At 36.3% G+C, this 48,366-nt stretch carries 38 protein-coding genes and 1 pseudogene; 24 read left to right on the forward strand and 15 right to left on the reverse strand.

Annotated features, from left to right (window positions below; all coding sequences use genetic code 11):
* Window positions 1-228 (reverse strand): annotated as a pseudogene (locus tag ACJAT0_RS04385) (penicillin-binding protein); the annotation flags it as partial.
* A 1,606-nt stretch (window positions 229-1,834) separates the two neighbouring features.
* On the opposite strand from ACJAT0_RS04385, the gene ACJAT0_RS04390 reads away from it, so the two are divergent.
* From ACJAT0_RS04390 to ACJAT0_RS04405, 4 genes are all read left to right on the forward strand, one after another.
* Window positions 1,835-2,440 (forward strand): tRNA-(ms[2]io[6]A)-hydroxylase, encoded by a 606-nt coding sequence (locus ACJAT0_RS04390; RefSeq protein WP_374004632.1) that lies wholly within the window; start codon window positions 1,835-1,837, stop codon window positions 2,438-2,440.
* A gap of 208 nt (window positions 2,441-2,648) precedes the next feature.
* Complete coding sequence (locus tag ACJAT0_RS04395; protein WP_415180682.1) at window positions 2,649-3,698, forward strand: COX15/CtaA family protein; 1,050 nt, start codon at window positions 2,649-2,651, stop codon at window positions 3,696-3,698.
* A 1,006-nt stretch (window positions 3,699-4,704) separates the two neighbouring features.
* Complete coding sequence (locus ACJAT0_RS04400; RefSeq protein ID WP_374004627.1) at window positions 4,705-5,241, forward strand: IS1096 element passenger TnpR family protein; 537 nt, start codon at window positions 4,705-4,707, stop codon at window positions 5,239-5,241.
* Between the two features lie 3 nt (window positions 5,242-5,244).
* Entirely contained in the window at window positions 5,245-6,303 is a 1,059-nt protein-coding gene (locus ACJAT0_RS04405) for a nucleoid-associated protein (RefSeq protein WP_374004626.1), read from the forward strand.
* A gap of 222 nt (window positions 6,304-6,525) precedes the next feature.
* On the opposite strand, the gene ACJAT0_RS04410 is transcribed toward ACJAT0_RS04405, so the two are convergent.
* Entirely contained in the window at window positions 6,526-7,590 is a 1,065-nt protein-coding gene (locus tag ACJAT0_RS04410; protein WP_374004624.1) for a hypothetical protein, read from the reverse strand.
* A 59-nt stretch (window positions 7,591-7,649) separates the two neighbouring features.
* On the opposite strand from ACJAT0_RS04410, the gene ACJAT0_RS04415 reads away from it, so the two are divergent.
* From ACJAT0_RS04415 to ACJAT0_RS04460, 10 genes are all read left to right on the forward strand, one after another.
* A complete protein-coding gene (locus ACJAT0_RS04415; RefSeq protein ID WP_415180683.1) occupies window positions 7,650-8,546 on the forward strand; it encodes an ABC transporter ATP-binding protein in 897 nt (298 codons plus the stop codon).
* 8 nt (window positions 8,547-8,554) lie between these two features.
* The gene (locus ACJAT0_RS04420) at window positions 8,555-9,397 is read left to right on the forward strand and encodes an ABC transporter permease (protein ID WP_415180684.1); all 843 of its coding nucleotides are present in this window, start codon (window positions 8,555-8,557) and stop codon (window positions 9,395-9,397) included.
* 159 nt (window positions 9,398-9,556) lie between these two features.
* Entirely contained in the window at window positions 9,557-12,829 is a 3,273-nt protein-coding gene (locus ACJAT0_RS04425; RefSeq protein ID WP_415180685.1) for a T9SS type B sorting domain-containing protein, read from the forward strand.
* Between the two features lie 30 nt (window positions 12,830-12,859).
* Window positions 12,860-14,908 (forward strand): gliding motility-associated C-terminal domain-containing protein, encoded by a 2,049-nt coding sequence (locus ACJAT0_RS04430; RefSeq protein WP_415180686.1) that lies wholly within the window; start codon window positions 12,860-12,862, stop codon window positions 14,906-14,908.
* A 587-nt stretch (window positions 14,909-15,495) separates the two neighbouring features.
* Window positions 15,496-15,663, forward strand: coding sequence for a hypothetical protein (locus ACJAT0_RS04435; RefSeq protein ID WP_415180687.1), 168 nt, complete (start codon window positions 15,496-15,498; stop codon window positions 15,661-15,663).
* Between the two features lie 198 nt (window positions 15,664-15,861).
* The gene (locus ACJAT0_RS04440; protein WP_374004615.1) at window positions 15,862-16,320 is read left to right on the forward strand and encodes a MarR family winged helix-turn-helix transcriptional regulator; all 459 of its coding nucleotides are present in this window, start codon (window positions 15,862-15,864) and stop codon (window positions 16,318-16,320) included.
* A gap of 1 nt (window position 16,321) precedes the next feature.
* Window positions 16,322-18,730, forward strand: a complete 2,409-nt coding sequence (locus ACJAT0_RS04445; protein ID WP_415180688.1) for a 3-hydroxyacyl-CoA dehydrogenase NAD-binding domain-containing protein — start codon at window positions 16,322-16,324, stop codon at window positions 18,728-18,730.
* A gap of 197 nt (window positions 18,731-18,927) precedes the next feature.
* Window positions 18,928-19,095: a four helix bundle protein gene (locus ACJAT0_RS04450; protein ID WP_415180705.1), complete on the forward strand. Its 168-nt coding sequence runs from the start codon at window positions 18,928-18,930 to the stop codon at window positions 19,093-19,095.
* A gap of 80 nt (window positions 19,096-19,175) precedes the next feature.
* A complete protein-coding gene (locus tag ACJAT0_RS04455) occupies window positions 19,176-20,366 on the forward strand; it encodes an acetyl-CoA C-acyltransferase (protein ID WP_374004644.1) in 1,191 nt (396 codons plus the stop codon).
* A 329-nt stretch (window positions 20,367-20,695) separates the two neighbouring features.
* Window positions 20,696-22,507, forward strand: a complete 1,812-nt coding sequence (locus tag ACJAT0_RS04460; protein ID WP_415180689.1) for an acyl-CoA dehydrogenase family protein — start codon at window positions 20,696-20,698, stop codon at window positions 22,505-22,507.
* Window positions 22,508-22,826: 319 nt separating this feature from the next.
* Here the strand turns inward: ACJAT0_RS04460 and ACJAT0_RS04465 are convergent, their stop codons facing one another.
* The 3 genes from ACJAT0_RS04465 to ACJAT0_RS04475 all read right to left on the reverse strand — a co-directional run bounded on the left by ACJAT0_RS04465 (window position 22,827) and on the right by ACJAT0_RS04475 (window position 27,774).
* Window positions 22,827-25,499, reverse strand: a complete 2,673-nt coding sequence (locus tag ACJAT0_RS04465; RefSeq protein ID WP_415180690.1) for a DNA gyrase/topoisomerase IV subunit A — start codon at window positions 25,497-25,499, stop codon at window positions 22,827-22,829.
* 88 nt (window positions 25,500-25,587) lie between these two features.
* Window positions 25,588-25,830, reverse strand: a complete 243-nt coding sequence (locus ACJAT0_RS04470) for a hypothetical protein (protein ID WP_415180691.1) — start codon at window positions 25,828-25,830, stop codon at window positions 25,588-25,590.
* A gap of 87 nt (window positions 25,831-25,917) precedes the next feature.
* Window positions 25,918-27,774 carry a DNA topoisomerase IV subunit B gene (locus tag ACJAT0_RS04475; protein WP_374004609.1) on the reverse strand — a complete coding sequence of 619 codons (1,857 nt, stop codon included), beginning with the start codon at window positions 27,772-27,774 and terminating at the stop codon, window positions 25,918-25,920.
* 971 nt (window positions 27,775-28,745) lie between these two features.
* Between ACJAT0_RS04475 and ACJAT0_RS04480 the strand changes: the two genes are divergently transcribed.
* The 4 genes from ACJAT0_RS04480 to ACJAT0_RS04495 all read left to right on the forward strand — a co-directional run bounded on the left by ACJAT0_RS04480 (window position 28,746) and on the right by ACJAT0_RS04495 (window position 30,219).
* Window positions 28,746-28,874, forward strand: a complete 129-nt coding sequence (locus ACJAT0_RS04480; RefSeq protein ID WP_374004608.1) for a hypothetical protein — start codon at window positions 28,746-28,748, stop codon at window positions 28,872-28,874.
* Between the two features lie 97 nt (window positions 28,875-28,971).
* A complete protein-coding gene (locus ACJAT0_RS04485) occupies window positions 28,972-29,322 on the forward strand; it encodes a hypothetical protein (protein ID WP_415180692.1) in 351 nt (116 codons plus the stop codon).
* Window positions 29,323-29,659: 337 nt separating this feature from the next.
* Entirely contained in the window at window positions 29,660-29,806 is a 147-nt protein-coding gene (locus ACJAT0_RS04490; RefSeq protein ID WP_415180693.1) for a hypothetical protein, read from the forward strand.
* Window positions 29,807-30,000: 194 nt separating this feature from the next.
* A complete protein-coding gene (locus ACJAT0_RS04495) occupies window positions 30,001-30,219 on the forward strand; it encodes a T9SS type A sorting domain-containing protein (protein WP_415180706.1) in 219 nt (72 codons plus the stop codon).
* A gap of 119 nt (window positions 30,220-30,338) precedes the next feature.
* Here the strand turns inward: ACJAT0_RS04495 and ACJAT0_RS04500 are convergent, their stop codons facing one another.
* The 5 genes from ACJAT0_RS04500 to ACJAT0_RS04520 all read right to left on the reverse strand — a co-directional run bounded on the left by ACJAT0_RS04500 (window position 30,339) and on the right by ACJAT0_RS04520 (window position 38,612).
* Entirely contained in the window at window positions 30,339-31,691 is a 1,353-nt protein-coding gene (locus tag ACJAT0_RS04500) for an NAD-dependent succinate-semialdehyde dehydrogenase (protein ID WP_415180694.1), read from the reverse strand.
* Window positions 31,692-32,095: 404 nt separating this feature from the next.
* Window positions 32,096-33,049 (reverse strand): phosphoribosylaminoimidazolesuccinocarboxamide synthase, encoded by a 954-nt coding sequence (locus tag ACJAT0_RS04505; protein ID WP_415180695.1) that lies wholly within the window; start codon window positions 33,047-33,049, stop codon window positions 32,096-32,098.
* 215 nt (window positions 33,050-33,264) lie between these two features.
* Complete coding sequence (locus ACJAT0_RS04510) at window positions 33,265-36,000, reverse strand: TonB-dependent receptor (RefSeq protein ID WP_415180696.1); 2,736 nt, start codon at window positions 35,998-36,000, stop codon at window positions 33,265-33,267.
* Between the two features lie 50 nt (window positions 36,001-36,050).
* Window positions 36,051-36,920: a GLPGLI family protein gene (locus ACJAT0_RS04515; protein ID WP_415180697.1), complete on the reverse strand. Its 870-nt coding sequence runs from the start codon at window positions 36,918-36,920 to the stop codon at window positions 36,051-36,053.
* 741 nt (window positions 36,921-37,661) lie between these two features.
* On the reverse strand, window positions 37,662-38,612 hold the full coding sequence (locus tag ACJAT0_RS04520) for a PhoH family protein (RefSeq protein WP_415180698.1): 951 nt from the start codon (window positions 38,610-38,612) through the stop codon (window positions 37,662-37,664).
* 150 nt (window positions 38,613-38,762) lie between these two features.
* On the opposite strand from ACJAT0_RS04520, the gene ACJAT0_RS04525 reads away from it, so the two are divergent.
* Genes ACJAT0_RS04525 through gldG form a run of 4 tightly spaced genes read left to right on the forward strand, consistent with a single transcriptional unit; the run spans window position 38,763 to window position 42,317 of the window.
* A complete protein-coding gene (locus ACJAT0_RS04525) occupies window positions 38,763-39,599 on the forward strand; it encodes an S-adenosyl-l-methionine hydroxide adenosyltransferase family protein (protein WP_374004599.1) in 837 nt (278 codons plus the stop codon).
* Window positions 39,596-39,892, forward strand: a complete 297-nt coding sequence (locus tag ACJAT0_RS04530; RefSeq protein WP_415180699.1) for a putative quinol monooxygenase — start codon at window positions 39,596-39,598, stop codon at window positions 39,890-39,892. Before ACJAT0_RS04525 ends, ACJAT0_RS04530 begins: the two co-directional genes overlap by 4 nt.
* The gene (gene gldF / locus ACJAT0_RS04535; protein WP_415180700.1) at window positions 39,889-40,617 is read left to right on the forward strand and encodes a gliding motility-associated ABC transporter permease subunit GldF; all 729 of its coding nucleotides are present in this window, start codon (window positions 39,889-39,891) and stop codon (window positions 40,615-40,617) included. The genes ACJAT0_RS04530 and gldF overlap by 4 nt, the downstream gene beginning before the upstream one ends.
* A gap of 2 nt (window positions 40,618-40,619) precedes the next feature.
* Entirely contained in the window at window positions 40,620-42,317 is a 1,698-nt protein-coding gene (gene gldG / locus ACJAT0_RS04540; RefSeq protein WP_415180701.1) for a gliding motility-associated ABC transporter substrate-binding protein GldG, read from the forward strand.
* Window positions 42,318-42,503: 186 nt separating this feature from the next.
* On the opposite strand, the gene ychF is transcribed toward gldG, so the two are convergent.
* From ychF to ACJAT0_RS04565, 5 genes are all read right to left on the reverse strand, one after another.
* The gene (gene ychF, locus ACJAT0_RS04545) at window positions 42,504-43,598 is read right to left on the reverse strand and encodes a redox-regulated ATPase YchF (protein ID WP_374004594.1); all 1,095 of its coding nucleotides are present in this window, start codon (window positions 43,596-43,598) and stop codon (window positions 42,504-42,506) included.
* A gap of 146 nt (window positions 43,599-43,744) precedes the next feature.
* Entirely contained in the window at window positions 43,745-44,389 is a 645-nt protein-coding gene (locus ACJAT0_RS04550; RefSeq protein WP_374004593.1) for a DUF4252 domain-containing protein, read from the reverse strand.
* Window positions 44,390-44,433: 44 nt separating this feature from the next.
* Window positions 44,434-44,964 carry a DUF4252 domain-containing protein gene (locus ACJAT0_RS04555; protein ID WP_374004591.1) on the reverse strand — a complete coding sequence of 177 codons (531 nt, stop codon included), beginning with the start codon at window positions 44,962-44,964 and terminating at the stop codon, window positions 44,434-44,436.
* Window positions 44,965-45,001: 37 nt separating this feature from the next.
* Entirely contained in the window at window positions 45,002-45,460 is a 459-nt protein-coding gene (locus ACJAT0_RS04560; RefSeq protein ID WP_374004590.1) for a hypothetical protein, read from the reverse strand.
* Entirely contained in the window at window positions 45,457-45,966 is a 510-nt protein-coding gene (locus ACJAT0_RS04565) for an RNA polymerase sigma factor (protein ID WP_415180702.1), read from the reverse strand. Before ACJAT0_RS04565 ends, ACJAT0_RS04560 begins: the two co-directional genes overlap by 4 nt.
* Window positions 45,967-46,241: 275 nt before the next feature.
* Here ACJAT0_RS04565 and ACJAT0_RS04570 point away from each other — a divergent pair, with 275 nt between their 5' ends.
* Window positions 46,242-46,655 (forward strand): hypothetical protein, encoded by a 414-nt coding sequence (locus tag ACJAT0_RS04570; RefSeq protein WP_415180703.1) that lies wholly within the window; start codon window positions 46,242-46,244, stop codon window positions 46,653-46,655.
* 240 nt (window positions 46,656-46,895) lie between these two features.
* Entirely contained in the window at window positions 46,896-48,326 is a 1,431-nt protein-coding gene (locus ACJAT0_RS04575) for a S41 family peptidase (protein ID WP_415180704.1), read from the forward strand.
* Window positions 48,327-48,366 lie beyond the last annotated feature (40 nt).

Here is a 48,366-nt window from a genome sequence, read left to right on the forward strand (position 1 = left end):
ATAATTTACATAATTAACTTGTAATTGATGGTCCATTTTAGCATTTATAGTGGCTGGATTATAAATTCCAGAAGTAGGATCATAATCTACGCCTGTCAATATCCTGCCTCCTAGCGCGGCTTGTTTTGTCCCAGATACCAAATTTAAAAATTGATAGGTAGATTGTCCTCCTATTTGCGCTTTCGCGAAAGCGGAACATAAAAGAAAAAGATAAAACAATTGACGCATTAAATGATTTTAAAACTACTTATCGGATAACGAATGCAAGTTTAATTTATTTTTGTCTTTTACATGAGTTTTTAATAATTAATCTCCCGATTGATTTATTACCAAACCTTCTTCACCGCACAATGAAAAATAAGGAACTTCTTCCTTTGCTTAATAAATTCTAGGTTGTACTTAGTTTTATCAAAACGTAATTCTAAGGAAACCTTTAAATAAATACTTCTACGTACCCACTTCCTGTAAAATAATTTTAATTTACCCTGACTGAATTTCATAAAAAACTAAACGTTAAGGCATAAACAGCTAGCAACATTGTACGTAGTTTTTTAAAGACTTTTATAGGATCGCTCATTTCAATAATGCCACCTCACATATTTTATTTCTGATCAAATAATATGTGTGCGATCAGAACTATTAAAATTGCTCTAATACTTATAACTATTACTAGAATGAGCGTGTGTTTCCACACGCAAACCTAAAAATACGTCAACTCTTGTGCAATAATCTGAACGACTTGTTTCCATTAGGACAAAGAACTCTCTTGGACGCTACATATATCTAGGAAAAATAACCCTGACGGCACCTATCCATGTTTAAATCTCTTTAAACGCTTAAAAATTCCAAAAAGAGTTCATCTGTTTAAAAATTAAAACAATTTTTCTAAAACACAAATTTCATTCCTTATTATTCTAGAACGAATATCGCGCCTTGAAATCCTTTGTTAATTTGTAAATAAATGGAAATGCAACCGCGCTGCCGACATAATACCTATGCGAGCAAAAAAAAAAAAAAAATCTATTCGTGAGCGCTCCCACACAACACTTAATTAATAATACTTTTAATGATTAAAGAGAACTATTTGTTCAAAACCTTTTTTTCGCATACCCGATCAACCGATCTACCACCACAACTAGAAAACGATCACCACCAAGTTTATGTCTTGCATCCATCAAAAGTGTATTGCCAATTGATTATTTACTACTACCAATTCTTAAACATGCTTCCCAAGAATTTAGAAATTTTATTACCCCAACTACATTTTTTTTTAATCCCTCAAAATCTGGAATTTGTTTTATAGACTGGATGATTTAAAAGGAGTTCCTTTCAGAAAGAATAGAATACTTAACAGGACTTTTCTCCTTGATTATTTTCAAGGCAAACTGTTTGATATGCCTATTGTGTTCGGGTGTTTACAAAACTACCGTTTAGGAACATATACTTTTGAATAAAAGTATCTTTCTGTCTTTTACCCAGTAAATTGTGCATTCTCCTTAACTTTTCTATGGTAATTAATGTCCGTATACAAAAACGCATTCCATAAACTCTTTAACTAAAAAGATAGCCTAAGAAAAAACGCTTTATAGACTAAATAAATCTAGCTCTATGCTCTCATATACCTGAATATGTTTTGCCTATCGCATCAAAGCAAAAAAAGAATGTGAACCCATAACAGATCGAGCTACCTGCTCATTCTAAATTTAGCAAATAAAACAAATCAAAAGGCTTATTAAAAATTAAAACTTCCATAGCGCCTCAAACTGAGACTTGATTAAATGAATATTATTAAGAATTCTTGTTATAAATCAACATTCTAAACGACCTTTGTAGCATGGAAAATATTGTTTCTAAAACAACACTTGGACTGAACTTACCTACAGATCCACGATGGATAAATCTTGCTGCTATGAGCATGCAAGATATCTTAACAGATCATGCCTTTTGTGAGCAAAAAGCAGCGAGCACCATCATTTCTATCATTCAAATGCATTCTGACAAACCTCTGTTAGTTGAAGCCCTTTCACCTATAGTTACCGAAGAATGGGGACATTTTAGAATGGTGCTGGCCGAGTTGAAGAAAAGAGGTTTAACTCTTGGCATCCAGCGGCCAGATCAATACATCAAAGAATTGATGAAAGGAAAACCCAAAGGCACTGGACGCGAGCAATTATTTTTAGACCAATTATTAATTTGTGCCTTGATAGAAGCACGCAGTTGTGAACGATTTAAAATACTTTCTCAACAACTGGAAGAACAAGAACTCAAGGATTTCTACCATCAATTTATGGTAGCTGAGGCAGCTCATTACAAATTGTTCCTCCAACTTGCAAAAAATTTCTTTGAAGAAGAAAAAGTGGTGGCGAGATGGCAATACTGGCTGGACCATGAAGCTGATTTTTTACCTCATCTTGAGGTGCGCGGTGATCGAATGCACTGATTAAGTTGATAGCTGATAAAATAGAAAATCATTCCATTACAGAAATAAGCAGTTGATTACATCATGCTAAACAGTAAAAATACCAAAAAAGACCTCATAATTCTACAAAAGCAAAATTCACTTTTGCATGACCTCTAAAGAAAGAGTAGCAACCTGTTTCCCCTCAACTTTAAAGGGATCGACTTTATGAAAAACGACAAAAATTAAAATGAACCAAATCATAAAAAACTTTTTTTCAGAATCCCGATACCGATGGTGGTTGATGGCTAGTATCATAGTTATCTATCTAATTATCGTTGCTGGTGCCGTGGTGCGCATGACTGGAAGCGGTATGGGATGTCCCGACTGGCCAAAATGTTTTGGATATTGGATCCCGCCTACAGAGCAAGCGGAGCTCGATTTTTCTCCTGAGACTCCATACAAAGAAGGAATGGTAATTATTGTGGACCAAGAACTGCGAGTTGCCAAAAATGATTTTTTTACAGACGAGACTTACAATCCGAATAATTGGGAAGCTTACACAAAACACGATTACTCTGTTTTCAATGTCTACCACACTTGGACAGAGTACATCAATAGACTCATAGGCGCTTTAGGTGGTGTAGTAGTTTTAATCATGTTCCTATTCTCCCTTCGCTATGTTAAGGATAGACCGAGACTTACTATTCTGAGTTTTGTCTCAGTACTTTCTATGGGAATTCAAGCCGTAATAGGTAAAATAGTGGTGGATACCAATTTATCACCAGCGCTCATTACCTTTCACATGATCGCTGCATTATTAATTGTAGGGTTGCTGATTTACCTGCTCCACGAGGTAAAACCAATAGATTACAGCTTTAAAAGCAATAAAAAGATGGTGCGCTTTGCCTCACTTTTGATATTATTGACGCTCATTCAAGTGATTATGGGAACTCAAGTAAGGCAATTTATAGACCATCAAGTAGACTTATTTGGTTATCCGTTGAGTTCAGAATGGCTAGAAAATGGCCCCATAATTTTTTTTATACATAGAAGTTATTCCATCTTACTAATAATCGCTCATGCTTGGTTTTTCTATCAAATGATACAGAAGTTTCAGCATCCTAAAAAGCCGTATTATGTTCTTGGAGGGTTGTTTGCGCTAACAATTTTTAGTGGTGTATTGATGAATTATCTCGACTTCCCTTTTGGAACTCAAGCGCTACATTTAGTTATTGCTTCCCTTATTCTTGGTGCGCAATTTTATTTATGGATGCGATTGCGTGTGGCTTTGAAATAAATATCATGCTGGTGGTGTTCCTCAACTACTTCTAAACAAAAGCTTATAAAATTTCCTTATAGATACACCAACAACTGACTTCATCGAAGAGCTTCAACAATAATCCCTAACCTAAATTTCCACCTTTGTAGAAATTGTACTAGAACGGAAATTACACAAAAGGAAATAGGCTAACTGCAAACTTTCTAGAACCCATTTATAGTCGCTATTTTTTTTTATACGTACACGATACGCTTTTGCGAAAGCGAAGCACATCACTATTTCAAATAAAATAAGCAAACTGATTTTATTCAAAAATATGCAACCCATTTTTAGTTATATTGCTTCTCTTAAAAGTTAGGACCAAAAAGTTCTAAGTATCGAAATAATTTAAAAATAACATCATGGGAAAAAGTCAAGACTCCAAGAAAAGTGTCAAAAAAGAAGCCACTAAAACTCCTAAAGAAAAAAAAGAAGAAAAGAGATTGAAGAAGGCTAAGAGAGAGTAGTTAAGCTTAAAATTTATCCGTTCTATATTCACCCGTATTTGAATTTAGAACGGATAAATATTGAATACTAAAAAAAAGCAGTGGAATGCGAGAATGATCAGGCTTAATCTATAATTACAAATTACTTATAAAGCACGCCTAACCCTTTTACTTGGAGTGTATTTGCAAAATCTTAGAGGTTTCAAATTATCTATCTTCATACTAAAGAAATGTGGAAACTTTTTTTTTTAGAAAAGAGAACCAAAATTAATCTCACGAGAAACTTAGCGTCAAGTTCAACTTCTTGAATTGTTTGAAAATATTAACGCTGAAGAAGGTATTTTTTTTTTGTGAAATAATAAATAGACATTCCAATAGAATAGAGTCTTTAGAGAGATTTTCCTGCATACCAAAAGTGAGATATATCCCATCAGTTCTACGTAAATATTAATTCCAACTTTATTCCAATTCAAATTCGATTTCAAGTTCGAATTCCTAGTCAAAAATCTTATATTTACCGTCCTTAAAAATTGGAATAAATGATCTATAGATTAAGAGTTCTTCTTGATGCAAATGACGACTGTTTTAGAGACATTGAGATTGATGATAAAAGTACTCTGGAAGAGTTTCATAATGTCATCGTGCAAGCTTTCCAGCTGCAAGGTGATGAAATGGCAAGTTTCTATGCCAGTGATGAAGAGTGGAATCAAGGGGAGGAATACTGCCTTTTTGATATGAGTGGTGGAATGGCACCTGTAAAAAAGATGGGGGAAACGCTCCTAGAGAAAGCCATGAGTAAGAAGAAGACCAAAATGATCTACATTTATGACTTCTTGAGTCTGTGGACATTCTCTGTAGAACTAGCAGATGTGGTTCCTACGAATCCTGGGACGGCTTATCCACAAGTAATATTTTCTGTAGGGGAATTGCCGGACAGTGCTCCAGATAAAGAATTTGAAGCAGACCCCCGTTTTCATGACAATGAAGAGGACGATGAAGGTTATGGAGGTGATGCAGATACTAGTGATGATGAATTTTATGACGATGAATCCTTTGATGAAAACGACCTATACTAGACTATGATCAATTTATACAACACGAGAATTGAAAGCCTTGCCATACACCGTGTAGGCAATAGAAATAAAGGAGAAGCTTTACTTACATCAAACAGTGCTGCGACACTGGATGACGAAATGCACTCTCTTTTAAAAGAATATTTCTTAAAACCCTTTCGTTCAAAAGAAGAAGCGTATTACAGTTTCTTTCATGATGATAGCTTAGAGTTTCATGATATATACGCTTTTGCAAAAGCAATATTCTCCACGCCAGCATCCTTACTAGAAAATAGTAAGAAGATGGCAAAACACCTTTATGAGCAGTCAGACCATCCACATATACGCAGTGGCGAGGTGTATATTTGTTATTTTGATAACGTGATGGTGGACAATAATAAAACGGATGCGATAGGTATTTTTAAAAGCGAAATCAAGCAAGAGTTTTTACAATTTGAAGAAGGAGAAACCGATCTCAAAATGATACTTCAACAAGGTGTGAATTTAAATAAACTGGACAAAGGAGCGATTATTTTTAACGTTGAGGAAGAAGCAGGATATAAAATTCTATCGGTAGATTCTAACCGTTATGATGCAAAATACTGGCTAGAAAGTTTCTTAGGAGTGGACGTTTTTGAAGATGAAAATTTCTTTACTAAAAAGTATTTAAAATTTTGTCAAGATTTCGCAAAAGATGTCGTGCTTCCTGCAGAAGATAAAAAAGAAGAGGTCATGTTTATGAACCGAGCAGTCAACCATTTTGCCAAAAATGACACCTTTGAAGAAACAGCTTTTTTAAATGACACTCTTGACAACCCTGACCTAATTCCTGAATTCAAGAACTACAAAATGGAAAAAGGAGCAAAACATTCTATAGAGGATGTGTCTACGTTCCCTATTTCCAACACTGCAGTAAGTGCGGCTCGCAAAGGAATTAAAAGTGTCATCAATCTAGATACTCACGTACAAATTAAGATGGATTTTACCAATTCAGACAGCGCTGATAAATTTATAGAAAAAGGATGGGACGAAGAAAAACAAATGTATTATTATCTCGTATATTTCAATCGTGAGGAAAAGAAATAGCATCTGGCAGGAGCTATGATTAAAATAACAAAATTGTGTTCTGAAAAGCCAGCTGATTTAATTCGTTTATTTTAACTGTCTTTTTGTTATTCATATCGTGATTAGAACTTTTATTGTCTAATGAATCTTGAGCTTAATATCTAGATCATATGTCATTGTAATACTCTTTTAGAATCCCTTATCAACTGCCTGATTAAAATTTTAATTTTGTAGATCCCTGATCTAATGATCTACATCATAGTAGTTTCTTTGAACAAAGTCTAATGCCGTACTTAAAACTCCTCCCATACTCCTAGCTGATTTAAATCGTATATCTCCAGTATATTCGTGAAGCTCTCTTTTGAGTTGTTTAAATTTATAAGGGGAAGATATATAATCAGCTCGCATGCATTTTATAAGTTGCTTATAGCGTTTTTGTGTGTTGATCAAACGTTTTGCAATGAGAGCTCTCTCCTCCATTTTATATTGCTCGATACTTTCATCTTTAAGACAATTAGAAACATTCATGACCATGGCCAGATTTTCTTTAAAAAACTGAGGCCTGTACACTTTAAGTTTCCCTTCATAACACTGCTGGTCAAAGTCTATCGCACGTATAGCATAACTTACACGATCAAAATCATGTGTAGGAATTACCACATAATTATAAGATCTCATATCGCCTAGCAATCGAATCAAGCAGCGTTCATTAAATTTTACAAACTCCTTTGCTATTTGAGTCAGTTCTTGCTGATCACAACCATCCATATAGGTGACAATAAAATCATCCCCAGGGATGCCCGCTATATGTTGTTCGATGAGCGTATTCTTATGAACTAAAAAGTTAATGCGATGTGGAGAAAGTAAATGCTCTAGTTCCAGACCATAGACTCTTGATGCATCTGCTTTTTTTACATAAAAATAGGTAAAACCATCATTAAGAATATTCCTGATTCTGATTCTAAAAGGTTTTGTATTCCCGAATGTGCAGTAATCTACAGCATCCACATTTAGATAATCTAGTGTCTTATCCCTTCCATCACTATGAAGGATATCATATATCTTTTTTAAATGCATGTCTATTTGCTCGCGATCAGAATCTGAATAATAACAACGTACCCATAAGGTATCTTCATCATTTTTATCATAAACCGCAATACAGCCTGCAAACCTCAATAAATCTTCATAAGAAACAGGTATTGAGGTGCTCCTATTATATCGCTTTACATAATCTGACAAAGAGGTCCCTATGGGGAACGTGGGCTTCTTATTAGACAATAATTTATCGTTGAGAATATTTTCTGACATAAATACAGTAACATTTGTTGTTTCTTACAGTCACATATTACAACAAAAAAACTCTATTCATGGAAACCATCCTTGAAATTAACCAACTTCACAAAAATTATGGCACACTGACAGCAGTGGACCATATTACTCTAAAAATTCAAAAAGGACATGTTTATGGAATCTTAGGTCCCAATGGCAGTGGAAAATCTACCACATTAGGAATGGTGCTTAATGTGGTTAACCCCACAAGTGGTAATTATAAATGGTTTGAAGGAACTACTTCAAATCATGACGCTCTTAAAAGAATAGGAGCTATTATTGAGCATCCTAACTTTTATCCAAGCATGAGTGCCATTCAAAATCTTGAATTGGTCTGCAAGATTAAAAATGTAGACAAAATTAAGATTCAAGAAAAGTTAGCGCTTGTTGATTTACTCGAGCGTAAGCATTCTCCCTTTAAAACCTACTCTTTAGGAATGAAACAGCGTCTCGCAATTGCAAGTGCCTTACTTAATGACCCAGAGATATTAATACTGGATGAGCCTACAAATGGGTTGGATCCACAAGGAATACGCCAAATTAGGGATATCATCCAGAAAATAGCAGCCAGTGGAACGACGATCTTGCTCGCTTCTCACTTACTGGACGAAGTTGAAAAAGTGTGCAGCCATGTATTGGTCCTAAGAAAGGGAAAGATGCTTTATTCTGGACCTGTAGACGAAATGAACCACAATCACGGCTCTATCTTTATAGACGCCAATGATAGAGCCGCACTGCATAGCTTCCTAAAAGAAAAAACGTATGTAGGCAAAATCTCAACACATGAAGATGGTCTAGAAGTAACACTTTATGAAGAGATAGATATGACACAAATTAATAAAGAAGCCTTTGAAAATGGCATTGTTTTAAGTAAACTTCTTCATAAAAAACAGAGTCTTGAAGACCAATTTATAGAATTAACCAGCCAAAACTAATCCAAGCCATGAACAGATTATTAGATATAGAATTTCACAAATTCAGAAACAGTAAAAGCAGTAAGGTACTTACCATTATCTATTTAGTCATAGTTGTGGCGTTGATGTTTGTAGGTTTATATGAAATAGAAATAAAAGGAACAAAGGCCAGCCTCTCCGATTTAGGGATTTTTGACTTTCCATTTATATGGCATTTAAGCACTTATTTAATTAGCTTTTTAAAGTTTCTTATCGCTATTGTAATTGTATCACTCGTAGCAAATGAATACAGCAACAGGACTCTAAAACAGAACCTTATAGATGGTCTGAGTAAAAAAGAATTAATTCTTTCAAAATTTTATTTTATTTTGATCTTTACGACTATGCTTACCGCTTTAGTCTTTTTAGTTTGTCTCCTATTAGGTTTGATATACTCCAGTATTACTGAGCCAAATCTTATTTTCATAAATATTGAATTTATAGCAGCTTTTTTTATAAGTCACATTGCCTTTTTTGCAATGTGCTTATTTGCTGGTGTATTAGTGAAACGCAGCGCCTTTGCTCTGGGCATAATTGGTATTTGGGGCATTTTTGAATTAGTCATCTTTGGTATCAGTTCTTATTTAGATCTTAAATTTGGATGGAGTGTATGGGATCTATTAAGAGATGTATTGCCTTTAAACTCTATATCAAACTTAGTAGTAGAACCCTTTAGCAAAGTAAGCATAGTTAAAACTGGCATCGAGACGTTGTCTCAAAGTGAATTTGAAAAAGATTACGGTGTGCGTTGGATCAACGTGATTGTTTGTGCAATATGGACTGCGCTATTTACTTATTGGTCCTATATTTTATTAAAACGCAGAGACCTGTAATCAGTCAATTTTGTTAGAGAACTAGATATACCCTTTTGAATTGGAATAAAAACTCATTCCCTTATTAAGAGAATGAAATAAAAATTACAAGTAAGGAGATAGATTTGAAGAACTGTTAAAAAATTATAAATTGTGGTATGTGTAACGTAAATTCGCCGCATGCAAAAAAAAATCTCCTTACTTGCCTTTTCTGTATTGGTATTTACGCTGTCTGCTAGTACAGTTAACGCTCAATTGCAGGCTTCAAATTGGTATTTTGGATTTAACGCGGGTATTAACTTTGATCCAACAAGTGGAGCAGTAACAGCACTTACTGACGGACAAGTATCTACAAATGAAGGCTGTGCGACCATTTCAGATGAAAGTGGTCAGTTATTATTTTACACAGATGGAAGTGTCGTTTTTGATAGATCGCATCAGATAATGCAAAACGGTCAAGGTTTAAGAGGTGATCCATCTAGCAGCCAAAGTGCTATTATAATTCCCAAACCTCAAGATCCTAACATTTATTACATCTTTACAGTAGCTATAGCACAAAGTAATGGAGGTGATAAGGTGCATTACTATGAGGTGGATATGACCGCTAATTCTGGTTTTGGTGCGGTCACCACAGATATTAATAACCCTCCATTATTAATAGAAGAAGCATCAGAAAAGCTAAGCGCTATAAATCATTCTGTTAATGACGAAATTTTTGTTACCACATATGCTAACTCTACTGGTTTTGGTTTTTTTGATTCTTTCCACACCTTTACAGTTTCTGCTACAGGGGTAAATCCTATTCCCGTTATCTCTACTGTTGCAACGCCTACTTTAGCCAGAAGAGGTTATTTAAAGTTCTCTCCAGATGGTCGCTTTTTAGTTTCTTGCACAATGGGCGCACAAAGTTACTTGTATGATTTTGATCAAAGCACGGGAATTGTATCTAACGAAAGACAATTAAATTTAACTATAAATCAAGCTGGTTATGGTGCTGAATTCTCACCAGATGGAAGTTTACTTTACATAACAGCGTCCAATGATGCCTTTGGAAATAATGCTGCTAATCATTCATCAACCCTTTATCAGTTTGAGTTAACTACTGCAAACTTATCTACAGGTATTCTAAATGGTATAGAGATCGACACAAGACCCGGATATAGAGGAGCCTTACAGTTAGGTATCGATGGAAAAATATATAGGGCAGTTGCAGATTCTTTCAGCGTGGGAAGAAACTTTCTAAGTGTTATTAACAATCCCAACATAGTTGGATCAGGTTGCAATTATCAACACGATGCAGTAGCTCTCGCAGGACGCATGTCAGCTCAGGGATTACCTCCGTTTATTCAAAGTTTTTTTGCTTTAATAGAAGCCGAAAATTTATGCTTGGGTGATGGAACTACCTTTGAATTTCAATCAGATACACCACCAGATTCAGTCTTATGGGAATTTGGAGATGGTACTACTTCTACACTAGAAAACCCAACACATACTTATGCATCTAGCAGGATTTTTAATGTTGTACTATCATTAACCAGTGGCGGAAGCACACGAGTTTACCGCAAAAATGTACAAATTTATGATACACCAGTAGCAAATACAATAAATAATATAACCGCCTGTGATACGAATAACGACGGCAGAGAAATAGTTGATTTGGAACTTCTAGCGACACCTCAAATTTTAGGCTCGCAAAACCGCAACCTATTCACAGTAAGATACTTTATAGATCAAGCAAGTGCTGATATAAATAGAAGTGGTGTTTCATCATCTTATCAAATGGAAGTCGCACAACAAACCTTAATTGCGAGAATATACAATTCAAATAATCAAGATTGCTATGCTACGCTGAGTTTTGATATTAGCCTTTTTGAACAACCTATTTCTAACGCAGTAAACGATATGGAAATATGTGACGATGATTTTGATGGGATTGCTAGCTTTAATCTTAACAATCAAACGGCCATTGTTTTAGGATCACAAAGCGCAACAAATTTTAATGTGACATATCACCCATCACAAAATGATGCCGATTTAAATACGGCACCTTTACCATTCAATTACACCAACACAACGCCTTTTAATGAAACGGTATTTATTCGGGTTGAAAATGATCTCCAAAATAGCTGTTCCGATACTACACAATCTTTTAACTTGATTATTAATCCAAGACCTGTAGCAAATGACTTTGAAGCTTTTCAATGTGATGAAGATGGAGTTCCAGATGGAAGAACTGTTTTTAGCCTAATGAGCTTCGATGACTCCATAAGCGGAAGTGCTGCAGGTGTTACATTATCCTACTTTATTAATCAAACTAATGCAGATAATAATAGCAATGAATTAAATAATACGAGTTACACAAATATTGCCCCTTTACAGAACATCATTGCTCGAGTTACTGATGACATAACTGGTTGTTTTAATACTTCTATTGTTCGTTTATCAGTAAGCGCAAGTGATGCTCAAAATACAAGCTTATCTTTATGCGATAACGATGGTACGGAAGATGGCTTTACCGAATTTGACCTTTCTATTGCAAATAGCGATGTGCTCATAAGTGCACCTGCAAATGTCACAGTAAGCTACTATATATCCTTAAACGATGCCTTAACAGAACAAAATATACTTCCTGATTTATATACCAATACTACCACTAACAGTCAAAGGATTTATGCTCGAGCAGAATCTCCTGATGGGAACTGTTTTGGTATCAGTGAGGTTATATTAACAGTAAACGAACGTCCTGTTATAGAACTATCAGAATTATTTGATTACTGCGGTAATGATCCTCAAGCCCTAATTATTGATAGTGGTATCCTTACAGGACCCACAACTGACTATACCTATTTATGGAATAACGGAGAAACTACAGAGTCCATTTCTGTGACTGTAGGTGGAGACTATCGGGTTACCGTATCTAACCTAGAAGGCTGCTCTAGAGAAAGGTTGATCACGGTCATTATAAGTGAACCTGCTGCGATTACTAGTATTGAATCTGTAAATGCCGGCACTACTAGTTCAGGTGCTGCAACGATCAATGTCACTGGGTTAGGTGACTATGAATACCGCATCAATCTTGAAGACTCCTATCAAAACAGTCCTGTTTTTGAAAATATTGTTCCTGGCTTTTATACCGCTTATGTAAGAGATAAAAATGGCTGTGGGACAACTACTCAAAATTTTAGCATTGTAGGTTACCCTCGGTTTTTCACTCCTAATAACGACGGATTCAATGATTACTGGCAATTAATAGGGGTTTCTGTAGTATTTGAACCTAATTCAGAAATATTCATCTTTGATCGTTATGGGAAACTATTAAAACAAATCTCACCACAAGGCGTGGGCTGGGACGGCACCTATAACGGTGCTCCATTACCTTCCAGTGATTACTGGTTTAAAGCTACTTTAATGGATGGAACTGTTTTTTATTCTCATTTTACATTGAAGAGATAAATCGAGATTGCCTATTTTTACCACTGTGCAATGAGATATATTTTATATTTATTAGTTTTTATTTATTCCACTTTCGCAGAAGCGCAACTAGAATCATCCTTCTGGTATTTTGGGATCAATTCAGGTATTGACTTTAACTCAGGAAGCGCAGTGGCAATTAGTGATGGACAATTAGCCACTGGAGAAGGTTGTGCCACCATCTCAGATGAACTAGGCAACCTATTATTTTACACCGATGGCTCTTTAGTTTATGATGTAAATCATGTAACCATGCCCAATGGAACTGAGCTCCTAGGTAGTTCTTCCAGCACAAGCAGCGCTATTATAGTTCCTCTACCTGGAAACGCAAATCAATACTATATTTTCACCGTAGATACTAATGACGAGTTCTATAGAGATACCGATGGACTGCACTATTCCATTGTAGATATGTCATTAAATAATGGCACCGGAGATATAGATGTTTTCAATAAAAATATCAATTTACTTCCGGTAACTTCAGAAAAATTAACAGCTGTTTCTAATGCTACGGGCGACGGTTTTTGGATCATTTCTCAATTTCAAGATTTGTTTTATTCTTATGAATTAACCGCAAATGGTTTGAGCGCTACCGCTGTTATTTCACAAGTGGCTCCATTTGTAGAGTTGATTACAACACCTTTTACAAATGTAGATGTAGCCGCTATGAGGGGTTACATAAAAATAAACACAAGAGGTAATAGACTAGTGGCAGCTCACTTTTCAAACAATACCACCTCAGATTTTGACGGAATTACAGATATTACCACTGCACGAAGCATCGCTTATACAAATGGTGGTGAGCTGTATCTTTATGATTTTGACAATGCTACTGGAATAGTCTCTAATCCGCAACCCTTACTTACTAAACAAGACAGCGGCTCTATTTATGGAGTAGAGTTCTCTGGTAATGGCCAATTTTTATATGCAGAAGTGGATTATATGAATGCGTCCACTACCCAAACATTTGAACTCATTAGAGGAGAAATTGTTCAATATGACCTGACGGTGTCTAACATTGCAAACAGTGCCACAGTCATTTATCAAGATAACTTCAACGCTTTTAGAGGAGCATTACAATTGGGCCTTGATAATAAAATTTACCACTCTAGACGTCAACAAAACGCACTGAGCGTTATCAATAGCCCTGATGCTAGTGGCGTTAGTGCTAACTACACGTACAACTCCTTTGCATTAACTCAGAATGCAACTTCTTGGTACGGCTTACCTATTTTTGTTCAATCCTTCTTTCTCAGTGGTGAGATTGAAGCAATGGACCATTGTTTTGGAAAGGAACAATTATTTAATATCAATACCACTGCAAATGTAGTTGCAATAGATTGGGATTTTGGAGACCCTACGTCTGGAAATGAGAATTTCTCTACTTCATTAGAACCTTCTCATTTATTTTCAGATCCGGGGATATATACAGTTACCGCTACAGTGGAGACCTTGGTAGAAAGTTTTATCCTAACAATGACTATTGAAGTTTTTGAAACAGTTGCTGTAAATGATTTTCCTGAGGAATTAGAGGTATGTGAAGAAGGTTTTGATCAGGCAATTTTTGATTTGACTGTCATTGGAAACCTTATTTCTACCAGTAGCGATCAAACAGTAACATTTTATGAATTAGAACTGGATGCAGTAGAAGACCAAAATGCCATATTAAATCCTTCTTTTTATACCAACTTATCTGCTACGCAAGAAGTTTATATAAGAGTATCAAATGAAAATTGTTATGAACTATTTTCATTTTTAATAAAAATAAAAAATTGTCCTGTAGAGGTGTTTAATGTTGTTACACCCGACGGTAATGGGCAAAATGATACGCTAATTGTTTCTGGACTCTACGATATTTACGATAAACATAAAATGCATATATACAGCAGATATGGACAAAAAATTTGGGAAGGAAATAATGAATCTGGAGGTTGGGACGGCACATCTAACACGGGACTGTTATACCCTGGTAAAAAACTTCCTACTGGAACTTATTTTTACGTATTAGAATTGAATGAACCTAATACAAAGCCTGAAGCTGGCTTTGTATACCTACAATAGGTTTCAAACAAGAAAGCCTGAAAAGATAAAAAACACTGCTTCTAAACTTCACTTTAATTCTTAGTCTTTAGCAACACGCGCAAAACAAATCTTATTGGTAGAATTTTAAAGATAATACTGACCTATTCATTTACTCTTGATCCTAAGAATCATTTTTAGTGATACTTTAATGCAAAACATAAAGCACAGAAAGGTGTGCATGTAGTTCAAGTGAAAAGAAAAGTATCTGTTTTTTACTAATGGTAAAAAAGGCTGTGCAAAAAAAAATAAAGCAAGGCCCAATAAAAGTAACTTAAAGTTAGAAATTCTCCGACTCCATCAGCAAATGTAATCAAGGCATCAGAACCTCTACCGTATATTTCATTTTACAATAAGTGATTTTTGTGAGGTTCCCGATACCTACTTTAAATTTGAAAGGACTCTTCATGTAGGTCTATTTGGTGTGTTGCTGGCAGAAAAACATTACTTAAAACAAGATGTACAGAAAAAAGAGCAGATAGTGTAAAATCCGTTTGTAATACTCTAGACTGTTATGGTACTGTTCCAATTTGTCCTGTAGTTTTAGGCTTACCTTCCATCTCCTCTCTATGGATATTGAAGTCTGTGATAATGTACCTATAGATGGCTGTAGTCCTTTTATATTAACAGATCAAGATGTTGATGAATTATTACTTGCCAGTGTTTATTTCTATGTAATTCCATACCATCATGCAGCTATTGAAAGCAAGGCTAGATGTTTTTATACCAACTTATAATAACAATTTTATTTTACCGTTTTAGATGCCCTAGTTTTAAGTAGCTAGGAGTTCTTATTTATTAATTAATTTTGACTTAATTTAACTTTCGCGAAAGCGAAACCCAAATCATAGACCTTTACTATAACGATTGATATTTTTTACCTATTTACTATGCGTGCATAACATAAAAATGTATATTGCACTATAATATAAAAGATGAGAGATAAAACTATTGATTATATTTTAAGGGCGACATGGATGTCGGTGTCAAAAATGTACAATGAACAAGCTTCTGTAAAAGGGAGCACGATGTCTACTGGATTTGCTCTTATTAGCATTGATCCTGAAACAGGAACACCAAGTACAGCCTTAGGTCCTAAAATGGGAATGGAAGCGACTTCTCTTTCCCGTACACTTAAAATGATGGAAAATAAGGGACTTATTGAAAGACGTAAAAACCCTGAAGATGGAAGGAGTGTATTGATACATCTTACCGACTTCGGTATGGAAATGCGGGATTTTTCTAAGTCGGTCGTTAAAACTTTTGACCAGGTGGTTAAAAATGAAATTGAACCAGAAAAATTAGACGTCTTTCTAGAAGTAGCCTTCAAAATCAATGAAATAGTGAACTCTAAAAAAATATTCAAAAAACACACTCTATTAGCTCAAAAATAATATGGGAAAACGTAGAATAAAACATGTAACTGTAATAGGTTCCGGAATTATGGGAAGTGGTATCGCTTGTCATTTTGCAAACATAGGCTGCGAGGTGCTTCTTTTGGATATCGTTCCTAGAGAACTAACCGATAAAGAAAAGTCAAAAGGACTTACTCTGGAAGATAAAGTTGTGCGCAACCGACTGGTAAACGATAGTCTTACCGCTTCTATTAAAAGTAAGCCAGCTCCATTATACAACAGTGCTTTTGCTCATCGCATCTCTACTGGTAATCTTACTGATGACCTTGCTCGAGTGAAGGATACCGACTGGATAATGGAGGTTGTTGTCGAAAGACTGGATATTAAAAAGTCCGTTTTTGAACAAATTGAAAAATACCGCAAACCAGGAACTCTAATCACGTCAAACACATCTGGAATTCCTATCTCTTTTATGAATGAAGGAAGAAGTGAAGATTTCCAGAAACACTTTGCCGTAACGCACTTTTTCAATCCGCCTAGATATCTAAAATTATTTGAAGTAGTTCCAGGACCTAATTGCGATACTGAAGTGACTGACTTCTTAATGGAATATGGAGAGAAATTTCTAGGAAAAACAGCTGTTCTTGCCAAAGATACTCCTGCATTTATAGGTAACCGTATAGGTATATTCTCGATTCAGAGTTTATTCCATGCTGTTAAAGAAATGGGGTTGACCGTTTCTGAAGTAGATAAATTGACCGGTCCAGTTATAGGTCGTGCAAAGTCAGCCACTTTTAGAACGGTAGATGTAGTGGGACTAGACACATTAGTGCACGTGGCAAATGGTGTTTATGAAAACTGTCCTAATGACGAGCATAAGGACACTTTTAAACTACCAGATTTCATCCATACCATGATGGAAAAAAAATGGTTGGGTTCTAAAGCTGGCCAAGGCTTTTATAAAAAGAACGTTTCTAAAGATGGACAGAAAGAAATTCTAGCCCTGAATCTTGACTCCATGGAATATGAGAATCAAGGAAGAGCAAAATTTGCTACCTTAGAACTTACTAAATCAATTGATAACGTAGCCGACCGTTTTCCTATATTAATTAAAGGAAATGATAAAGCTGGTGATTTTTATAGAAAATCATTTGCCTCTTTATTCGCCTACGTACAGCATAGAATTCCAGAAATATCTGATGAATTGTATCGCATCGATGATGCGATGAGTGCAGGGTTTGGCTGGGAACACGGACCCTACCAAGTTTGGGACGCCGTAGGTATTGAAAAAGGTGTGGAACTCATGGAGGCAATAGGTGCAACACCAGCTGCTTGGGTAACTGAAATGATAGAAAAAGGATTTGAATCTTTCTATACTGTAAAAGATGGCGCTACGTATTACTACTCTATTCCGGATAAGGATTATGTAAAAAAACCAGGTCAGGATGGATTTATAATCCTCGATAATTTACGTGCCAAAGCTCCTGTCTTTAAAAACTCTGGTGTAATTGTACACGATATAGGTGACGGAATACTAAATGTAGCGTTTACTTCTAAAATGAATTCTATAGGTGGTGATGTTCTTGCTGGTTTAAACAAAGCCATAGACATTGCAGAAGATCGCTTTGACGGTCTTGTAGTCGCAAACAATGGCACCAACTTCTCTGTAGGAGCAAATATCGGTATGATATTTATGATGGCCGTTGAGCAAGAATATGATGAGCTGAACATGGCGATCAAACAATTCCAAAACACAGTGATGAGATTGCGTTATAGCAGTATTCCTACCATCGTAGCACCACATCAAATGACATTAGGTGGTGGCTGTGAGATGACCATGCACTCAGACGTTGCCGTTGCTAGTGCTGAGACTTACATCGGTCTCGTAGAATTTGGAGTAGGTGTAATCCCTGGTGGTGGTGGTTCGAAAGAGATGGCGCTACGTGCTAGTGATACGTTTGAGAAAAACGATGTGGAATTGAACCGACTTCAAGAATACTTCCTTACGGTAGGTATGGCAAAGGTAGCTACCAGTGCATACGAAGCTTTTGACCTAGGCATCCTTAGAAAAGGAATTGATCATGTAGTCGTAAATGATCATAGACGTATCGCTTTCGCGAAAGCGCAAGCACGATTATTAGCAGATAAAGGGTATACACAACCAGTATTACGTAAAGATGTAAAGGTGTTAGGAAAGCAGGCCTTAGGAATGTTCTTAGTAGGAACAGACCAAATGGAAGCTGGTAAATACATATCGGAACACGATAGAAAGATCGCTAACAAATTAGCCTACGTGATGGCTGGTGGAGATTTAAGTGCTCCAACATTAGTTTCTGAGCAATACTTACTTGACCTAGAGCGGGAAGCTTTCTTAAGTCTTACCGGAGAGCGTAAAACTTTAGAAAGGTTACAGCACATGATACAGAAAGGGAAACCTTTGAGAAACTAAAAAAGAATCAAAAAACGAGAGTCAAGAAAAAAAGAGGAGTCTATTATGAAAAGGCACAACTTTAAAAATTTAAAGATTTGGGAAAAGGGAATCGAATTAGCTATGAGTAGTTATGAGCTTACCGGTAAATTTCCTAAGAAGAAAAATTTGGGCTTATTTCTCAGATGAACAGATGCTCTGTTTCAGTTCCTTCAAATATGGCCGAGGGAACCGCAAAATCATCTAATAAATACTTTTATATTTTTTTAGAGAATGCTCTAGACTCTTTATTTGAATGGCAAACACAATTAATTATAGCTCATAAAATCGAATATATCAGTACGGAATATTTTGAAAAACATGAGATGAATATAACATTAATGTAACGAATGATAAACTCATTCATGGACAGAATCAAATCTTGAGTCTTGACTCTCGACTCTTGATTCAATAATCAAAGATTATGATGAAAACTGCATACATAGTAGCTGCAAAAAGAACAGCTGTAGGAAAAGCACCTAAAGGAGTTTTCCGTTTTAAAAGACCTGATGAGCTTGCTGCCGAAACAATTGAAGCAATGCTCAAGGACATTCCTAACCTGGATAAAACTCGTATAGACGACGTGATCATAGGTAATGCAATGCCAGAAGCTGAGCAAGGATTAAATATGGCACGTTTGATCTCATTGATGGGACTTAAAATAGATGATGTTCCAGGTGTAACCGTTAATCGGTACTGTGCAAGTGGTGTAGAAACTATCGCTATGGCTACCGCAAAAATCCAATCTGGAATGGCGAGTTGTATCATTGCTGGTGGAGCTGAGTCTATGTCATTTATCCCTATGGGTGGATACAAACCTACTCCTGATTACCATATAGCAAAAGCGGGTCACGAAGATTATTATTGGGGAATGGGATTAACAGCTGAGGCTGTTGCAAACGAATTCAATGTATCTCGTGAAGATCAAGATCAGTTTGCGTTCAACTCACATCAAAAGGCACTCAAGGCGCAAGCTGAAGGTCGTTTTCAAGATCAAATAGTTCCTATAACCGTTGAAGAAACTTTCTTAAATGAAGCTGGTAAAAAGGAAACTAGATCTTACACAGTAAACAAAGATGAAGGACCTCGTGCTGATACCAAACTGGAAATACTTGCCAAACTACGGCCAGTATTTGCTGCTGGTGGTTCTGTAACTGCCGGTAACTCCTCACAAATGAGTGATGGTGCTGCAATGGTTCTTGTCATGAGTGAAGAAATGGTAAAAGAATTGAACGTAGAGCCTATTGCTCGTATGGTCAATTTTGCTGCGGCTGGCGTACCTCCTAGAATTATGGGAATAGGACCCGTAAAAGCTATTCCTAAAGCATTGAAACAAGCAGGTCTTTCTTTGAAAGATATAGACATGATTGAACTTAATGAAGCTTTTGCTTCACAATCTCTAGCTGTCATTCGTGAATTGGGATTAAACCCTGATATTATCAATCCTAATGGCGGTGCTATTTCACTAGGTCATCCTCTAGGTTGCACCGGTGCAAAGCTAAGTGTACAACTGTTTGATGAAATGAGAAAACAAGAAATGAAAAGCAAATACGGTCTAGTGACAATGTGCATAGGGACGGGCCAAGGAGCTTGTGGGGTTTATGAGTTTTTGAAATAAGAATCGACTAAGGAGCAGTTCGTGTAATGTGGAGCCGTTTTTTAAAGTATAAATGATCAAGAAAAAATAGTTATGCAGAAATTTAAACAATGGAGTATTAGGAAAAAGGCAGTACTTAGGATTTTATAACCCAAACATTTTATCTGTAAAATAGAATGAACTGAAACGATCAAAACTAGAAGGTTTATTGAACCAAAAGAAGCATTTTTAGATTAAAAGTTACCGACTTCAACAGAGTATTAAATAAAATATGAACAGCTTTCCACACAGTCTTTGTACCTAATAATTGGTACTTAATACTATGAGTAAAGCAAAATAAAAAGAAAGTTATGTCAACAGAAACATTAAAGAAAACAGAAATGATACGCGGTGGACAATTCATCGTTACAGAAACTAAACCTCAAGACGTGTTTACTCCAGAGGATTTTACTGATGAGCAAAAAATGATGCGTGATAGCGTTCAGGAATTTGTAGATAGAGAAATAGTACCTCATAAAGAACGTTTTGAAAAGAAAGACTATGCACTTACAGAAGAGGTGATGCGCAAAGCTGGAGAAATGGGATTCTTAGGAATCTCTGTTCCAGAAGAATATGATGGATTAGGAATGGGATTTGTATCTACCATGCTGGTATGTGATTATATCTCTGGTGCCACAGGATCTATTGCAACAGCCTTTGGTGCTCATACAGGAATAGGCACGCTGCCTATTACTTTGTACGGTACGGAAGAACAAAAAAAACAATACGTACCTAAATTAGCCACGGGTGAGTGGTTCGGTGCCTATTGCTTAACAGAGCCAGGTGCTGGATCTGATGCTAACTCTGGAAAAACAAAAGCCGAGCTTACCGAAGACGGTAAGCATTATAAGATCAACGGTCAAAAGATGTGGATCTCTAATGCCGGTTTCTGTAATGTATTTGTAGTTTTTGCTAGAATGGGAGACGATAAAAATATCACAGGCTTTATTGTAGATAATGATGCCAGTAATGGGATTACCATGGGTGAAGAAGAGCACAAGTTGGGTATCCACTCCTCTTCTACTCGCCAGGTATTCTTTAATGACTGCATGGTTCCTGTAGAAAACATGTTAGCTGGTCGCGGTGAAGGTTTTAAAATAGCGATGAACGCTTTGAACGTAGGTCGTATCAAATTAGCTGCTGCTTGTCTAGATGCCCAACGTCGTGTTATTACTCTTGCTACGAAATATGCAAACGAACGGGAACAATTCAATACACCTATCGCAAAATTTGGAGCGATCCGAAAAAAAATTGCTGAAATGGCGACCAACGCTTATGTAGGTGAAAGTGCTTCTTATCGAGCTGCCAAAGACATTGAAAACAGAATCCACAAACGTCAAGAAGATGGAGCTACGTTTGCAGAATCTGAATTAAAAGGTGTTGAAGAATTTGCTATCGAATGCTCTATTCTTAAGGTGGCCGTTTCTGAAGATATGCAAGCTTGTGCAGATGAAGGAATTCAGATATATGGAGGTATGGGCTTTAGTGCAGACGCTCCTATGGAATCTGCCTGGAGAGATGCCCGTATTTCACGCATCTATGAAGGTACTAACGAGATCAACCGTATGCTAGCGGTAGGTATGCTTGTTAAAAAAGCGATGAAAGGTCATGTGAATCTATTAGAACCAGCTATGGCTGTAGGAAATGAACTGACTTCTATTCCTTCTTTTGAAACTCCAGATTTCTCTGAACCGTTAAGTGAAGAAATGGATATTATTAAAAAAATGAAGAAGGTATTCTTAATGGTGGCAGGAAATGCAGTTCAAAAATTTGGCTCTGCATTAGATAAGCACCAACAGCTTTTAATTGCCGCGTCAGATATTTTAATCGAGATCTATATGGCAGAAAGCACTATTCTTAGAACGCAAAAGAACATTGCGCGTACGAGCCTTGAGGAGCAAAAGGAGCAAATTGCAATGTCGCAGCTTTATTTATACAACGCTGTGAAAATTGTTCAAAACAGAGCTGAAGAGGGAATCTCTAGTTTTACAGAAGGTGATGAACAGCGCATGATGCTTATGGGACTAAAACGTTTCACAAAGTATGCAAACCTTCCTAACATTGTTGCTTTAAGAAACACCATTGCCGATAAAGTAACAGAAGCAAATAAATATCCTTTCTAAACATCTAGAATTACACAATTAATCCCAAATAGCTGCCCTGGTTATGGAAGGGTTATTATGAATAACTTAAAGCTTAACAATGGCAGCATTGTTAAGCTTTTTTAATTTGTGTTGATTTCTTTTGATTTTATTTGAAGTTACATTTAAGGTAGCATAGTTTCTTACCCTACTTATAATATAATTTGGCAGCATCGCACAAGGGCTTATGTATGGACTGTTATTAATAATTCTGTTTCACTTGATCCAACAGGAAATCAGAACAAAAATAGTGAAAACAGCACCCATTAATTTTATCGCTTTTATAACATTTCGACTGCCTTTAAAATAAACTAGACTGTCCCCTATCATCTATATCTGGAGCATCGGGATCAACTTTAGAAGCATTGATTTCTTCATTCCTATCTGTGTCTTCCTCCTTGGGATTTACTACCTCTTCTTGATTCACCTCAATCTCCTGTGCAGAAATTGTTTCTTCTGGCTCATATGGTAGAGGTGCTATCAAATTAATTTGCTTCACTTTAATTTTAGTCAGCATGTTACCTTGCGCTGCGACTCCTTTAATTGCGATAAATTCTTCTAAATTCACCTCTTCATTTTCTGGTTGTTCTTTACCTCTAGGTTTTAAATAAACCAATACTGCCATAGGTTTATAGTCTGTGGAAATGACTTCGAGATAAGAATTTTCATGATCTGGAATGAAAGATTCTTCTCGTTCCTCGTTTTCTATTATAAAACGTTTTACATAAAACAATTCTCGCTCTCCATTGAAGTAAATAGCGGTAAGAGGCTTTTTAGGAATCCATTTTTCTAAAACTACCATATCGTTGTCAAAACGTGCGGTTACTTCTGGGATTATAGTCTTAGCAATTCCTTTTTGAGTAACAATTAACAGCCGGTCTTCTCCTCTGAATTCTCCCAGCAATTCTCCTCTACCATCCACATTAAGACGTTGTACTGTATCATCGAACCATATTTTACGAGGTTTTAGGGTAGAAACGCCTTCCTCTTTCAATTCTACTTTCTTGATATTATATTTCGTCACAACATTCCCTTTAGAACTGCGACCTTTAATTATGATTTCAGAAAAATCAATATCCCATTTTACCTTTTTGATACTTCCTTGTTGACGCAGGTTGATGGTAACCACTTCTGCTTCTCCATTAATATTTGCGCTAAAATATAGCATTTGCGACCCTTTTTCTTCTTTACCCATAGGGTATTCACGATCTCTGGTCATGCTCGTCACTGCAAATCTCTTGATATAACTAGGTCCCTTTTTACCATCGCGATAAATAACATTATAGATGGTGCGTTTATCGTTTTTCTTAAAAACAGCTACATAGACAATGTTCTTACCTATGAATGTTTTTGCATCTACCTTGGTCACCATCATGACCCCTTCTTGAGTAAAACAAATAATGTCATCAATATCAGAACAATCTCCTATATATTCATCCCTTTTTAAAGCCGTCCCCACAAACCCTTCTTCCCTATTCACATAAAGCTTTGTATTGCGTATAATTACTTTAGAAGCCACAATGTCGTCAAAGGTTTTTAATTCTGTCTTACGCTCACGATCTTTTCCATAATCCTTTAATAACTTTGTAAAATAGTCTATGGAAAACTGAATCAAGTTTTCGAGATGGTGTTTTAACTCGGCTATACGGTCTTCTAAAGCATCTATTTTTTGCTGCGCCTTATCTATGTCAAATTTTGAAATACGCTTGATACGTATCTCTGTTAATCTAGCAATATCTTCTTCTGTAATTTCTCGTTTGAGATGACCTATAAAAGGTTTTAAACCTTTATCAATGGCGCTTATCACACCTTCCCAAGTTTCTTCTTCTTCAATGTCCCGATAGATGCGGTTCTCAATAAAAATACGCTCTAGAGATGCAAAATGCCATTGCTCTTCCACTTCATAAAGTAATATCTCTAACTCTGCTTTGAGCAATTCTACTGTATGGTCAGCACTGCGACGCAACATCTCTGACACCCCTACAAAAAGCGGTTTATTATCTTCAATCACACAACTTAAAGGCGATATACTTACCTCGCAATTTGTAAATGCGTACAATGCATCCATCGTTTTATCAGGAGATAATCCTGGTGGTAAATGAATCAAGATCTCCACATTTGCCGCAGTGTTATCTTCTATTTTCTTGATCTTGATCTTACCTTTTTCATTTGCTTTAAGAACAGAATCAATCAGCGTGCTTGTAGTTGTAGAAAACGGAATCTCTGTAATGATGATGGAACTCTTATCTGGCGAATGCATTTTGGCACGTACACGCACTTTTCCACCGCGCAAACCGTCGTTATAATTAGAAATATCAGCTGCTCCACCAGTTGGAAAATCTGGAAATATCTTAAAGCGCTTGCCTTGTAAATGCTTAATAGAAGCATCTATCAACTCTATAAAATTATGAGGCAATACTTTAGTAGAAAGTCCTACAGCGATTCCTTCAGCTCCTTGAGCAAGCAACAAAGGGAATTTTACTGGTAAATTGATAGGTTCCTTACGACGGCCGTCATAACTGGATTGCCACTCCGTAATTTTGGAATTAAAAAGAACCTCTAATCCAAACTTTGAAATACGGGCCTCTATGTAACGAGAAGCAGCCGCAGGATCACCAGTGAGAATATTACCCCAGTTTCCTTGCATATCTATCAAGAGCTCCTTCTGCCCTATTTGCACCATGGCGTCACCTATACTTGCATCTCCATGTGGATGGTACTGCATGGTATGACCTACTATATTTGCCACTTTATTATAACGACCATCATCCAGATCTTTCATGGATTGCATGATGCGCCGCTGCACTGGTTTAAAACCATCTTCGATAGCAGGAACAGCACGTTCCAAAATCACGTAACTCGCATAATCCAAAAACCACTCCTTATACATGCCCGTAACACGTGTTATGGTCTCTGTAGTTTGCTCTTCTACGCCTTCTCCTAAATTCTCTAACTCTTCGTTTTCTTTACTCATCCTCGGTTAACAGTTGTAGGTTAACGGTTATTAATTATCAGTTACTAGTTAACTGTTTGTTTTATATGTATTGCGCTTTCGCGAAAGCCTATGTAGTTGCTATCTCTAAACCATTCAAAGAATCATTACCCCTTACGAACTCCGCTTTTAGGAGCAGTGAAAAAGTTGCTGCGATACAAAATATAGCTTCTATCATAAGTAAATTTGATCCGTTCACTTTTATAGTGTCTAAGTCAAACTCCCAATGTAATGTTTCGACCAATGCACCTAAAGTATTAAAAATGATTCCTAAAGCTGCCGCTCTTATGGAATGTGTATACTTTATTTTCATTGGGAAAGTATCTCCCTTTTAAGCGTTGTCGTTCGTTATTTGTACTGTAAATCTTGGAGCTTTTAATTGTACTCTTCTTTTTACTTCTTACTGATCCTCAATTACATCCAGCTCCACCTTGAGATTATCAATAATAAACTCCTGTCTATCTGGTGTGTTTTTACCCATATAAAATCTCAATAAATCTTCTATACTCATACCGTCGTCTAACATGATGGGATCCAGACGTATGTCTTCTCCAATAAAGTGCACAAACTCATCCGGACTAATCTCTCCAAGCCCTTTAAATCGTGTAATTTCTGGGTTTTTTCCTAACTCTGCCATTGCTTCACTACGTTCTTGTGGTGTGTAACAATACCTGGTTTCCTTTTTGTTTCTCACTCTAAATAAAGGCGTCTGCAATATATAAAGATGTCCTTTCTTGATCAATTCTGGAAAGAACTGAAGGAAGAAGGTAATAAGGAGCAAGCGTATATGCATACCATCCACATCGGCATCTGTTGCGATTACGATTTTGTTATACCTCAGATCTTCCATACTATCCTCTATACTCAAGGCAGCTTGCAACAAATTGAATTCTTCATTTTCATAAACAATTTTTTTGCTCATGTTATAACAATTCAATGGTTTTCCACGCAATGAAAATACAGCTTGGGTATTTACGTTACGGGATTTAGTAATCGATCCACTCGCACTATCTCCCTCAGTAATAAATAAAGTACTGTCTAGATTATTGGCCTTTTTAGTATCTCCTAAATGCACCCGACAGTCGCGCAGTTTTTTATTGTGTAAATTGGACTTTTTAGCACGATCACGAGCTAATTTTCTAATTCCAGAAAGCTCTTTACGTTCCCGCTCTGCTTGTACAATTTTCTTCTGAAGCGCCTCGGCAACTGCTGGATTTTTATGCAGGTAGTTATCCAGTTGCGTCTTCATGAAATCATTGATGAACGTTCTTACTGTGGGAAGGTTTCCTCCCATTTCTGTAGAACCTAGTTTGGTCTTGGTCTGTGATTCAAAAATAGGCTCCATTACTTTAATGGCAACAGCGCTTACTATAGATTTACGAACGTCACTGGCATCATAATTTTTATTGTAGAACTCCCGTATGGTTTTTACCAGACTTTCTCTAAAAGCTGCTTGGTGTGTCCCGCCTTGTGTGGTGTTCTGACCGTTAGCAAAAGAATGGTATTCTTCACTATATTGGGTCCTGCTATGGGTAATAGCAACTTCAATATCTTCAGATCTCAAATGAATAATGGGATACAATCTATCGCTTTCGATAATGGTTTCTCCCAGAAGGTCTTTTAAACCGTGCTCCGAATAAAATTTCTCGCCATTAAAAATAATCGTTAGACCTGGGTTCAAATAAACATAGTACTTCAACATACGTACTACATATTCTGGTCTGTATTTAAAATTTTTAAATATTTCAGCATCTGGAATAAAGGTGATTTTTGTTCCTTTACGACGAGTCGTTTCTTCTAAGAATTCTTTTCCCGTAAGTTCACCTCGCTCGAACTCAGCACTAGCACTTTTATTATCTCGAGAAGATTCTACTCTAAAGAAAGAAGACAAAGCATTCACCGCTTTGGTACCTACTCCATTTAATCCTACCGATTTTTTAAAGGCTTTGGAATCATACTTACCACCCGTATTCATCTTTGAAACTACATCTACTACTTTACCTAATGGAATACCACGTCCATAGTCACGTACGATCACACGTTCTGCTTGAATAGAAACCTCAATAGTTTTTCCTGCTCCCATGACATACTCATCGATAGAATTATCTATAACTTCCTTGAGCAGTATATAAATACCGTCATCAGCACTAGAACCATCTCCTAATTTCCCGATGTACATTCCTGGACGCATTCTTATATGCTCTTTCCAATCGAGTGAGCGTATGTTGTCTTCCGTATATTGTGTAGTTCCGTCCATTAAAATAAAATCTGTCTCAAACCGAAATATAACGATTGTAAACCCTTATCCACAGACGTAAAAACTATTTTAATTAACATATTTCAAAGTCTAGATGTGAATAAATATATGAATGATTTGTAAATCCATTTTAATCTCTCCATCTGTTCTGTATATAATTACCTGTATCTGTACTGCTAGATTCTTAAATTTTACAGTCAAACGGCTCATAAAATTCATTTGTGATACCATTAATGATGCGTTCTCATAGATCCATATTTAAAAGAATGAAGTACCAGATCAACTCAAAATTATTAAGATTTCATTATAAAACTTGCAGAATAAAAATCGATCACACAAAAATTAAGTCTGGTGAAATTCACAATTGCACTGATGATTTTTTAAAAGTATTGACCTGTCTAAAAAGGACCTGTTGGAAGGAACAAAAGAGTACCAAAATCAGTCTAAGAATAAAATTAACAATTAGATATCAAATTAATTAGACTACTAATTATGCATGGTTTTAAGTGTATGAGTTTACTGATCAAATTATCAGTAAATCCATAAATAAACAAAAATATCTACAGGGCAGTTAAATGATTTATTGAAATAATTGATAAAAGCTCTTGTTTTAGGCCTCTAGATATATCTTTCAAACAACGTAACATAAAATATAATTGATCTATTCGTATTCATACGCGCGTTACTTTTGAACAGCAAAGACAGTGATCTAAACATAAAGACTTACAAATTGCGATGTCTATAAACCCAGCACTTGCGAGAAGTGTAGATCAAATTGAAAAATATACACCGCAAAAAGCCAACCAACTTCTTTTTCAAAAGCGGTTGACAGAAGTATTATTACTATTCCCGCAGTTGTACAAGTCCCATATGCAAAGGAGACACAAAATATACTCGTAGGTCAAATCCAATCTCAAATTGATCTTCTAAACGAAGATTTTAGAAGAACAAACAGCCATCCAGATACTGTATTGTCTCAAGCAGCAGATCAACAAACAGAATTCTGTCTAGCTCAAATAAATCCTAATGGAAATGACCCTACTGGCACTAAAAGAAAGTCCTTTTATGTAACAAACGGAACACTGCGCAAAACAGAATGAAAAATTCTTCTGCAGGTGGCACAACGCCTTGAGGTACCGCCCCATATCTTAATATGTGGACCGTTTCGGCTCTAAATCGTAATGCCAAGCTGGTATTTTGGTTTATGTAGGGTTTCCTCACGGAAATCGTGCGACTGACGGTGTTGTGATGGGATATAATTACTTCGGTCGCACAATCTCTGTTTCTACTCCATTAAACGGACGTAGAACAACTACATACGAAATATTTTCCTTTTTAGTCTGCTCCATATTTGGGGTGATGGATGTGGTGCTGATAATTTTGTCTCAGACACGCCAGAATCTGATGCGTCTAATGGTGACTGCTTCATTAGATGCTGTTTCTTGTGGGACGACAGATATGGTTCAACACCATAGGGATTCTTCTGATGATTCTTGTATGAACTTATTTAAGGTAGGTCAAGAAGCGCTTATGAGAGCTAACCTATGAAGTGGTGGACTTCATACCGCTGTTGAGCAATCTACTAAATACAAGCCTCTATCTGGTGGTGGTGGAAATAACAGTACTTATAAATAACTTTCCTTTTTCTAACAGATGTGAAAATACATTAGCTGGCTAGACGGAAGATCCTGGTGATACACTGGACTGGAAATTACCGTCAGCCAAAACTCCTTCTGGAACTACAGGACCATCGGAGCAGACCGAAGTTCTTTCTATGCATCTGTGAAAGCTTCTGACACTAACTTTAGCAAAACCGCAATTCTAAACTCCATGTTTAAACTTAACGAGAGTAATTACTCCTGCTGGTGCAACTTTTAGATAACAAATGACAGGAAACGCTGTTGGAACAATTAGTTTACAAGCAAGAGCAGATGGTGCAACTTCATGGTTTATTGTTTTTACTATGGCTGGCGGTCAGGGAACTCCCTACATAAATTTAACCACTGCCTCAAGCACAAAACCGCGCAAGTAATACTGGTACTAGATACCAAAAGCTACTGGCAAGGTGACATCGCTATAGATGATCTTAGAACTACAGCTACTTCTGGCTCTGTTGATAACAGTGCGAATACGTATGTCCTAGATGACCGCGTTGTATAATAGAATACACTTTATGAAAGAATGGATCCATCATGAGCTAATATAGTATCTATCCCAGAAAGTAAGATCAGCGTATATCCCAATTCAGTAAACAGCATGCAATTATTTACTCCAGCAACTGGTGAAAAGGTAACTTACACTATTTATAACCTTAGTGATCAAAGTATTGCTGCCGGAATGGTAAAAGGGAATGCTATCCATATTGCAGATCTTAAAGCAACTGCTTACCTCAATAAAATCGATGATGACAAACAGATAGTACCAAAAAAGTTTATCAAGAAGTAATTCTAAAAATCCAAAACTAAAAAACCTGTCCATTTCTTTGGACAGGCTTTTTTAAGCACTTTTTTATCAGGAAGGCAACTTGATCGTTTCACTTTCGCGAAAGCGAAACACATCAATAATTATGCGATTACAACGGTCTTGATATTCACAAACTCTCTGATACCATGATAAGAGAGCTCTCTGCCATAACCAGAAATCCCTGTACCACCGAAAGGCAACGCAGGATGACTCGCTACCTTGTGATTGATGAACACCGCACCATCTTTTATTTGAGCCGCTAACTCTTCCATTTTTTTTAAGTCGGCTGAGAAAAGGCTAGCTCCCAAACCAAATTTTGAATTATTCACTAAATTTATGGCTTCTTTTTCTGTTTTAAAAGTAGTTACCGCGATCAAAGGCCCAAAGGTTTCTTCTTTAAAAACAGGCATGTCTGTGGTAACGTCAGTTAAAATCGTTGGCGCAAAATAAGTTTTATCTCTAGCACCACCATAATGCAATGCTGCTCCTTTATCAATGGAAGCATTCATAAGACCCTCTAATTCTACGGCAAGATCTTCCCTTGCCATAACGCCTATGTAAGTATCTTCATGTTTTGGATCACCAGAAACTAATGCCTTTACCTCTTCTGTGAATTTTTCTAAAAATTTTTCAGCAATAGATTCTTGAAGCAACAATCTTTTTCCAGCGATACAGCTTTGTCCTGTATTGTGAAATCTCGCTGCTACACATTTTTTCACAGCGTCCTCTATATCAGCATCGTGAAAAACAACTAATGCGTTGTTCCCGCCTAATTCTAACACTGCCTTTTTAATCTGTTTACTAGCCATCGCTGCAACAGCTGCTCCAGCAGGTTTAGAACCAGTAAGTGTTACGGCTTTAACTGCTTTATTTTTGATAATAGCTTTCACCTCATCGGTTCCAATAATGAGATTCTGTAAACCACCTAAAGGAAATCCAGCCTCTAAAAAAATAGATTCAATCAGCTCAGCACAACCCATAACATTACTGGCATGTTTTAAAATACCGACATTTCCAGACATCAATGCAGGCACTATAAAACGAAATACTTGCCAAAATGGAAAATTCCACGGCATCACTGCTAGAACAACACCTAAAGGCTCGTAACTCACATAAGATTTGAAATGTTCTGTTTGTATGTATTCTTTGGCGAGATATTCTGGAGCTTTGGCAGCAAAGTGGTCACATAAATCCGCACATTTTTCTAATTCACTTCTTGATTGAGAAATAGGCTTTCCCATTTCTTGGGTGATTAATTTTGCATAGCTCTCTTTATTTTTTCTAAGCAGTTCTCCTACGTTACGCATGCGTTTTGCGCGGTGTTCAAAACTCGTTTCTTTCCAATCCTCAAAGGATTTTTGAGCCGTTTTTAATTTTACTTTTATTTCTTTTTTAGTAAGCTGTTTATATTGTTGAAGTTGTTTGCCGTTGTAGGGATTTATGGTAGTGATCATTTTTTTAGTTTAAAATTACAATAAGAATCATCATTATAACTAGGAGTTTAGAATGGTTTAACGCTTATAAATCCCCGAAATATCTTATTCATGAAATAGGTTGTACCTAATTTTTCTAAACCTTTTGACACCCTTTACATCACTAGCGCTTCTTCTGCGGTAGACGGTGAAAAAAAATGATCCCTAGTAATGCCGCTCTCGCTAAAACTAGGTCCAACAAAATCCGAAAGAGAAAGCATTTACTCTTGTTTTTTATTAGGAAGGTTAATAAAAACAGAATGAAAGACAAGACTATTGCCCTTTTGTTTCAAAGGGAAAAACAGTCGTATGTATTTAAGTGGCGGTTAAGGCAGCTATGATGCAAACTCAAATTTCTTGTATCATAAAATTAATAAATCAGAGAATCACCTGTTCTCCATCCACTCCAATACATTTGTCTCTATACGCGCCATAATATTTGAAGTCTCTCCTTTTTCAAAAGTCTTTCCTGTGATTTGCTCATAGAGTTCCATGTAACGCTCACTTACTGTAGTGATATATTCATCGCTCATTTCAGGAACAGCTTGTCCCTCTAGTCCTTGAAAATTATTAGAGATCAACCATTGGCGCACAAATTCTTTACTCAGCTGTTTCTGAGATGAGCCGGTATCCTGTCGCTCCTGATATCCGTTTGCGTAAAAATACCTAGAAGAATCTGGTGTGTGAATTTCATCGATGAGAACTATTTTACCGTCTTTAGTTTTACCAAATTCATACTTGGTATCCACTAGAATCAATCCGCGTTTTGCAGCTAGCTCTGTGCCTCGTTGAAATAAGGCTCTTGTATATTGTTCTAAAACTTCATAATCTGCTGAAGTAACGATACTTTTTAATAAAATATCTTCTCTTGAAATATCTTCATCGTGATCGCCCATTTCCGCCTTGGTAGCCGGTGTGATGATGGGCTCAGGAAATTTATCGTTTTCCTTCATTCCCTCCGGCATAACTAGACCGCAGAGCATTCTTTTACCCAATTTGTATTCTCTTGCGGCGTGACCTGACATATAACCACGTATCACCATTTCTATTTTAAAAGGCTCACAAAGATGACCTATAGCGACGTTAGGATCTGGGGTAGCGATCAACCAGTTAGGAACGATATCTTTTGTAGCAGCCATCATTTGTGTAGCAATCTGATTCAGAATCTGGCCTTTAAACGGAATTCCCTTGGGCATGACCACATCAAAAGCACTCAACCTGTCGCTAGCAATCATCACTAGCAACTCATCGTTAATGTTGTACACTTCTCTTACCTTTCCTTTATAAACGCTTTTCTGGTTTGGGAAATTGAAGTTGGTATCTGTAATTGTAGCTGACATGGTGTGGTATTTATTCTCCGGCAAATTTCTACAATTTGGATCATTTTACAGAAGGTATCTCCAATTATTTTGTCAAGTTATCTACTAGATATGAGCAATGGGGTTTGTGAACGTTTCGCTTTCGCGAAAGCGAGATATGCCTAACTATAAAGAACCTATAAGCAAGTACTGATGAACCGACGCCGACGGCACCTGCACTTAGTTGCTATAAATTATCACAAACTATATACTACTCTAAAAGTAACAAAACGCGGCTGTATGAAGGTTTCTGAAGTAAATACAGATATGCCATTCTCTCCGTTAGTAACCTGAGATGAAATATTCAAAAGATTGGTGGCATTAATTTCATATTCCCATTTTGCATCTCGATCTTTTCTATAAGAAAGTCTAGCATCCCAAGTCTGAAAGGACTGTGATGGTCCATTACTGGTAGCCTGATTTGTATAGGAATAGTTGGTTCTAAAGGTGACTCTTTTCAGTATATAAGCATCTATATCTATGGAAGGAGAAGTGGTTATAAATTGTGTTTTACGACCACCTTGATTGTTATCACTAATACTGTAACGGTACCTAAGAGTCACATTAGGGGCTACCTTAAAGTTAGTGCGTATGCTAGGTGTGTAAGATTGTGTATACGCTTCATTTACAGAACGTTCTTCCTCTATGAATTGATTGAATTTACTGTAATTAAACCCAGCGTTTACACTAGCCCTTACCTTACCAAAAGTACGTTGTACACGTCCAGAAAGACTCGCGTTTTCATCTGCAAAAGCAGAATTCAAAAAGGTGTTGGTTCTAATAACGTTGTCAAATTCAGTAGAACTTCTTATCTGGTCTATATTATTGGAATAAGCAGCTCTAGCAAAAACATTGGTATAATTAAAAAGGTTAAAACTGCTGTAGATCAAGTTCACATTATGCGACAAAGCGTTTTGTAAATCTGGTGTTCCAGATTGTATGCTATTAAAATTATTCAAAACAAGACCTTGTGCAAGTCTGGTAACATCTGTAAATTGATTGCGCATATTATAACTCAATGTTAGAGATTCACTTTTCTTAAATTGAATACGTGTTTCAAAATCTGGCAAGATTCTCAAAAAATTATCTTGGAAAGTCTCACCAAATTGGGTGTTTTTATTACCGTAGGCATGTACAGAAAACCCTGGGGTTATGGTGAACTTACCAGTCTTCAATCGGTAATGAGCGCCTAGATACACATCTGTAAAATTATACTGAGTATCGTTTACAGCAAGTCCATTATTAATGGTAGGCGTAGGATTAAGTGTGGAGCCATCGTTTAGAAATTGGAAAATATTAGAGTTAAATTCTTGACTACTCAATATAGTACCTAAAGTTATGTTGATATTACTTCTTTGATTCAAAATATGAAAGTAATCCAGTTTAGCATCCAGTTGATTGGACTTGATACGTCTATTCTGAGCTATGTTATAATTATCTAAAGTATCGTCTAGTCCTAATTCTCTAGCCGTATTATCAAATGCATCGGCCCCATTAGGATCATTTTCAAGAATAGCATTGTAAAAAGGATCTTCATTTTTAAGCAAGTGCTGTGCTTCTAGTGAAAATATATTGTTCTCATCTAGGGTGTAATAATATTGGAGGCTTTGATTGATGCTATAAGGAGTTACTTCTTCTTCTTGATTGGTATTCCCTAATTCAGAAGAAAAAAGGTTTTGTCGTTGCTTGTCGTTAGAGATTCTACCTAATATGTCATAATCCAATTGATTATTGAAATTGGGTTGAAAGGAGGCGCTTAATTTTACCAATCCTTGATTAGAGCGCTCGTTATTGTTTTGCTCTGTAAATTCATCAGGGGCTATAATAATAGGGTCTCCATTCTCATCATTCCTTTTTACATATTGAACAAAACTAGTTCCTCTTGAAGCAATCTGACTGCTGTTAAATATGGCAAAACCACTTATATCCAAAACTGGATTCACGGCATAACTAAAATTTGCAGAAGCCAATTGATTCTCGATTTCAACCGCATTATTTTGATTGGTTAAAAAATTAAGACTGTTATCTCCAAGATTTATACTCGTACCACTACTCCTACTGGGCGATCTAAAACCTCCACCAAAATTCCTGATATCTCGTCTTGTCAGAGCTAATTCACCTGTATTATTCAAATCACCTATAAAATTAATGCTGTATTTAGGGGTATAATAAAACAGTTTGGGCTGTAATAAATACAATTCATCATCTGGAGAAGTTCCAGCACCAACAGTAATATCACCAAACCAAAAGTTTTCCTTTCCTTCTTTAAGCTTGATATTAAGCGCTACATTATCTTGATTATTCGTTACACCGCGCAACTGACTTACTTCAGAATAATTGCGGAGTACTTGGATTTTATCTACTGCTTTAGCAGGGATGTTTTTTGAAGCTAATTTAGTATCTCCGTCAAAAAAATCTTTCCCATTTACCATGAGCTTGTTCACCACCTTTCCTTCTACTTCTATCTGTCCATCTTCATTGATCTCTACTCCAGGAAGATTTTCAAGAATGTCTTCTAACTTGCGTTCTGACCCATTTTGAAACGAATCTGCATTATAAGTAACCGTATCTCCTCTTATAGTTACCGGCATTTCATAAATAAGCTCAATAGCGTCTAAGGAATTCTCTGGTTGAAGCGTAAAATCTTTTGCAATATCCACCTCTTTAACCTCAAGAGATTCTTCTAGAATCTTCATAGCTACATAACTTATCTGTATCTTATAAGTCACGTTCTTTTTTAGATTCAAAGAATAGTTACCCAATTCATTTGTAACACCGTAAGACTCTAGAGCCTTCGTTCCTTGATTAAAAGCAACAATACTTGCTAGCTCTAGAGGCTGTTTTAAACTGTCTCTAACAACTCCTTGAAGTTTGATTTGGGCATAAGAATAGGTCGCTGCTAAGAATAGCAGTAAAAAAAATATTTTTTTCATGATGAAATGGGAGCTTAAAGTGAAAATAAAAATAAGAAAGGTTTTGACTTCTAGCCTCTTCTTCTTCCTCTGTTATTTCTCATTTCCATCATTTTACCTACAATGGTCTCCTTGTAAGATACTTTAGTAATTTCTTTTCCTTTATCAGGAGCTTCTATTTCTATCTTCTCTTTAGGATTCATCACTATTTTTGTACATAACATAGTCGTATCCCCGGCGCTTACTTCTAAGATGAGTCCTGGAAGACCCCAATACTCTGCAGGTCCGTGACCTACAGGAATCTGAAGTGTGTACCATGCTTCCACTTTTGTAGAGGGTATTTCTGCTATCTCGATAACCTCAGTAGTGGCAGTTACGCCATCAACTGCTGCTTCTTTCTCTTCCCTCTTTTCTTGGGTATCCGTACTAATTTCATTCCATGAAAAAGAATACCAAGTTAGTTCTGAATTAGGAATAGTAGCCGTTGCTTTGAAACACGTGTACTTCCCTATTTGCTTTGTTTCAGAACCCATTTGCCACTCCATGGCAGCAAGCTTGTCTTTTACTAGAAATTGCTTGCCATAAAACTCTTGACTTTGCACCATTTCTTGTTTCTTTACATTCTTGTATTGTTCTCCGGCAGCAAAATTATTACCCCACGAGTCCGTAGCACCAGACATAGCATCTAACTTTTCTTTTTCATCGAAAATAGATTCTTCTTTATTGAAATTCAGAACATACGTTTTTTCCAGTCTGTTTTTTAAACGGGATTGCATTTGCTTTTTTTGTTCTTCACTCATTCGTGCGCCCCAAGATCCTAAATCCATTCTCGTTTTTGATATATAAACTGCTTGTCCTTGAAAGTCATCGATAGGAGAAGTGTTTTTAGGTAAGATGATCAGGGAGGCGACTACGCTAAATAGAAGAATAATAGTTTTCATGGGAGGTGTTTATATATTTGTGGAACGAAAGTATAAAAAGGTTAAACATATAAAAGCAGTTTTTCAAAATATTAACAAATACGTTATGCTTTTTTTAACTTATTTATACGGTTAATAGAAAAATGATGTTTGATAATTTTACGTCCTATATAAAACTCTATCTATCATTTATATCATCATTAAAACGAGCTCCACTTTTACAAAAGTGTCATGATAAGGTCCATCCGCAACCTATCCTACAAAATTTAAAAGGGATAAATCGATATTCTAATTTAGCTAAGTGGGGAATGAATGCAACAGTTATTTTCAATTTTAAAAAGTATGAACATCTATTTTGAAAATAAAAATTTTTTAAAATCGCAAAAGAAAGGTGAGTGGTAACGACTGTTTTAGAATCTATAAAGTGTCTACCCTATTCTACAGTTCAAGTTTCCTTATTTATAGTAGGAGGAATAAATTCTTTACAGAGTATTCTACAGATTAGAATGATCATTCCTTAATTTTATAGGAGATGTTTTTAAGATTTACAGCTGCTTTTTAATTTCATACCGATAACAAAAATTGGCCTCTAATAGTTAAAAAGTAATAAACATTGGAACCGCTATCATAATTATGAGCCTTTTTCCCACAGCTTAAAAACATCACTTTTGTTGAGATACATCAGTTTTGCAAATAAAAAAAATGAAAAAATACTAAGATAGTTCTTATCAATTCCCCCTTTCAGGGAAAGGAAAGTCAAACTTAATTTCTGTTCTCAATATCTTTATAGGCAGCGATCACTTTTTTCACAAGTCTATGACGCACCACATCGCTCTCGTCTAGATACATAATGCCTACTCCATCAACATTTTTAAGAATCAGAAGAGCTTCTTTAAGTCCTGACGTCACACGCCGTGGCAAATCGATTTGTCCAGGATCACCAGTGATGAAAAACGTAGCATCTTTTCCCATACGAGTCAAGAACATTTTCATTTGTGCGTGAGTGGTATTTTGAGATTCATCGAGTATCACAAAGGCATGGTCTAGGGTTCTGCCGCGCATAAAAGCAAGTGGTGCAATTTGAATCGTTCCTTTCTCTACATAGGTTGCTAGACGCTCTGCAGGAATCATATCTCTTAAGGCATCATAAATAGGTTGCATATAAGGATCTAATTTTTCTTTGAGATCACCAGGAAGAAACCCTAAATTTTCTCCAGCTTCAACAGCAGGACGTGTGATAATAATGCGTTTAACTCGTTTTTCTTTAAGCGCTTTTACGGCAAGAGCCACTCCTATATAGGTCTTCCCAGTTCCCGCTGGGCCAACTGCAAAAACCATATCATTTTTCTTAGTAAGGTCTACTAGTTTGCGCTGGTTAGGAGTTTTAGGACGTATCAACACTCCTGAATTACCATGAACGAGAACATCATCGTGACCTTTTCCCATGTCTGCGTGGCTGCTATCGCTGGTAAGCAATCGTTCCATTACATTTTCATCTATGCTATTGTATTTACCAAAATGTGTGAGCATCATCTGGATGCGTTTATCAAATTCTCCTAATTGCTCCTCATCACCGTAAATCTTCATCGTACTACCACGAGCTACAATTTTAAGCTTAGGAAAATGAGATTTTAAAAAAGAAAGGTTAGAATTTTTAACTCCAAAAAATTCTCTTGGATTTGATTCTGATAGGTCGATGATAAGTTCGTTCAAAAGCGGTAGAATAAGTAAGTATTTAAATGTTTAATTTTATAATTTTGTCTTGATATGTTAGACAGTAGAAATGTAGTCAAAAATGAGTCGTTAATAAGGTTACCAACTCACATTTTAACCAATATTTAATTAACAACTATAAAATTCTTTATGCCTATTATTACCCTAACAACAGATTTTGGATGGAAAGATCCTTATGTAGGAGCTGTAAAGGGTGCTATATACAAAGAATTAGAGCATATCAATATCGTTGATATTTCTCATGAAGTAAGTCCATTTAACATTGCAGAAGCAGCTTACATTATAAAAAATGCTTACCATTCTTTTCCAGATGGCACCATACATATTATAGGTGTTGATGCAGAGCATACTCCTGAGAATATCCATATAGCCGTTTTATTAAATGAGCATTACTTTATTTGTGCTGATAATGGCGTACTTGCTTTAATCATGAATAAATTACACCCAGAAAAGCTGGTACAAATCAATATTCATGATAGAATATCTTCCAACTTCACTACACTAGACGCGTTTGTAAGTACGGCTTGCCATATCGCACGTGGTGGCACGCTAGAAGTCATAGGGAAACCTATCACCCGTATAAGAGTCATATCTGGAGTTACCCCTAAGATATCTGATAGTAAGAATGTTATTCATGGTCAAGTAATTTATATCGATAACTACGGTAATTCTGTAACTAACATTACCGAAGATATTTTTGAGGCAGAAGGAAAAGGACGTAAGTTTGAAATATCTGCTCGTAATGAACGTTTTAATAAAATTTATAAACGATATAGCGATCTTATTAACTTTGAAGAAGATGAAAAAAAGCGCGATGTGGACGGAAAGGGTCTCGTTATTTTTAACAGTGCTGGCTATCTCGAACTAGCTACATATAAATCAAATCCGCTGACTGTCGGAAGCGCCAGTTCTTTGTTCGGGCTGCAAATAAACGCTCCAGTAATCATTACATTTATAGAATCATGATCGTACGTATTGTAAATATGCATTTTAAAGAAACCTCAATAGGGAAATTTCAAAATATGTTTGACGCTTATAAGGAACAAATCAGGAACCAGCCTGGTTGTAGTTTTCTAGAATTGTATCAAGATAAAGATGATTCGCAACGTTTTTATACCTATAGCTATTGGGAAAATGAAGAGGCGTTAGACACCTATAGAAAAAGTGAGCTATTTGCGCAGGTATGGCCACAAACCAAAGCTCTTTTTGACGAAAAACCACAAGCCAACTCTGTTGTGAAAATTCATAGCCTTTTATGAAAGCAATTTTCCTTAAAGAACTAACCGGTTTTTTTGCCAGTCTAACTGGTTATTTAGTCATAGGTATTTTTCTTGTTATCAGTAGTTTATTTGTTTTTGTGTTCAAAGGCGAATACAATATATTAGATTACGGCTTTGCAGATCTTGCGCCTTTCTTTCTGATCATTCCTTGGTTATTTATGTTTTTAATCCCTGCCGTTACCATGCGTAGTTTTACCATAGAACGCAATCTGGGAACACTTGAAATGTTGACTACCAGACCTATTTCTTCTAGGAAACTAGTAGCTGGTAAATACGTTGCAGCCTTAGTCTTAATTGTTATTGCCTTAATCCCTACATTGTTTTATATTTTTAGTATAGGACAGTTAGGGGAAACGACTAACAACCTCGATTATGGAAGTACTTTTGGTAGTTATCTCGGTGCTATATTACTAGCTATGAGTTATACGGCTGTTGGCATTTTCAGTTCTACGGTGACCTCTAATCAGGTGGTGTCGTTTTTACTTGCCGCGGTACTGTGTTTTATTCTTTATTTTGGTTTTGATGGTATTTCAAGTTACTTGTCAGACAGTGATTTTTTAGTCTCGTTGGGTTTTAAATACCATTATGAGAGTATGGCTAGAGGCGTGATCGATACCCGCGACGTGATTTACTTTTTAAGTAGTGCTGTCTTGTTTTTAGCTTTAAGCGAACTATCTCTAAAATCCATTTCCTCAAAACGATAGCTATGAAAAAAACCTATACCAGATTTATCGTGGTCGTGATAGCATTACTTGTGTTAAACATGATATCGACATCGGTTTACCAGCGTTTTGATCTTACTAAGGACGGTCGATACACGGTTAGTGAAGAAACTAAAAACCTCCTAGAACAAGCCTACAAACCTATTGTCATAGATGTTTTCCTTGACGGAGAGATTCCAGGAGAATTTCGCAAATTAAAACTAGAAACAGGTCAATTTCTGGAAGAACTAGCCGCTATACATCCCAATTTAAAATATGATTTTATCAATCCTATTGAGGACGCTTCACAACAAGAAGCCGAACAGATTACAGCACAACTGGCCAAAAGCGGTGTAAAAGGAGCTGTAGCTACTGTTCAAGAAGGAGGAAAAAGTACTAAGGTTACTATTTTTCCATACGCACTAATTCTTTACGACGGTAAGACTACTGCCGTACCGCTTCTTAAAACGGTAGCTCGTGCTACTGTAGAAGAGCGCGTCAACTCCAGCATCCAACAACTAGAATATCAATTTGCAGACGGATTGCGCAAATCCTCTCAAGAAAAGACCAAAACGGTCGCTTTCCTTAGAGATAGCGGGACCTTAACAGATATCCAAATACACGATTTTATTCAAAGTGTACAAGAATATTACCGCGCTGCTCCTTTTGGGATTGAATTTGTAACTACCAGTGATTCCATTCAACCGCAACAGGTATTAGAATCATTAAATAAATTTGATCTCGTTGTAGATCCTAAACCAACAGAAGCTTTCAGTGAAACCAAAAAATACATACTCGATCAATACTTGATGCAAGGCGGTAAGTTACTTCTTGCCGTGGATCCCATAATTATGGAAAACGACAGTCTTTCTAATCAAGAAGGAAAAGCATATCCATTACCGAGAAAGCTGCATCTAGACGACATGCTTTTTAGATATGGCTTGCGATTGAACAACGGTCTGGTAAAAGATTTACAACAGGCACCTATTGCAATCGCGGCAGGCCAAGGTCGCAATACACAATACGAAGCTTATGCCTGGCCGTACTACCCTATTTCTAAATCCTCATTAGACACAAGTGCAACGGCTCAATTTATCACTAAGAATCTAGAAGGTGTGAAATTTGAATATACAGGAACCATAGATACTTTAAAAAACGGAATTAAAAAAACTATTTTACTCAGTACTTCTTCTAAAACACAAGTGGTGACTTTACCCGCCTTAGTTTCCTTATCAGAGATAGGTGAAGAAATCAATCCAGAGATCTATAATCGTTCCAACCTACCACTAGCTGTTCTTGCGCAAGGATCTTTTACCAGTGCCTATAAAAATCGTGTGAAACCAGTGCGATTGAAAGGAAACTTAGATCAAGGAAAAGAGGCTGCCATTGTTCTTATAGCCGATGGGGATATTCTCAAAAACCAAATTGTTAGAGGAGAAGCGCAGGAGTTAGGTTTTGACATCAGAACTGGACAGCTTTATGGAAATAAAGAATTCTTAATGAATACGGTGAACTACCTTCTAGACGATACCGGACTTATCAAACTGCGTAATAAAGATATTAAGGTTCCTTTTTTAGATTCTAAAAAAGTGATCGATGAAAAGTTGAAATGGCAATTTATTAATGTACTTCTTCCTTTGTTACTGGTTGCTGGTTTTGGGATTGTATTTATGTGGTTGCGGAAGAGAAAGTACCAAAGTTGAAATGATAAAAACTTTCTTAAAGGGTAGAATTAATTCTACCCTTTGGCAAAAAAAGATAGCTAGAAACAAAAACCTCCTTTCTTAAATAAAGAAAGGAGGTTAAAATTTATCATGACATCATAAATAGCCTAAGTAAAAACCTCATCCCACATTCCTCATACGCTATAAAGAGAATGCAATGCGCGACTATACGTTAAACAAGAAATGCATCACATCTCCATCCTGTACAATATATTCTTTTCCTTCTACTTTTAATTTTCCAGCTTCTTTTACTTTTGCTTCTGAGCCAAATTCTACATACGTATCGTATTTGATGACCTCAGCACGTATAAAACCTTTCTCAAAATCTGTGTGGATCACACCTGCTGCTTGCGGCGCGGTAGAACCCACGTTTATAGTCCAGGCTCTTACCTCTTTTACACCAGCAGTAAAATAAGTTTGCTGGTTCAATAGTTTATAAGCACTGCGTATTAGTTTTGCACTACCAGGCTCTTCAAGTCCCATGTCAGCAAGGAATTCTCTACGCTCTTCATAATCTTCTAATTCTGTAATATCAGCTTCCGTTCCAACAGCAAGTACAAGAACTTCGGCATTTTCATCTTTTACAGCTTCTTTGACAAGATCTACATAAGCATTTCCAGAAACCGCAGACTCGTCATCTACGTTGCATAAATACAGGACTGGTTTATCCGTAATAAACTGCAATGGTTTTACAAATTCTGCCCGTACCTCATCACTTAATTCTACAGCGCGCACAGAAATTCCAGATTCTAAAGCTTCTTTGATTTTCAGTAAAGCTTCTTCCTCTTTAATGGCCTCTTTATTACCCGTTTTAGCAGCTCTTTTTACTTTTTCAAGTTTTTTATCTACCGTATCTAAGTCTTTTAACTGTAATTCTATATCTATAGTTTCCTTATCGCGTATGGGATTTACATGGCCATCTACGTGCACTATGTTATCGTTATCAAAGCAACGCAATACATGAATAATCGCATCAGTCTCCCTAATGTTCCCTAGAAACTGATTTCCTAATCCTTCCCCTTTACTAGCTCCTTTTACCAAACCTGCAATATCAACAATCTCAACCGTTGCTGGCATCACACGTTCTGGATTGACCAGTTCTTCTAATTTTTTAAGACGTGCATCTGGCACGTTTACTACTCCTACGTTGGGTTCTATAGTACAAAAGGGAAAGTTTGCACTTTGCGCTTTAGCATTTGATAAACAGTTAAAAAGAGTTGATTTACCTACATTAGGTAGTCCTACGATTCCAGCTTTCATGTATAAAATTATTTGTTGTTATTCCGCTTTCGCGAAAGCTTGCAAATATAACTTATCCCTACACATTTAATAAATTTAAAAGACATGGAAGTACAAAAAAATCTGCATCGGGATGATACAGATTTTTATAAATTAGTATACTAATTTTATTCCTTATTCAGCTCCATTTCTGAAGTGTCGATACCATTTGATTCCAATATGGATTTTACAGCCTCTTTATTAATTTCACCTGCATCACCTACATCGATCCCGATTCCACCTAGCATGCTTTTTATTCCCGTAGGGTTGATATCTAAATTCTCTAGTTCTTTCATCATTTTCATCATTCCAGAAAGATTCATATCTTTTCCTAGAATACGAGCCACGCCCATGCCGGTGCCCGCTGCCATACCGAAGACAATAATTTCATCAATAGCGTCTTTGTCCCCTTGATAAAGAAATTTTGCTTTCATTCCTTGTCCATTATGAGTCATTAACAAATTGTAATCTTCATTATCAAGAATATCGCTTAGCTGCATAGTTTCTTTCTCAAAAGCAGCCGTATTACCATCTGTTTTAGGATACATCAACAGACTTACCTTATTGATAGATCGGTATGCTTTTTTTGCCTCTTCAGAAAGCTGACTATCGTCTATTCCTAAAATCGTTTTAGGAATGGAAGTGCTTATAAACCCTTCTTTATCAACACTATCTACTATATAACTTTGAAGCGTTGGGTCTGTGTCACAGGATGCAAGTGCGACAACCGCCGCCATAGTGAAGAGGACAATTTTAAATATGATCTTGTTCATAATATGAGTTTTTATGGTTAGTTAATGGTTTTTAAAAAAAGTTACTACTCTTTAGTGGCTTTTTCTATCTGTTTCTGTCCAGGCACATTGATCATTTTTGTGATCTTAGAAATCTGACCTAAATCGATATCTCCTGAGATTTTCATGACAAGGGCTTCTGGATTACCGACGTTCATAGTTTCATCGATGACCATTACTAGTGTACTTACCTTCTTCGAGTTAGATCCTTTCTTGACATAGAAGGCAAAATCTTGATCGTCTTCCTTGACGCTCATTAGCTTTACCAGTCCATTTTTTTGTATGTAAGAATTTGCCATAGCGATCATTTTTTTAGCGCTCTCGGTATTAGATGTAGAATAGAAGCGCGCATCTTTAAGACTGTCAAGAAGACCTTTTCCTGCCTTTACGCCATCATCTTCTATGTCTATGTTTATTTCAGCAAGGAGTTCAAAGGCGTCTTTTGTGACAACGGTTTCCGAAGTGTTTTTAAGATTACCCATCTTTTCAAAGGCATCTTGTGCAAATAATGGTGTTGCCATTACAGCGATTACTAGGGTTAGGATTAAATTTTTCATGTTGACTTTTATTAAATTGTGATTGAGAATTGTGTTGTTATTTCAAATTAAAAACGGCTGCGGTTTTATGATCTAAAGTATTTATAGGTGACATGTTACGGCGACCTTTATTAAATTTGGAGCTTACTAATTCCAGCATATCCATGGCGGCGGCTCTAGCTTCTTCTGGAGTTTCATAAGTTCCTAGGTCGGGTTTGTACTGCTCGTTATAGTAATTTCCTCCTACCGTCATGAGCAAGGCAAATCCTGCTGCTATAGCGAGTCCTTTCCATGTATTTTTGTGGAACTTATTATCTTGAGCTTGTTTTTGTTTCACTTTTGCAAAAGCATCAAAACTTCCTTCTTCCATCACCTGTTCTAACTCAAATGTGTTGAACACGCTGCGGTACACCTCATGATCTGGTATCACGTTCTCAGAACTAAAATAGTTTCTAAGTTCCTGCTCTTCCTCCAGTGTGGTCTGACCGTTCCAATATTTTTCTAATAAATCGTTCATGCGATTTCGGTTTTATATTGTTCTTCTATTTTCTCTTTAAGCATTTTTCTTGCTCTACTCAGTCCTACTCTTACCGCTGTAGACTTCATATTCAGTATGTTTTCTATCGCTTCAAAATCATATCGCTGGATATCTCGCAGCTGGATCATCATTCTATACTGTTCTGGTAGTTCACTTATCATTTGTTGTACCAGTTTTACTTTACCTAAACGTTCTAACTCTTCTTCTACGTTTCTTTCTTCATTATCATAATTGCTGTGCACGATCTTTAAATGACTGGCTTGTTTGCTTTTTAATCGATCTAATGAGTAATTTTTTACCATTTGCATGGCATAAGCCTCTTTATTCTGTACTTCTTCCAATTTGAAACGTTTTTCCCAAAGTTTCACCATGACTTCCTGCACCGCATCTGCTGCCTCTTCATGAGAAGTAAGTAGTCGCTTTGAAAGAAAGTACATTTTTTGCTGTACGTCCTTAAAGGTCTTTACAAATGTTTTTTGGTTCATTTCCTTGGTTATACTTTTATGACGAGACTGCCTTTTAATTGTTACAAGGTGGTGTTATTTTTTTTTATTTATCATTTCGTTGCCTTATAAACCGGCTGGTTCGCTCTCTAAATTACAACAGATATTTATATTCGAAATATATAGCTTTTCTCATTCCTCATTCCTCTTTTTTCTAGTTTCTTGTCTCCTTTCAGTAGTTAAAACGTCCATACGGTAGAATCGATATTCATTTTTTCAAGTCTTTTACCTACTTTTACTTTTTATAATATTTTTAAATGTGGAGAAAAATTACTGGGCTACTGTTTTTACTAGGCTTCATAGCAGTGGATGCTCAGTTTCAAAAAGGAACCTTGCTTTTTAAAAATAATACTTCCAAAGAAGGCTATATAAAGCCTAAGAGTCATGACGGTCTTAAATTCAAAGAAAACGAAGATGACAAACCTGTAATCTATAGCCATCTTCAAGTCATAGGCTTTGATATAGAAGAAACAAAGTACCGATATGTGAAACACAATGCCAGTGATGTGGAACCTATAATTATCAAAGAAATGATCTCTGGAACAATCGTTCTATATGAAAAAGAATTTCGAGGTGAAGAAACTCCTACGAGATTTGGACCTGACAGTAATTTACTTCCCGTTACGGTAGATAACAAATCATCAATCATCTATTATATGTCTGTGAATTAAAAACTCATTAAAATAGGTAGGAAGATGAAAAATAGACATCTCAAGATGCTGAAAGATTGTCCAGATCTAGTATTAAAAATAAAGAAATACACAAAACAAATATGAGTACTGCAATCGATTATTATTATGAACATTCCGGAAAGACACCAGTTACAAAAGAATAATAAATAAATAACACTCGTTATATCAAAGGGGATAGGTACTTTCTTTTTCTCTTGAAACAACTAATTAAAAATTAATATGAATAGATTTTTTAAATACGCGCTAATTAGCTTAATTATAGGTAGTACATTATCCAGTTGTTTCAAAGATAATGACGACGTGTTTGCTGGTAAAAGCGAGATCAACAACTTCATATATCGAGGTATGAATGCTTTTTATCTTTATAAAGCCGATATAGATGTACTAGCTAACGACCGTTTTGCGAACCAGGAAGAACTGGAAGCCTTTCATGATCAATATAACGCTCCAGAAGAATTCTTTGAATCGCTCGTTTTTGATAGATCGAGAACAGATCGATTTAGCGTCATATTTCAAGATTATGTAGCTCTTGAAAATATTCTCGCTGGGAACACACTCAGTAACGGAATGAGATTTGGTCTTGTTGGAGAAACTGGAAGTGCTACCGATGTTTTTGGATATGTACGTTATGTGCAACCTGATACCAGTGCCGAAAGAGAAAACGTACAACGCGGCATGATATTTAACGCTGTTGATGGGGTGCGTCTTACTAGAGATAATGTAAGTTCTCTATTGACTCAAAACAACTATGTTATAGGATTAGCCAGCCTTAATTCTGGAGTGTCTACTTCTAACGGTATAGAAATTACTCTTACTAAAGAAGTTGTTCAGCAAGATCCCATTCTGGTTACTGAAGTGATTGATCAAGGAACTCAAAAAATAGGATACCTAATGTATACAGGTTTCTTATCTCAATTTGATGAGCAATTGAATGGTGTTTTTGGCGATTTTAAAGCGCAAGGAGTTACACATTTAGTACTGGACTTAAGGTATAATGGAGGTGGCTCTGTAAATACTGCGATTATATTAGGCAGTTTGATATCTGGAAATCCTGTCTCAGATGTGTATTCTACCGAAGAATGGAATCCAGATGTCCAGACACAATTACAAACTAGCAATCCCACACAACTTACCAACCTCTTTAAAAATGAAACCAATTCAGGCACAGTGCTACATACACTAGACTTAAATAAAGTTCATATTATAACTACCGGCAATAGTGCCAGCGCAAGTGAATTAGTGATCAACTCATTAGATCCGTATATCAATGTCGTTCAAGTAGGTGGAGATACAGCGGGGAAATTTCAGGCCAGTGTTACTTTATACGACAGTGCCGATTTTAGGAGATCTGCAGCAAATCCTTCACACCGTTATGCTATGCAACCACTTGTTCTTAAAAGCTTGAATTCTGTAGGAAATACAGATTATTTTGATGGTTTAATTCCGGATATTGCTCAAGATGAAGATTTTGAAAACTTGGGGATTCTGGGAGATGTGAATGAACCTTTATTAGCACGCTGCTTGGATGATATTCTATTGAATGGCCGTTCTTCTCGTTATTCTTCACCTATGGTTTCTTATGATGAAATTATGGGCAGCAATGAGTTGGAACCCTTTGGAAATGAGATGTGGAAGGAGTTGCCTAATTAGTAATTCATAAACCTACATCAAATGACACTTCCTGATATTG

It is taken from the genome of Nonlabens sp. (assembly GCF_047636915.1).
In the GTDB taxonomy this organism is placed as follows: Bacteria; Bacteroidota; Bacteroidia; order Flavobacteriales; family Flavobacteriaceae; genus Nonlabens.

Bases quoted from the DNA above. Each gene is read 5' to 3' on its own strand.
- ACJAT0_RS04390 (WP_374004632.1), top strand. From the start codon at position 1,835: ATGGAAAATATTGTTTCTAAAACAACACTTGGACTGAACTTACCTACA.
- ACJAT0_RS04395 (WP_415180682.1), top strand. From the start codon at position 2,649: ATGAACCAAATCATAAAAAACTTTTTTTCAGAATCCCGATACCGATGG.
- ACJAT0_RS04400 (WP_374004627.1), top strand. From the start codon at position 4,705: ATGATCTATAGATTAAGAGTTCTTCTTGATGCAAATGACGACTGTTTT.
- ACJAT0_RS04405 (WP_374004626.1), top strand. From the start codon at position 5,245: ATGATCAATTTATACAACACGAGAATTGAAAGCCTTGCCATACACCGT.
- ACJAT0_RS04410 (WP_374004624.1), bottom strand. From the start codon at position 7,590: ATGTCAGAAAATATTCTCAACGATAAATTATTGTCTAATAAGAAGCCC.
- ACJAT0_RS04415 (WP_415180683.1), top strand. From the start codon at position 7,650: ATGGAAACCATCCTTGAAATTAACCAACTTCACAAAAATTATGGCACA.
- ACJAT0_RS04420 (WP_415180684.1), top strand. From the start codon at position 8,555: ATGAACAGATTATTAGATATAGAATTTCACAAATTCAGAAACAGTAAA.
- ACJAT0_RS04425 (WP_415180685.1), top strand. From the start codon at position 9,557: ATGCAAAAAAAAATCTCCTTACTTGCCTTTTCTGTATTGGTATTTACG.
- ACJAT0_RS04430 (WP_415180686.1), top strand. From the start codon at position 12,860: ATGAGATATATTTTATATTTATTAGTTTTTATTTATTCCACTTTCGCA.
- ACJAT0_RS04435 (WP_415180687.1), top strand. From the start codon at position 15,496: ATGGATATTGAAGTCTGTGATAATGTACCTATAGATGGCTGTAGTCCT.
- ACJAT0_RS04440 (WP_374004615.1), top strand. From the start codon at position 15,862: ATGAGAGATAAAACTATTGATTATATTTTAAGGGCGACATGGATGTCG.
- ACJAT0_RS04445 (WP_415180688.1), top strand. From the start codon at position 16,322: ATGGGAAAACGTAGAATAAAACATGTAACTGTAATAGGTTCCGGAATT.
- ACJAT0_RS04450 (WP_415180705.1), top strand. From the start codon at position 18,928: ATGGCCGAGGGAACCGCAAAATCATCTAATAAATACTTTTATATTTTT.
- ACJAT0_RS04455 (WP_374004644.1), top strand. From the start codon at position 19,176: ATGAAAACTGCATACATAGTAGCTGCAAAAAGAACAGCTGTAGGAAAA.
- ACJAT0_RS04460 (WP_415180689.1), top strand. From the start codon at position 20,696: ATGTCAACAGAAACATTAAAGAAAACAGAAATGATACGCGGTGGACAA.
- ACJAT0_RS04465 (WP_415180690.1), bottom strand. From the start codon at position 25,499: ATGAGTAAAGAAAACGAAGAGTTAGAGAATTTAGGAGAAGGCGTAGAA.
- ACJAT0_RS04470 (WP_415180691.1), bottom strand. From the start codon at position 25,830: ATGAAAATAAAGTATACACATTCCATAAGAGCGGCAGCTTTAGGAATC.
- ACJAT0_RS04475 (WP_374004609.1), bottom strand. From the start codon at position 27,774: ATGGACGGAACTACACAATATACGGAAGACAACATACGCTCACTCGAT.
- ACJAT0_RS04490 (WP_415180693.1), top strand. From the start codon at position 29,660: ATGACAGGAAACGCTGTTGGAACAATTAGTTTACAAGCAAGAGCAGAT.
- ACJAT0_RS04500 (WP_415180694.1), bottom strand. From the start codon at position 31,691: ATGATCACTACCATAAATCCCTACAACGGCAAACAACTTCAACAATAT.
- ACJAT0_RS04505 (WP_415180695.1), bottom strand. From the start codon at position 33,049: ATGTCAGCTACAATTACAGATACCAACTTCAATTTCCCAAACCAGAAA.
- ACJAT0_RS04510 (WP_415180696.1), bottom strand. From the start codon at position 36,000: ATGAAAAAAATATTTTTTTTACTGCTATTCTTAGCAGCGACCTATTCT.
- ACJAT0_RS04515 (WP_415180697.1), bottom strand. From the start codon at position 36,920: ATGAAAACTATTATTCTTCTATTTAGCGTAGTCGCCTCCCTGATCATC.
- ACJAT0_RS04525 (WP_374004599.1), top strand. From the start codon at position 38,763: ATGCCTATTATTACCCTAACAACAGATTTTGGATGGAAAGATCCTTAT.
- ACJAT0_RS04530 (WP_415180699.1), top strand. From the start codon at position 39,596: ATGATCGTACGTATTGTAAATATGCATTTTAAAGAAACCTCAATAGGG.
- gldF (WP_415180700.1), top strand. From the start codon at position 39,889: ATGAAAGCAATTTTCCTTAAAGAACTAACCGGTTTTTTTGCCAGTCTA.
- gldG (WP_415180701.1), top strand. From the start codon at position 40,620: ATGAAAAAAACCTATACCAGATTTATCGTGGTCGTGATAGCATTACTT.
- ychF (WP_374004594.1), bottom strand. From the start codon at position 43,598: ATGAAAGCTGGAATCGTAGGACTACCTAATGTAGGTAAATCAACTCTT.
- ACJAT0_RS04550 (WP_374004593.1), bottom strand. From the start codon at position 44,389: ATGAACAAGATCATATTTAAAATTGTCCTCTTCACTATGGCGGCGGTT.
- ACJAT0_RS04555 (WP_374004591.1), bottom strand. From the start codon at position 44,964: ATGAAAAATTTAATCCTAACCCTAGTAATCGCTGTAATGGCAACACCA.
- ACJAT0_RS04560 (WP_374004590.1), bottom strand. From the start codon at position 45,460: ATGAACGATTTATTAGAAAAATATTGGAACGGTCAGACCACACTGGAG.
- ACJAT0_RS04565 (WP_415180702.1), bottom strand. From the start codon at position 45,966: ATGAACCAAAAAACATTTGTAAAGACCTTTAAGGACGTACAGCAAAAA.
- ACJAT0_RS04570 (WP_415180703.1), top strand. From the start codon at position 46,242: ATGTGGAGAAAAATTACTGGGCTACTGTTTTTACTAGGCTTCATAGCA.
- ACJAT0_RS04575 (WP_415180704.1), top strand. From the start codon at position 46,896: ATGAATAGATTTTTTAAATACGCGCTAATTAGCTTAATTATAGGTAGT.